The organism is Sphingobacteriaceae bacterium GW460-11-11-14-LB5 (assembly GCA_002151545.1).
Lineage (GTDB): Bacteria > Bacteroidota > Bacteroidia > Sphingobacteriales > Sphingobacteriaceae > Pedobacter.
Genome location: CP021237.1, coordinates 4,671,393 through 4,729,063 on the forward strand (window position 1 = coordinate 4,671,393; position 57,671 = coordinate 4,729,063).

Below are 57,671 nucleotides of genomic sequence, written 5' to 3' on the forward strand. Positions count from 1 at the left end.
CAAAGTATCAGTATATTTTTTAGCCGATTCTTTGATGTATTTAACAGCATCGTAATTGTTCCAGTTACTAACCATGCTACTGCTTGGGTAATAGTCGAGCAGAAATTTGTCGAGCGCTTTCCCTGTTAAGGTGGTATTTTTCGAGACTAAACTTTTATTAAAAAATTTATCCACCTCGATTAAACTTAGCTCCTTTTGATAATAACGGTTAAAATTACGCGCTCTTGCCGGTGTTTTTCCGAAAAGCTCATAAAAAAATGTTAACGGACTCCCACCAAAAGGGTTTAACAAGATTAATGGTGGTTTACCTGCATAAAATGAACCATTTCTTTTCAGGTCTCTTTTTATGCTTTCCATTTCCTGCTTTTTGGTCTGGCCTTTAACCGTAACCTCTTCTAACATTGTGCTTCCTCTAACCAGATAAATAACCAGGTCATCATCTGATTTAACTACTATTTTTTGCTCATTCAGGTTTCTTTTTTGAATGAACAGCGTATCGCCAATTCTTACACTTAACTGGAACATCCCAATATCATTACTGCTTGCGCCCATTTTACTGCGCATATTGGTAATACCAGCCAAAGCAATCCGCACATTCGAACCTTTTTCAATTATTACCCCTTTCAGCACAAAATCCTGCGCTTTGATTTTTAAGCCCTGCATGAAGATGATCAGTAGAAGAATAATTTTCAAATGCTTCATTGCGTTAAAATGGCCAGTTAAATGATCGGGTAGCGCAGATTGGTTTCTATTTTAACAGCAGATTGGTTTTGTTGTTTGTTTTCTGCCTAATTGTTACATCCTGGCCAGAAAACGAATTTATCTTCCTTAATGAAGGAAAATGCTTTCCTATCTACCAATATTTTTGTAAAATTAACACTTGTTAACCTTGCAAACTGTTAAATAAACGTTAATAATGATGAGAAAACTATTTGGCGGATTTTATTTACTCTATTCGGCAATTGTATTTTTCGTACTCATGCTTATTGTTTGCCCTTTTATCCTAATTAGTACAGGTATTTTTAAGGAGAAAACAGGAAGAAAAATTTCCTTCTATTTTTTAAAATGCTGGGCATGGACTTTTAGTCTTTTAACCTTTCTATGGTTTTCTGCTGGAGGTAAAAAAATTAACACTTCGCGGGCTTATATCTATGTAGGTAACCACAGTTCCTTTTTAGATGCCGTAGCCATTGTGATCTGCATTCCACAGGCCTTTAGTCCGCTGGGGAAGATTGAAATGCTTAAAATACCCGTATTTGGATGGATTTACAAACGTTTAGTGGTGGTGATTGACCGAAGCAGCAGAGAAAGCCGGGACCATTCTGTAGCCGAGCTAAGGAAAGATCTGGCTGATGGTCAATCCATATTGATTTTTCCGGAAGGAACGATGAATAAATCTGATCAACCTTTAAATGCTTTTTATGATGGCGCATTTCGTTTAGCGATAGAAACCCAAACCCCTGTTTTACCCTTCGCCATATTGAACAGCAGGGCGCATTTACCCAGAACAGATCCATTATTATTAAATCCTGGATTAATTAAAACAGTATTTGGGGAAGCCGTTGAAGTGAAAGGCCTGGTTGCCGAAGATATTGAAGAACTGAAGCAAAAAACATTTAATGCTATTTTGAACATGCTGGAAAAGTAGGATTATATTTCATTTATCAGGAATAAAAGCCCAGTCCCATCAGATTTAAATACGCTGATTTGTACTTTGCAGGTAACAGACCAGAGCCAAAACCAATTCTGCTTTGTACCTAAACCCGATTGGAATGAAAAGCCCGCATCCCGATTTTCATCGGGAGAGGACTTGTAATGAAAGCGGGGCTGCAATCCCCGAAGAAATGCTGAACGCTGGTTTTCCAAATTCGAACAATCATTTTTTTAAACGACCAACTTCCATAATCCTAACACCCAATCCATTATTATTTCTCCTTTCGGCTGAAAACCCTATCTTTGCGCATGATAAAATCCATGACAGGATACGGCTTAGCAACAGCCGATTATGCAAATGCAAAGTATAGTGTCGAAATCAAATCGCTCAACAGTAAATTCCTGGAGCTGAATTTAAAATATCCTAAAGCTTTTTCTGATAAAGAGTTGATTCTGCGCAACATTTGCAGCAAAGACATCGAGCGCGGAAAGGTGAGTTTAAGCATCAATGTAGAACGTACCAATGGTGAGGTTACAGGTGCGACCATCAATACTGCATTATTAAGCCATTATTATAAACAACTTATTGCCGTTAATGACGAATTAAGTGCCGGAAGCAGCAATTTATTGCAAACTGCCTTAACTTTTCCTGATGTCATCAGTTACAAGGAAGAAAGTGTGAGTGAAGATGAGTGGAACCATTTATTCCAGATTTTCACTTCAGCTTTGGCCAATTTCAATAAATTCAGAGAAGATGAAGGTGCTGTGTTAAAGGCTGATTTAGAGCTGAGAATTAAAAATATCCTTTCTTATTTCAAATCTGTTGAAGAATTAGAGCCTAAAAGAATTACCGCTATCCGTGATAAATTTACTCAGTTTTTGGACGATGCGGTAGGTAAAGTAAATATCGATCAGAACCGTTTTGAACAGGAACTGATTTATTACATTGATAAAATAGACATTACTGAAGAAAAAACACGTTTAAAAAGCCATTGCGATTATTTCTTGCAAACTTTAGCAAGCAAAGAAGCAAACGGCAAAAAAATGGGTTTCATTTCTCAGGAAATCGGAAGAGAGATTAATACCATGGGTGCTAAAGCAAACGATGCCCAAATGCAACAATTTGTTGTAGGTATGAAAGAAGAATTAGAAAAGATAAAAGAACAGTTATTGAATGTGTTGTAGTGTTAGGCGGAGAGCGATAAGCGCTTAACGCCAGACGCCAATCGCAAAAATTTTAAAAATGCAAGGCAAATTAATCATATTTTCAGCACCATCAGGGGCAGGTAAAACCACTATAGTACATCATTTATTAACGAAATTTCCTGAGCTGAGCTTTTCTATTTCTGCGACAACCCGCGAATTGAGAGGCGCTGAAACACATGAAAACGATTACTATTTTATTAGTAAAGAAGAATTTTTGCACAAAGTAGCCCGCCAGGAATTTGTGGAGTTTGAAGAAGTTTATAACGGAACTTTTTATGGCACTTTACGTTCAGAAATAGAACGCATCTGGAATGATGGCAAACACGTTATTTTCGATATTGATGTAGAAGGCGGTATCCGTTTGAAAAGAAAATATGAGGAAGATGCGCTGGCTATTTTCGTTCAGCCACCATCCTTAGATGTTTTAAAAGAACGTTTAAGCGGCCGTGGTACAGATAGTCCTGAGAAATTACAGGAACGTTTTATTAAAGCTGAAAAAGAACTGCTTTATGCAGATAAGTTTGATGTGATTTTAAAAAATTACGATCTGGCTACAGCTTGTGCAGAAGCAGAGCAGTTGGTGGGGGATTTTTTGAAGAGTTAGCAGTTTATAGTTTCCAATTTTCAGTTTTGGATGTATAAGGAGTTAATCGAATAAATATAAATCAATTTATGGGCGATTTTTCTGATTTATTAGTTTATAAAAAGTCATTTGAATTGGCCATGGATATTTTTGAAATCAGTAAGACCTTTCCGAAGGCTGAAACCTATTCGCTAACTGATCAGATAAGAAGATCATCCCGATCTACAAATATTTGTTTAGTAGAAGCCTACCGAAAACGTAGATATAAAGCGCACTTCATCAGTAAACTTTCGGATAGTGACATGGAAAATAGTGAAACCAAGGGCTGGCTAAAGTTCGCATTCGAATGTAAATATATTGCTGAAGAACAATACGAAAAATTAACATTACAAAGCGACGAAGTTGGGAAACTGCTAAATCACATGATCAATAATCCTGAGAAGTATGGTGTTGCTTAACTGTTCATCAATTAATGTAGCGAACTGAAAAATGTCAACTGCCAACTGTAAACTGAAAACCGGTCTTTTCTTTGGTTCATACAACCCCATCCATACCGGGCATTTAATTATTGCCAATTACATGGCTAACCATACTGAGCTTGATGAAGTATGGTTGGTGGTTTCACCACATAATCCCTTAAAAGACAAAAGTGGTTTAACCAACATGTACGACCGTTTGGAAATGGCCAAACTGGCTACAGAAAATGCAGAACATATCCGTGTGAGCGATATCGAGTTTTCCCTACCTCAACCATCATACACCATCGATACCCTTACCTACTTACATGAAAAATATCCTGAAAAGGAATTTGTATTGATTATGGGCGCTGATAACCTGGTATCATTTAAAAAATGGAAAAACTACGAGGTGCTTTTAAAAAACTACCAGATTTACGTTTACCCCCGACCAGAGGCAAATGTAAGCGAATGGGAAAATCATCCTTCCATCACTTTTACCAAAACCCCTTTAATGGAAATTTCTTCAACCTTTATCCGTAAAGCCATTAAAGAGAAAAAGAATGTTCAGTTTTTCCTGCCTGATAAAGTGATCGATTTTATCGAAGGCAAAGGAATGTACAAATAACACACATTAACAACCTAAATTACTGCCGGTAAAAGCAACAGACTTACAACCTATTAGATTAAATCAATTAATGGATTGGTTTTTGTTTAATTCGCTTTTTGATTATTAATTTAGCGGCAGCTGATACAACAAAACACGTGAGAAAAAACTTATTTATACTTATTGCCCTTTGTGGCACTGCATTTTCGGCAAGCGCACAACAGAAAACCTATTTAGAATTATTGGCCAATCAACCGAAATGGGTCGATTCGGTTTTTAACAAACTTAACCGTAGAGAACGTATTGCGCAGATGTTCTTTGTTCGGGCACATACCAATCTGGGTAAAAAATATACCGACTCAGTTGGTCAGGTCATTAAAAAAGAACAATTGGGTGGAGTAATCTTTTTTCAGGGAGGCCCCGGCCGGCAGGTTTTAGCCACTAATGCCTATCAAAAATTAAGCAGGGTACCCTTAATCGTAGCCAATGATGGTGAATGGGGTTTGGGCATGCGCCTGGACAGCACAATTTCCTTTCCTTATCAAATGACCCTTGGCGCAATCCAAAATAAAGAGCTGTTGTATAAAATGGGCTTGGAAGTAGCCAAAGATTACAAACGCATGGGTATGCAGATGAACTTAGCACCCGATGCCGACATCAATAATAACCCTAAAAATCCGGTTATTAATTACCGCTCTTTTGGCGAAAATAAATACAATGTGGCGACCAAGGTTGCCGCTTATATGAAAGGCATGCAAGATGGCGGTTTATTAACCACCTTGAAGCACTTTCCTGGTCATGGCGATACTGATGTAGACTCGCATTACGATTTACCCCAGCTTACTTTCTCTGCTACACGTTTGGATACTTTAGAAATGTATCCTTTCAAAGAGCTGATTAAACAAGGGGCTTCTGGCGTGATGATTGCACACATGAACATCCCATCTTTAGATAATACGCCAAATTTACCCTCTACCCTTTCCAAGCCGATTGTTACAGGCATTTTAAAACAGAAATTAGGCTTTAAAGGCTTGATCATCTCGGATGCGATGGACATGAAAGGTGTGGTAAAATACTTTAAAGATGGCGAAGCGGATCTGATGGGTATTATTGCAGGCAACGATATCATAGAACTTTCGGAAAATAGCGATAGGGCGATTAAACTGGTGCGTAAAGCGGTGAGACAGGATCGTGTAAGCATGGCCGAGATCGACCAAAGCGTGCGTAAAATATTAACTGCAAAATATTGGGCAGGTTTGGCTAAACGCGATACCATTGTAACCCAGGGTGTTGTTGCTGCCGTAAACCGCAACGCAAGTAATGCTTTGGTGCAGGAGTTGGCCAATGCGTCAGTAACCCTGCTAAAAGGTAAAGATTATATCAAACGTCTTATTCCAATCAGAAGAACAGCCATTATCAGTATCGGCGTACCCTCGGTAACTACTTTCCAGAAAGAGATTTCGAAAGGTTATTATAACTCTGTTTATTATGTGCTGGATAAAGATGCCAATGCAACACAAATTTCGAACATTGCCCGCGAAATCGCTGCATTTGACCAGGTGATTGTGGGCATTCACGATAGCCGCGCAAGACCAGCAAACAATATCCCGCTCAATGCAGGCGTAAAAAACTTTATTAAAGAGTTATCAGCAAAAAATGCTGTTTTTGCGTTGTTTGCTAATCCATATAATCTGGCCGGCTTAGCTGGTTTAGAAAACAGTAAAGGTTTGGTTGTTGCTTATCAAAAAGAAGATTACATGCAGATTTCGGCTGCTGCAGTGATTAACAACAGATTGACACCTACTGGCAAGTTACCCGTAAGCGTGGCTCCGTTTTATAAATTCGGCGACGGGCTTTAGTTATTGACCACATAGGCACGAAGAATACAAAGAATCAGATGTCGGATGATTAAATCTTCCGGCATTTTTTTATTTCTATAATTTTTTCTCTGAAATAATCAATCTATTACTTTAGTCTTTCAGCTTTTACCTTTTTTCAAAACAATTCTTTGCTCAAAACGATTATCTAATTATAAAATCTTAATGTTATGATAGACCCGGAAGATGACAATTATTCAAACGATCCTAATGATGCTTTACGCAGAGAGGATGATGTAGAAAATATCAATGAAATTAATGGTGATGATACCAGCATTGAACACGACAAAGATCTGCTGGAGCAAGCCGATGAAGCATCTAGGGCTTCTTACGAGTTAAACCTTGATGATGAAGTGGAAGAAGATGATCTAGATGATTAAAAAGAAAGCCGTCCCGATGTAAAATCAGGACGGCTTTTTATTTTTTAAGTTGCCCGGTTTTCTCCCTAAACCTTACAACTTTATACCTTAAACCTTTACTTGGCCTTCGACTTGTAAGTTTCGGGATTAACTGCAGTGGTTGTCCATCCTTTTAAAAAAGAGGTAATTTTCTTTACATCATGTCCAACTTTCTTTTTACCGTTAGCGCCAACTTCTTCGGTTTCTAAATAAGAAGAATTTTCAATGTGTAACACTTTGCCTTTACCATCAAGGATTAAAAATACCGGAAAGCCAAAACGTTGAGGATATCCTAAACTGGCTAAAACACTTTCGTTTTTATTTTCAGGACTGTAATTAACCAGAACAGTTTCAAAATTGTCGTTAATGTATTTTTTTAGCGTTGCTGTGCTGTCAACCAGATTGTGGAATGCAATACACCAGCTACACCAGTTCCCACCAACCTGAAGCAAAACATGTTTATTTTCTTTAGCTGCCTTTCCAACCGCAGCAGCAATTTCGGCTTTGGCATCGGCTTGTGGGTTATAGATATGAACGCCTTCTTTTTTCGCCTGACTAAAAGCTGCAGTCGAAAGAAATACAGCCGTTAATAAAATGACTAATCTTTTCATGATTTTTCTGAATAATAATTAAGTAAAAGTAATAAAGTATAATCTTACAATAAATTATTCGCGAATTCTTTACAGAGACATGGAAAATGTGAGATTCATAGTCCGTAGTCCGTAGAATGGAAAGTGATTTGGAACGAAGATTTAGTTCAATAAGTATTTTTTACATTTTCCATCTTCCATGCCCCATCTTCCATTTTTGCATATCTTTGCCCTGCAATGGATTTTTTAGACATACATACCCATAAAACTGCTACCCAAGCAGGGGTAACCAGCATTCAAAGCCTGTCGTTAACTGACGATATCTTTTTAGCGATGCCTAAAACAAAACCGATTTCGGTAGGCTTACATCCATGGTTTGCCAAAATTGATCACCTGCAGCTTCAAATGAAATATTTAACGGTTGTGGCCAATCAACCGAATGTTAAACAGATCGGCGAATGTGGTTTAGATCGCTTAAGAGGTGAAAACCTGGGAAATCAGACAATAATCCTAGAAAAGCAGATAGAATTGGCTGAAAAGATTAACAAACCGTTGATTCTGCATTGCGTGAAATGCTTTTCTGAACTGATTGCGATTAAAGACCGGTTGAAAGTTAAAGTACCAATGATCATCCATGGTTTTAATAAAAATGAAAAACTTGGCCAGCAATTATTGGATAAAGGATTTTTACTTTCATTTGGTTTGGCTGCGTTGAAAGAAAGCTCGGGTGCGGCAAAACTCATTCAAAGTACCGATAATTTTTTCCTGGAAACAGACGATGCGGATATATCGATTGCAGAAATTTACCAGGCCGCAGCCATTTTAAAAAAATGTAGTGTTGATGAACTTAAAGCTCGTATTTTTACCTACTGGAAAAAATTCAATTTAATATAAACTTGTCATTCTGAGCCTGTCGAAGAATACAGTCAATTACAAAAATTATGTCTGATGTTACCTGGCTTTCGCGCTCTGCCCTCCTTGTAGGAAATGATGGAATAGAAAAACTACAATCGAAACACGTTCTGGTAATTGGTTTAGGTGGAGTAGGTTCTTTTGCAGCCGAATTTATCTGCCGCTCAGGCGTTGGCGAAATGACTATTGTAGACGGTGATGTAGTTGACCCGACCAACCGGAACAGGCAACTACCAGCTTTGGCAACCAATCATGGTGTAAGCAAAGCTGCAATTATGCAAGAGCGTTTACTGGCCATTAACCCCGAATTAAAACTCCATGTGGTAAACACTTTTCTTACGCCGGAAAAATGCAGGGAAATTTTAGAGTCTGATTTCGATTACATCATGGATTGCATCGACAGTGTAATGCCCAAAATCACTTTGTTAGGAACGGCACTGGAAAAGAATATTCCTATTGTAAGCTCAATGGGTGCTGGTGGTAAAATGGACCCCACCAGATTAAGAATTACCCTGCTTCCTGATACCTATCAATGTGTTTTTGCCAGTTATGTACGCAAAAGGCTGAATAAACTTGCCAATGCAGCAAAAATAAAAGCTGTTTTCTCCACAGAGGAAATGGATAAAAACTCGATGATCATGACTGATGGGAGTAATTTCAAGCGTTCGGCTTATGGCACCGTTTCTTATCTGCCCGCAGCATTTGGCGGGGCCTGTGCTTCGGTTGTAATCCGCGATCTGCTTGGCCTTCCAATCGAAATGGCCGAACGCCCTGCAAGAATTAGCCATAAAACGCTCAATAAACGGAAAAGCAAAAAAGTCTGATCCTCATGAATTGTTGATATCATGATTTCGCGAAAATTTTAAATTGTTGTAAGTTAGGGTAAGATTAAACCACCCCGCCCTGCGGGCACCCCTCCAAAGGAGGGGAATAACCCAACTTAAAAATGCAACAGAAAACTAACCCCCATGCCAGCTTAGGCGCCCAGAATTCCCCTCTCCCAGAGGGGTGTCCGAAGGACGGGGTGTTAAAAAACATTTTGCAAAAAGATATCATAATTAACGGAACAACTTTAAAGCTAACACCAATTACAAATTTGCCTTATCAACCCCGGTTAAAAGAAAGGGCAAAAGCACTTCGCCAAGCTGGAAATTTGCCAGAAGTATTATTTTGGATGCAAATAACCAAAAAACGCTTTCATAAAATTGATTTTGACAGACAGCGCATAATAGGTAATTATATAGTTGATTTTTATATCAAAAAGCTTGGCTTAGTCATTGAAATTGATGGATGTAGCCATGATGATAAACAGGCTTATGATAAACTAAGAGAAGACTATTTAATTTCTTTGGGTTTAAAAGTATACCGCATCTCAGTTGATGATGTAATGAAACAAATGGATTTTGTAATCATGGGTTTAGAAAAATATATTATTGCAGAGTATGGGATTATTCCTCCTTGATACCCCCCTGAAAGTTCCGATAAAAACAACTCAATATTATAAATTAAAACCACCCTGCCCTACTGGTACCTCTCGATTTACATCGGAGGAATAAAGAAAACATTATGCCCCAACCCCTCAAAATTCTTCAGGCCTCTGCAGGTTCCGGTAAAACGTTCAGTCTTACGGCACATTACCTCACGCTGCTTTTTAGTGGAGACAATAAGTACCGCGAAATTTTAGCGGTAACCTTTACAAACAAGGCCACCGAAGAAATGAAAACGAGGATTCTCGAGGTACTGCTCGGACTGGCGAAAGGCAATCCATCTAAAAAAATCGACGATTATCGGAAACTGATTTTACAGGCTTACCCTACAGTAAGTCAACAGGAATTACAGTTTAAAGCCGATAAGATTTACCGCAAAATTTTGCACGATTACAGCCGCTTTTCGGTAAGTACAATTGATGGTTTTGTGCAAAAAGTAATTCGTGGTTTTGCTTTCGAGCTGGGACTCAATGCCGATTATAATTTAGAAATGAATTATGATAAGGTGAAAGATGACCTCGTGAATAAACTCGACGAAGCTTTAGACCACAACAAACAACTTTTACAATGGATCATCGATCTGGCTATCGAGCGCATCAGCGACAACAAAAGCTGGAACTATAAATTCGAACTTTATAACCTGATCGGAGAAATATTTTCTGAGCGCTTCCAGATTTTCGAAGATGCGGTAAGTACACTCGGATTGGAAAACATCGATGAATTATTCAAAAAATATATCAGTGTTACTAAAGCCGAAATCAAAAATTTTGAAGAGGAACTGATTGCACTAGCTACCGAAGCCAACGAAGCCCTGAATGTAATCGGCGTAGAAACCGAACACCTCAAAGGGAAATCGCGTAGTCCGCTGGCTAAGATTATTTTTGTTGCCAGAGGCGATTTTTCTAAAATAGAACCGCTGTTTAATTTAATTGATGAACCTGAGGAGTGGTTTCAAAAAAACACAAATTTCCCTGAAGCTTACGACACCGTAAATCCGATTCTCCAGAAATTAAAAGCACATTATTTAGCCCATTTACCCAATTACAGCCTGGCCATCGCTTTTAATAAAAACCTTTACTATTTAAGGTTGATGCAGGAAATTGCCGTGTTATTGAAAGAATATCGGGCTGAAAATGACAACCTCCTCATCAGCGATGCACAGAAACTGATTTCAGGGATTACCGAAGATGCAGGCGACAACCCTTCCTTCATCTGGGAAAAAGTGGGCAATCGTTACCGCAACTTTTTGTTCGACGAATTTCAGGACACCTCTACCAGCCAATGGGGAAGTTTTAAATCACTATTAACCAATGCGATGGCTACGCCGAGTCAGGATTTAATCGATCACCTGATTGTTGGCGATACCAAACAATCTATTTACCGCTGGCGTAATGGCGATTGGAACATCCTGCATAAACATGCCAAATTAGACGTCGGCGCAGAAAATGTATTGGAAGAAAGTCTAGAAGAGAACTACAGAAGTGCCGAGAATATTATCACTTTCAACAATTTCCTTTATAAAGCTATTCCACTAACCCTGCAGAATGAGCTGAATGAAAATCTGGCTACGAAACCTGATAGCATCTCTAAATGGTGGCATGAGCAACATTATCAGCAGATTATAACCGATATTTATGGCGGTTCGACCCAAAATTTTGCCACCAATACTTTAAAGGGCGGCACCATCAAAATTAAGAAGTTTGGGAAAGATCATGCACCTAACGAAGCGCGTTTTACTGAAACCGTTTTCAGGGATATTGCCCTCGACGATATTGTTGAAGAAATAAACCACCTCAAAAACGAACAGCAGTATGCCCTAAAAGACATTGCCATTCTGGTTCGTTCGAATAGTGAAGCCTTACTAACCGTTAAAAAATTAATGGGGCATAACTTACCGGTTTTATCGGGCGATGCTTTGTTGATTTCGAACAACTCGGCCATACAGCTCATCATTAATACCTTAAAAGTGCTGATTGGTTTAGAAACACAAACGGCATTATATAAAGCCAATTGTATTGCACTGTACCATTCGCTGCACGATAAAGAGATCAATGCCAATCATTATCTGAATCTTAACAATAAGCCTTTAAATACCCTAACAGCAGTTTTACCCGTAGCCTTGTGCGAGAACTGGCAAAGCTGGTTACAGCTCCCGCTGCCCGAGCTCGTAGAAATTTTAATTGAAAGTTATGGTTTAAAAAATCTGACCGCCAATTTACCCTATCTGCTGGCTTTTAGAGATTTAACCGCGTCAGCAGGCAAGCTTGGCGAAAAAGGCATTATTTCCTTTTTAACCTGGTGGGAAGAAGACGGCATCAAAAAATCACTACCCTCGCCCGAAGGTGCTGATGCGATACAGATCATCACCATACATAAATCTAAAGGACTGGCCTTTAGGGCGGTTTTTGTGCCATTTTGCAATTGGGAGATTAAAGGAAAACCGAATGGCACTTTTTGGGTATCTTCAGAAGAAACCGTCTATAAAGAACTCAAGGGCATTCCATTGAAATACAACGAGGCATTGGCCGATTCGGCAATTGCAAAAGCATATTACGAGGAATTACTTTATAACAATATGGATGCCCTGAATATGCTTTATGTGGCTACCACACGCTCAAAGGATTATTTGTACATCGCCACGATGGCCAAAAAGGAATTGAAATTATCCAACATGGGCGATGTGATCAACTTTACTTTTGATGAGCAGTTTGATGAAAATGGGGTATATGAAATTGTAGATGATGTAATTGTTGAAAGTAAAGTTGAGGAATTCAATTTTATCAACTTAAAAAGTTACCCTACTACAACCCGCTTATCAGAGCTTTATATTCCCTCAGAAGACAAACACTTAAAACATTTGGTCAATATTGAAAAATCAGGCAGAAAAGGCTCGCTATTGCACGATATTTTGGCCAGTGCCAGTACCGAAAAGGAGGTAAATGATTATAGCACCAATCTGGTTCTACAGGGCATTATCAAAGAAGAAGAAAAGCAGAAATTAATCGATTCGGCATTGGAAGTATTAAACAATCCCGAACTTCAAATCATTTTAGGTAAAGCAAGTGAAAGCATCGTAGAAAAAAATATTATTGATGCCCACGGAAAACTCCACCGTCCAGACAGGGTGCTGATTAATGCTGATGAAGTAATTATTCTGGACTATAAATTTACTTTGGAAGAAAGCGACAAACATATCGAACAGGTGAACAATTACAGGGTATTACTTTCCGAAATGGGTTATCAAAATATCAAAACCTATCTTTTCTACGCAGTTAAGGGTAAATTGAAATTAGTATAATATGCAGATGAAACCATTTTTACAGGAAGTTGCCGAAGATTTAGTGACCAGATTTGGAAACCAGCTGGAAAACTGTGCTATTGTTTTTAACAATAAACGGCCATCGGCTTATTTGCAGAAACACTTTGCTGATATCATCGGCAAACCCTTTTTCAGTCCATCATTTTTTACCATTCAGGAATTTTTTGCCAACTCTACCAGTTATAAAATAGCCGATTTTTACCTCCAGTTTTTCACTTTACACGGGATTTACAACCAACTGCTTGCCGAAGAACAATTAGAAAGCATCTCGAGCCATAAGTTTTTTCCACTGGCCAAAATTATCTTAAGTGATTTTAATCAGATTGATGCCGATCTGGTTGATGCAGGAAAATTATACCGTGATCTGGAAGATATATCAGTCATTAATAAAGATTTCGATTATTTAAGCCCAGAGCAATATGAGTTCCTTTCACAATTTTGGACCTCCTATTCCGAAGGAAAACATAAAAAACAGCAGGAATTATTCATCAAGATGTGGCGCAGGATGCCCAAACTTTATCATAAATTCCATGCAACGCTTAAAGAACAGGGATATTTAACCAATGGCTCTGTTTACCGCCACCTGGCCGACGACATTACCAATCACCAGGAATTTATTTCGAATTTTGATCAGGGTAAGATCATTTTTGTTGGTTTTAATGCCTTAAGCAGTGCCGAGGCTAAAATATTCACCCAGCTTCAAGATGCCGATAAAGCTTTGTTTTATTTTGATGCGGATACTTATTATTTAGACGATGTATCGCAGGAAGCAGGTTTGTTCTTACGGAAAAACATCAACCAGCTTGGCCTAAAAAATGTATTTGCAGAGCAGGAAAGTTTAATGAAAACAGCTGCGCACCAGGTGAATGTTTTCAAAGTGCAGGGGCAATCGGCACAGGCCAAAATCTTAAACAATATTTTAGAAGAAGATTATACAAATGCCGAAACAGTTGGAAAAACGGTGGTGGTTTTGGCAGATGAAAGTTTGTTGATTCCAACTTTACAGACTATTCCAACAACATTTAACGGAACAGAAATCGACCTGAATGTTACTATGGGTTTTGCCCTGTCAACCTCCAGTATTTTTGGCTTGGTTGATTTATGGTTGGGCAGTCAGTTGGAAATTTTACAACGCGATAAGGTAACCTACAAAAATGTCGAGGCGTTTTTAACCCACCCCTTAACCGGTCTGACGCAGAAAATGCGCGATAAAATTTTAACCGCATTACTCGAAGAAAATGAAGTGGAGATCGACCATAAACGCCTACTGCGTCAAAGTGGATTATTTGAAGCTTTCTATAAAAAAATCGACGATCCGCAACATGTGGTAACCAATTTATTGGATGTTCTGGATTATGTGTTAACGAGATTATCGAATGCGAAAACACTAAAAAAAATCGATGCCGAACTTTTCGTAAAAACCATTCAGGAATTAAACAGATTGCACGATACTTTTAGTAACCATATTGGCAAAGAAGAAATTCCTTTTGTGATTTATTTGGTTCAAAAATCATTGCAAGCCATTGCCGTTCCGCTTTCAGGTGATCCTTTAAACGGCATCCAGGTAATGGGACTGCTCGAAACCCGAAACTTAAACTTTGATAAGGTGGTGATTTTAGGCTTCAATGAAGGCATTATCCCTAAATCATCCATCGGTAACAGTTTTATTCCCGATTCTATCCGCCGTGTTTATGGCCTTCCGGTCCTTGAAAACCTCGATGCCATTTCATCCTATATGGTTTACCGCCTGATGCAAAGGGCAAAGAATATCAACTTTGTTTATAACAGTTTGACCGACGAATCTACTTCAGGCGAGGCCAGCAGGATTTTAAAGCAGCTGGAATACGAAAGCGGTTTCGATTTCACCTACAATGAGCTTAATCTCGAGGTAAAAACAGAAGCCTTTAAAGAAGTGCGTATCGAAAAAACAAATAACGCTTTTATTCAGGAAACCCTTCAAAAATACCTTGATAAAAAGAAAGTGCTTTCACCTTCTGCGCTTACACAATACATCTCCAATCCGATAGATTTTTTCTTCAATTACATTGCCGGGATTAAAGAACCTAAGGAAGTAAGTGCTGTAGTTGAAGCCAATGAAATTGGCTCGATTCTGCACAAAGTGATGGAGTATTTTTATCAGGATCTGAAGTCTGCTGAAATTACTGCAGACCGCATTAAAGAAAAACGGGAAAAAGTCCCATCGTTGATACAGAAAGCTTTTAATGCCGTAATGTTCAACAATCCCGATAAGGTGATGGAGTATAAAGGCATGCAAAAGGTGATTTTATCCATTGTTGATGCTTATGTGAATATCATTTTAAACCAGGATGCGGCACAAACGCCATTTACCATCATTAGCCTGGAGCAAAAAGTAGAGGCCGAAATCAGCTTTCCGTTAAATGGAAAAGAAGCCAGTGTTAAAATTTTTGGTTATATCGATCGTGTTGATGTAAAAGATGGGGTGACCAAAATAATCGACTATAAAACCGGAAGCGATAAGCTGACTTTTAAAGATATCCCGGAATTATTCAATTCTGATGGAAAACACATCAACAAAGCTTTAATCCAGACTTTATTATACACCTATGCATATGAACAATTCTCGGGCAGAACTTTTGTAGAGCCCAATTTATATGTAGTGAAAACCATGAGCGTAGATGGCGTTTGGTTTAAGTCTGGCAGGCAAAATCTATCAGGAGCTTATCTGGAAGAAATAAAGCCGGAATTTCTTGCTGAGTTAAGAAAAAAGTTAACCGAACTTTTTGAAGCACCTTATTTTGTAGCCAGCGCTGTTGAGGATAATTACAAATATTCTATTTATAAAACTTTGTTTGGAAAATAATATTCATTGCAGTTGGCTGAAGCCAATTGCAATGAATAGCGTAAATTTTAGTTATCGGCAAATTTGTATTTCCTCGCAGTCTGTTTTAACAGACTGCAAAAATTCCTTATATTTAGATTAATCAAATCATCAATTATGTCGTATGTAAGAATTTGGGTTCACCTTGTGTTCTCAACTAAAAACCGACATCCCTATTTAACAAAAAACATCCGCTATAAAGTTCAAAAACACATTATGGATAATTGTAGAGAAAAATCTATTTTCCTACAGGCAATTAATGGATACACCGAACACATGCACTGCCTGATATCTCTGGGAAGAGAGCAAACAATTGCAAAAATAGCGCAGCTCATAAAAGGAGAATCCTCATTTTGGATCAACAAAAATATGCTAACAGACATACCTTTTATGTGGCAGGATGATTATTTTGCTGTATCCGTTAGCGAATCTGGTTTGCAAGCAGTGACCAATTATATTAAAAATCAAGAAATTCATCATGCCAAAAAATCTTTTGAATCTGAAGTCAAAGAATTTGCAGAGAAGTATGGATTTACCTTAGAAAAAGAAGATCTTTAAAAATGCTTACCTTAAATTTCACAAAATTCCCGGTTCTCGAAACCGAGCGTTTAATTCTACGCGAACACGATCTTGCTGATGCCGAAACCCTTTTTGCCATGCGTACCAACGAAAATGTAATGAAATACATTGATAGGGAAAGGCCCAAAGATATTTTTGAGATCAAAGATTTTATTTCCCGTTTCAGAAATGGCTACGAAAATGGCGATAACCTGGCCTGGGTAATTGCCTTAAAAGAAAATCCTAAACAAATGATAGGGTCCGTAGGTTATTGGCGCACCGATTTTGCAAACCATAGGGCCGAAATTGGTTACATGCTTCATCCCGATTACTGGCGAAAAGGAATTATTTCAGAAGCACTGAAAAAATCAATTGCATTTGGATTTGAAGATGTTAACCTACACACCATCAGTGCTAATATTAACGTAGGAAATGATGCTTCCAGGCAAATGCTGATCAAACATGGTTTTGTAAAAGAAGCACATTTTAAGCAAGATTATTATTTCAGGGGCCAGTTTCTCGATAGTGAGATTTATGGATTATTAAACCCAAATCATTAAATCCAGCTAAACATTTTTTATATTTGAGTATGTACCGTTTAGATAGAACAGCATTTAATGCACAAACTGCAAAAGAAGCCAGTAAAGCCGATCGGATTTATTATAAAAACCTATCGTGGCAAGAGCGTTTAAGAATTGCAAACTATTTAAATAGTGTAGCTTTTAACTATCCAGAAAATGACCCTCCCAAAATGGATAAATCTGTATTTTCTGTTCGAAGTAGAAGATAATGGGAAATATTTTCAATGATGATTTCCGGGAATTTATTCAGGCGCTAAATAATCATGATGTAAAATATATTCTAGTTGGTGGATATTCGGTAATTCTTCATGGATATTCCAGAACGACTGGAGATATGGATATTTGGGTGGAGAGAACTGCGGAAAATTATAGAAAGATATTCAATGCTTTTTTTCAATTCGGCATGCCAGTTTTCGATATGACAAAAGAAAATTTCCTTCATCATCCAGATTGGGAAGTCTTTAGTTTTGGAAGACCGCCAATATCAATCGATTTAATGATCCTGGTAAAAGGACTAAGTTTTGAAGAATGTTATCCGAATTCAGTTTTCTTTGAAGAAGATGGATTAAAAATAAGAACTATAAATTATCATGATCTCTTACTAGCTAAAAAGTCTTCTGCTAGAGCAAAAGACATTAATGATTTAGAAAACCTATAAGAATGAATAAAGCTACAGCACTCTTTCTCGTCGCACTAAACTGGAAGTTAAAAATAGGTGTTGATAGCCTATCAGATTTCTATTTTAGACAACTACGGTAATCATATCCATTTTGGAGAAGATATTTCGGAAAAAGCTTAAGCTTTAATACAATAAGCTTATCAAAAACACAATTACCCAATATTATTTCCCACTTCGACAGATAAACAAAAAATACAGCTTAAAAAACATCAAATAATTAGTCAGATTACCTATAATTATTACAAAACATAGGCATTATAGCCTTTGGTTTCAAAGCGATTAATAATTATATTTGCCACCGTTATTAAAATTTACAATGAGAGAAATCCAATTTAGAGAAGCACTACGCGAAGCCATGAGCGAAGAAATGCGTAAAGATGACCGCGTTTTTTTATTAGGTGAAGAAGTAGCAGAATATAACGGTGCGTACAAAGTAAGTCAGGGCATGCTTGACGAGTTTGGTGCGAAACGCATTATCGATACCCCGATTGCCGAATTAGGTTTCGCAGGTATTGCAACTGGTGCAGCAACAGCAGGCCTTATTCCAATTGTGGAATTCATGACCTTTAACTTCTCATTAGTAGCTATCGATCAGATTATCAACGGTGCTGCTAAAATTTTATCAATGAGCGGTGGTCAGTTCTCCTGCCCAATGGTTTTCCGTGGCCCAACAGGTAACGCAGGTCAGTTAGGTGCACAACACTCTCAAAACTTCGAAAACTGGTTTGCAAATACACCAGGATTAAAAGTGGTAGTACCAGCTACTCCTTACGATGCAAAAGGATTATTAAAACAATCAATTATAGATCAGGATCCGGTTATTTTCATGGAGTCTGAGGTAATGTACGGCGATAAAGGCGATGTTCCTGCTGAAGAGTACTATATCGAATTAGGAAAAGCAAACGTAACCAAACAAGGTACCGATGTAACTATTGTTACTTTCGGTAAAATGTTAACACGCGTTGTAAACCCGGCTGTAGAAGAATTAACGAAAGAAGGAATTAATGTTGAAGTGATCGATTTACGTACTGTACGTCCTATCGATTACGATACCATTATCGCTTCTGTTAAGAAAACCAACCGTTTGGTTGTGGTAGAAGAGGCCTGGCCTTTGGCATCTCTTTCTGGAGAAATTGCCTTCATGGTTCAAAAACATGCATTCGATTATTTAGATGCACCAGTTTTACGTATCACTTGTGCCGATGTACCACTTCCATACTCTCCAACTTTAATCGCAGCAAGCTTACCAAATGCTGAGCGCGTAGTTAAAGCGGTAAAAGAGGTAATGTACGTTAAAAAGTAATTACAAATTATTAGTCTAAGCTTAGGCAAAGACCAAAAGATATAAATCCCCCAAAGGAATTTGGGGGATTTTTTTATTCCTCCATTTCCGTGCCCTCCGTGTTTCCGTGGCAAATATTTGAAAATCAATGTCAGCAATTCTTCGGTTTCAGCAGCCCCGCTATCCATTGCAATCTTTTTGGCCGATTACCAGCTCCATTTATTGTTATTGCCGGCAGGAATGACGAAGCAATCTTCTGCAGCAATCAACATCAAAAAGTATTTTCATTCCTGTCGGGTTTAGTTAACCCAAGCCTATACAAGAAACCTAATTCAGTTTCCTGCTCAAACCAAAAACCTTCAGATAATTTTTATATTCGTGGCATAAAGAATCTATATTCATGCCTGATAATTACATAGCCGACCAAATATTCGAAAAAGCCGATTTTACCTTACGGGCACTCCCAAAAGCAGAATACGAAAACTGTAAATTCACTAACTGTGATTTTTCCAGCGCTGATTTAAGTGGTGTAAAATTTTTAGACTGCGAATTTATCTCTTGTAATTTAAGTCTGGCAAGCCTTACCAAAACCTCATTTATTGATGTAAACTTCCAGGATTGCAAAATGCTGGGCTTAAGGTTCGAAAACTGTAACGATTTTGGACTGGCATTTTCTTTTGGCAATTGTAAACTGGATCATTCTTCCTTCTACAAACTAAAACTAAAGAAAATGGATTTCAAAAATTCACAATTACATGAAGTCGACTTTTCAGAAAGCGATTTAGCTAATTCAACTTTCGACAACTGTGATTTATTAAACGCAACTTTCGACAGGACTATCCTCGAAAAGGCCGATTTTAGAACAGCTTATCATTACTCCATCGATCCGGACAATAACAGGATCAAAAAGGCAAGATTTTCAAAATCCGGGCTTGCCGGGCTATTGCACAAATACGATATCCAGATCAGTGAATAGGTTTTTAAGAAATTTTGTAAATTCAGCTTACAAAATTACAGACCATGGAACAGCCCAAACCAGAAAACATTGACCAGTATATTGCCAATTTCCCGGTAGAAACACAAAAGTTGCTACAGCAAATCCGCGAAACGATCCACCAGGCCGTACCAGAAGCCAAAGAAGTAATCAGTTATGGGATGCCCGCCTTCAAACGGAACACCGTATTGGTTTATTTTGCAGGTTATGCTAAACACATCGGCTTTTATCCAACCGGCTCAGGAATAGAGGCATTTAAAGAAGAGTTTGCACAGTATAAATGGAGCAAGGGAGCTGTACAGTTTCCTTTAGATAAACCTTTGCCGCTAGATCTGATTACCAGAATCACCAGGTTTAAAGCAGAAAGAGATTTGGAGAAAGTCAAAAAGAAGAAATCATAACGCTTCTGGTATTTTCATCCGGGTAGATGATGTGTGGATTATGGAAAGCAGCTCAAAAAAGCATCAGTCTAGTAAACCATTCTAAAAAACGTTAGCCTGATGAAAAAAATACTTTTACTCCTACTTCTCTTTATCTCTGCCAAATCATTTTGCCAAAAAGCAACAGTTGTAGAAATTGAAACACTTTCGAAACCAGTCAAGCTGATTCCTGTTGTTCCTAATCAGGAAATACTTAAAACGCTTAAGGCAGATCTTGAAAAAAATGTAGAAAATTTGCCCGATAGTTTAGTTTATTATGGAGAACATCCTTTTTTAACGGGCATTTTAAATTCTTATATCGATCATAGGCCATTTGTTATTTCCCCTGATATTTTTTGGTTGCTGATTAGTCAGGGTTTTGCCCGGCATATCACTCAAAATGCGGAAGAGCTCAGGCCACAGATGGTGGGCTTTGAAGGCAAGAAAACTTTAACCGTTGTTTCAGACAAAATTGTGCTTGGTAATCCCAAATCAGATTGGGCTTCAATTTTCCCACAGTTTAACGAGCAGATTAACGATTATACCGGTAAAAAATTGGTAGGTGTTTTAACCTCCGATTTTAGCACGACCACGCCCACCTCGAAAGTGGTGAGCCAGGTTACGATTATGGAAACCGTAAAATCTTATTTCGAATTTAAAGTGATTATCACTGGCTGTGGGATCCCGAAAATTACCATTGAAGGCACCACTCAGGATTGGAAGAAATTACTGGAGAAAACAAAATACCTGTCTCAGTATAAATTAGAATGGTGGACAAACGAACTTATCCCGATTATCGAAGAAATTATAGCGGCAAAAAAAGGAAAAGTAAATAAAGATTTCTGGATGAACATGGTAAAATACCATACCGAAAAGAAATATGGAACGGTAAATACAATCGACGGCTGGATTGTAAAGTTCTTTCCTTATACCAAAGAAGGAAACAAAACAGGTTTAAAACCAATTACCAGCGTAAACAATCTGGCTTCTGAAATTGTAAAAGTCCCTTTTATTCTGGAAGACGCAGTACGCCACACAAAGCACAATATGGAAATCTGGGCTGGATTTATCGGTTTATCCCAAAACAACAAAGATTTCACTATGAAACCGGAGATGAGCTGGGCAATAGTTAATAAAGACAGTGCACCATCCGAAACTTCTGTTTTCGGCAATAAAACCAGTGCCGACGATCTTTCAATGAGCAACATTAGCGAAATTCCAAAAGAACTCTATACATTAAAAAGCATAGGCACATTGAGGATCAAGTTCACAAAAGATATAGCAATTCCTGATGAACTAGGTAAAATTCAAATTAGAAGATTAGAACTCACCGGAAAGATTACAGCGGCTGAAAAGCAGAGACTTATAAAACTTTTCCCTAACAACTGGCTGATCATAAATGGAAAAATGATCGAACGCTGATGAATATAATTATTGCTTTTTTTCAAAAACTTACTCACAAATTTTCGTGGAAAACTTCGTGCTAAAAATCATTAAATCCCGCAAATCCTGATTAGCTTTGCTTCCTTTAATTTTTACCTTTAGGATATGTTAACCCACCATAAAATAATTGCAGCCGAATTAAAAGTTGCAGAAAAACAAGTAACCGCAACCATAAATCTGTTAGATGAAGGTGCTACAGTTCCCTTTATTTCACGTTATCGTAAAGAAGCAACCGGTAGCTTAGATGAGGTTGAGGTAGCAGCAATCCGCGATCGGGTTTTGCAGTTGCGCGATTTAGACAAGCGCCGGGAAGCGATTTTGAAATCGATGACCGAGCTTGGCAAGTTAACACCTGAACTAGAAAAAAAGATCAACGAAGCAGAAACCATTTCGCTTTTAGAAGATATTTACCTGCCGTTTAAGCCTAAGCGTAAAACACGTGCTTCGGTAGCAAAAGAAAAAGGGTTAGAACCTTTGGCCTTGCAGATATTTGAGCAGCATGCTTTTGATTTGGAGGCGTCAGCAGATAAATTTATCGATGCAGAGAAAGGTGTAAATTCACTTGACGAAGCTTTAGCAGGTGCAAGGGATATCATTGCTGAAATGATTTCTGAAAATGTAGAGGCACGGACCAAAATGCGCACCTATTTTCAGGAAAAAGCCTCTTTTAAATCAGAAGTGATTAAAGGAAAAGAAGAAGAAGGCATTAAATATAAAGATTACTTCGAATGGAACGAGCCGGTTAAAACAGCTGCATCGCACCGTGTTCTGGCCATGCGCCGCGGAGAAAAGGAGCTGATTTTAAGATTAGATGCACTTCCACCGGCAGAAGATGCCATTGCTATTTTAGAAAACCAGTTTATTTTAGGCAATAATGCAGCTTCAAAGCAGGTCCAGCAGGCTTTAGAAGATGGCTACAAACGTTTGTTGGAACCAGCAATGGAAACCGAACTTCGTGTTTTCACCAAACAAAAAGCGGATGAAGAAGCCATCCGCGTATTTGCCGAAAATGCACGTCAATTGTTATTGGCAGCTCCAATGGGACAAAAAAATGTATTGGCGATCGATCCCGGTTTCCGTACAGGCTGCAAAGTGGTTTGTTTAGATAAACAAGGTCAGTTGTTAGAAAATACGGCAATTTACCCGCATACCGGACAAGGAAATGTGAAAAATGCCGAATTTACTATCCAACAGCTTTGCGAGAAACATAATGTTGAAGCTATAGCCATTGGTAACGGTACTGCAGGAAGAGAAACCGAAGCTTTTGTTCGTGCGTTGAATTTACCGCACATCACCATTGTAATGGTTAACGAAAGTGGCGCTTCTATTTATTCAGCGTCAGAAGTAGCCAGAGAAGAATTCCCTACGCAGGATATTACCGTACGTGGAGCCGTTTCAATTGGTCGCCGTTTAATGGACCCATTGGCTGAACTGGTAAAAATTGATCCGAAATCTATCGGTGTTGGTCAATATCAGCACGATGTTGATCAGAATAAATTACAGGCAAGTTTGGATGATACCGTTATCAGTGCGGTAAACGCTGTTGGTGTAGAATTAAATACTGCCTCAAAGCAGATTTTAGCCTATGTTTCGGGTTTAGGACCAACATTAGCACAGAATATTGTTGATTATAGAAATACACACGGTGCTTTTAAAAACCGTGAAAGTCTGAAAAAAGTACCTCGTTTGGGCGATAAAGCTTACGAGCAGGCAGCAGGTTTCTTACGCATCCGCAATGCAGAAAATGTTTTGGATACCAGCGGTGTTCACCCTGAGCGTTATGCCGTAGTAGATAAAATGGCAAAAGATCTCGGTACTACGGTTTCAGCTTTAATGAAAGATACGCAATTGCAAAAGCAGATCAAACCACAACAATATGTAACAGATGAAATCGGCTTACCAACACTAACGGATATTTTAAAAGAACTGGCAAAACCTGGCCGCGATCCACGTGAACAGTTTGAAGCTTTTAGCTTTACCGATGGCGTAAACGAGATTTCAGATTTAAGAGTGGGCATGAAACTCCCTGGAATTGTAACCAACATTACCAACTTCGGTGCCTTTGTTGATATCGGCGTACACCAGGATGGTCTGGTTCACACCAGTCAGCTGGCCAACCGTTTTGTGGCTAACCCAAATGATGTGGTAAAAGTTCATCAAAAGGTAGAAGTTACCGTTATGGAAGTTGATGCTGCGCGTAAAAGAATTTCGCTTTCAATGAAAACTGAAGTTAGTCCGAAGTCTGAAGTCCGCAGTCGGGAGTCTAAAGAACACAAGCCTAAGCAAGAATACAAACCCAATAACAGCAAGCCTATTTTTAAACCACGTAATGAACCAAAAGATGCTGATGGCGATTTGCAAGAGAAATTGGCAAAACTGAAAGGCATGTTTAAATAATTACGGGCAATTCTCATACTGAGCCTGTCGAAGTATTTAGGGAGTCTTCGACAGGCTCAGACTGACATGTAATTACTGTTTCTCAAACTCCAATCTCTTCTTCGGTAAACTTTCAGGATAATTTGTTTGAATAAACGAAATCATAGCTTCCCTTACATGGCAACGTAAATCGAAAGCCCTTGAAGAATTAGAAGCGCTCATCAGAAATCGGACTTCGATGGCGCCATCTTTTGTACTATCGGTAACCTGTACTACATTTACACGTTTGTCCCAAAGTGGATTAGCATTCAATAACCTGGTTAATTCTTGTCGCAATGGCTCAATCGGGATGGTATAATCAAGATATAAAAAAACCGTTCCAAGCAGATCAGCAGAAACACGGGTCCAGTTTTGAAATGGTTTTTCAATAAAATAGGTAATCGGCAAGATCAACCGTCGTTGATCCCAGATATTAACCACCACATAGGTTAAAGTAATTTCTTCGACTTTTCCCCATTCGCCTTCTACAATTACAACATCATCAATTCTGATCGGCTGGGTAAAGGCAATCTGAAAGCCTGCCAATAAATTTCCAAGGGATTTCTGCGCTGCAAAACCGATGATAATCCCACCTATACCAACTCCCGTAAGTAAGCCAGCCCCGATTTTACGCATGCTTTCAAAACTCAATAAAATAATAGCAGCAGTAATTAAAATAATAAGCGAAACAATAAATTTTCGAACAAACTGCAACTGCGTTCTGATTTTACGTTCCTTTAGGTTATTTTCTTTGTTTAGGTCATATTTCAGGTAGAAATAATCTTCCAAAACGTTAATTGCCCTCACCAAAATAAGTGCAAAAGTAACCGTAAGTGCAATTTCCAATATCTTGGTTATTGGAAGACGATATGTTGGCGCCATCTCCATCAGCGTTAACGAGAAGTTAAGGAACAATAAGGGAATAAAAATAGCTACAGGTCTCCTCAAATGCTTCACTGTCGATTTTATAATGATAAAATCCCACCATCGCGAAAGCAGGATGAAAGTTTTGTGAATGATAAACTTGATTAAAATGCCAAGAGATACCGCTATTAATCCAATGATGAGATTCTTAAAAAACAAAGGAATTGGATAACCGAAAATCTGGTCGATATACTGCATAAACGAAATCTGTGGTTAATAAATACGGCGATCACCTAATGGATATTCTTATAACAGCCATATTTTTTGATTGTTTGCCAACAGGAAACCACTAGCCCCAAATAATTATTTACATTAGCATTTTGTAAATCTTCAAAAAGGAAAGGATGGATTTTTTCGATGCTCACACTATATTTTTTACTGTTCTTGGCTATAAAATGAGCTATCTGGAATTCTTCGCAGTAATTACGGGGATTATTTCAGTTTCTCTTTCGGCAAAAGCAAGCATCTGGAGCTGGCCTGCAGGTATTGTTAATGTATTCCTATCAGCCTTTTTATACTATCAAAGCCAGCTTTACCCCGATATGTTTCTGATGGTTTTCTTTTTTGTAACCAACATAATGGGCTGGTGGCGATGGGCGAATCCAAAACCTGAAGAAGAGGATAAAAACAAAGAACTTAAAATTAGTTTTATGCCGATAAAACAGTTTCTAATATTCTTGGTTATTGGCATTGTTGGTACATTACTGATGGGTACACTAGCCAGTCAGCTCCACAATTGGCTCCCAATGTTATTTAACTTGCCAAGTGCTTATCCTTTTGTCGATTCGTTTATTTTTGTAATGAGCGTGATCACCACTTTTCTAATGATCCAAAAAAGGATAGAATGCTGGATTATCTGGCTGATCATCGATGTAGTGGCTACTTACCTATACTTTTTAAAAGGCATCAAATTTATGGGAATAGAATATTTAATTTTTACCGTTATTGCTGCATTTGCGTTGTGGCATTGGATAAAAGAGTATAAAAGCTATTCTAAACCAGCATGAAAAGAGGTTTAGTGATTGGCAAATTTATGCCTATCCATAACGGGCATATTGCGTTGATTAATTTCGCTGCCTCAGAATGTGATGAGTTGATTGTTTCGATGAGTTATACACCTGCTGACAAGATTGATCCGGCTATGCGTTTCAAATGGATCAAGGAAATATTTAAGGATCAGCCGAACATCAAGCCCGCCATCATTGCGGATGATTTTGATGATGAAACCCTAGCCTTACAAGATCGGACAAATATCTGGGCGATTAGAATGAAAGAAGTATATCCAAAGATCGACATGCTTTTTAGCTCTGAATTTTATGGAGAACCTTTTGCTTTTAATTTAGATGCTGAACATATTTTGTTTGACGAACCAAGAAAATTTATCCCCGTTTCCGCAACTTTAATCAGAACTAAACCATTCCAATACTGGGAATTTATCCCAAAAGAAGTACGCCCGTTTTTTGTAAAGAAGATTTGTTTCTATGGGCCAGAAAGTACGGGTAAATCAACCATGGCCGAAAAAATGGCTTTGCACTATCAAACCACCTTTGTTCCTGAAGTTGCACGCGAATTAATCACATCGAACGATATTACCCTTGATGACATTATCAAAATTGGGACAGCACAAACCGAAAGGGTAAAAGAAAAAGCCAGCATGGCCAATAAGGTTGTCTTTTGTGATACCGACCTGATTACCACAAAAATTTATTCGCAATATTACCTGAACGAAGTTCCACAGATTCTGAATGATCTGGAAAACGAAATCCGCTACGATTTATATTTCCTATTGGATATTGATGTAAAATGGGTAGCCGATCACCTACGCGATTTTGGAGACCAGCGCTTAGAAATGTTTAACCTATTTAAAGGCGAGCTAGAAAAACGTGGGATAAACTATATTCAGATCAGTGGAAATTATGCAGAACGTGAAGAGAGGATTAAAAAAATTATAGATTCACTATTGGCGTAAATAAATCAATTTTTGTATCTTCAAGTCAAATCCAAAAATGATATGACAGCGAAACAAATGCTTCCTATCATCCCTGACAATATTGTAGTTAATAAAATTTACGAACTAAGAGGCCTTAAAGTAATGCTTGATAGCGATCTGGCCGAACTTTATGGTGTAGAAACTAAACGCCTTAATGAGCAAGTTGGTAGAAATTCAGATAGATTTCCAGAAGATTTCATGTTTCAACTAACTGATGAAGAATGGTTAAACTTGAAGTCGCAAATTGCGACCTCAAAAAATGGAAGAGGTGGAAGAACCTATTTACCTAATGTTTTTACCGAACATGGTGTGCTTATGCTATCGAGTGTTTTAAACAGTAAGCAGGCCATTCAGGTAAATATCCAAATTGTAAGGATTTTCTCCCGTATCCGTCAATTTATTCTTGATAATGGCGAACTCAAATTGGAAATCGCCGAAATCAAACGAAAAGTGGATAACCATGATAAAAACATCGAACTGGTTTTTAGTTATCTTGATCAACTAATCGATAAGAAAATTGGACCGAGAAAAAGGATTGGTTATATGCCTGATGATTTGTGACAAGATTGCGATTCAATATTTAAGCCTAACTACAAATAGTTCCACTAGCCGAAGTTATAAACAGGATTGCAGCGATATCCTTTTAATTTGTAGTTTCCGTTCACAATGTCATGCTAAGGCGCTAAAAATCTGCAACCGGTGAAACAGATGCATTTAAAAGATTTAGCGTAGAGTCCGGCTGAACCCAACCAAAAAATTTCCGGCTTTGCTTTTCACAACCTAAAAAATATACAGCCTATCAGATGCTGAAATAAATTCAGCATGACGATTGTCAGGTAAAAACGTAAAAATTTTTCAATCAACTATTTGATAATAAAAGTATTCTATCTATCTTTGCAGTCCCAAATTTAATGGGAATAATAAATTGTTTAATAAATTAAATACAAGCAAGTGAATACGTTAAGTTACAAAACTGTCTCGGCCAATGCGAAAACTGTTAACAAACAGTGGATTGTTGTTGATGCGCAAGGCGAGATTTTGGGGCGCTTGTCATCGAAGATCGCTATGATCATCCGTGGTAAAAACAAGCCTGAGTACACCCCACACGTAGATTGCGGCGATAACGTAATTGTTATCAATGCAGACAAGGTTAAATTGACAGGAAACAAATTCAGCGAAAAGCAATATGTTTCTTATACTGGTTATCCAGGTGGTCAACGTTTTATTTCTCCTAAGGAGTTAATGGCGAAACACCCTCAACGTGTAATCGAGAAAGCGGTACGTGGTATGTTACCGAAAACTAAATTGGGTAAAAAATTATACACCAATCTTTTTGTGTATGCTGGTGAAACTCACCCTCATGCAGCTCAATCTCCAAAAACCATTAAACTTTAAGAAATGTCAGTTACTAACACTTCAGGAAGAAGAAAAACAGCTGTTGCACGTATCTACTTAAAAGATGGTGCTGGCGCAATTACCGTTAACGGTAAAGATCACAAAGTATATTTCCCAACTTTACCATTGCAATATATCGTAAACCAAAGTTTAGAAGTTTCTGAACTTGTAGGTCGTTATGATATCACTGTAAATGTACAAGGTGGTGGAGTAAAAGGACAAGCAGAAGCTGTTCGTTTAGCTATTGCTAAAGCGATTGTTGAACTAGATGCGGAGAAAAAACCTGCATTACGTGCTAAAGGCCTAATGACGCGTGATATGCGTATGGTTGAGCGTAAAAAACCAGGACGTGCTAAAGCTCGTAAGAAATTCCAATTCAGTAAACGTTAATCACAGGAGGCAAAGACAATGGCAAGAACAACTTATCAAGACTTATTGGATGCAGGTGTACACTTTGGTCACCTTACCCGTAAATGGAATCCAAAAATGGCTCCTTACATTTTCATGGAGCGTAATGGAATTCACATTATAGATTTAAATAAAACTTTAACTAAAACTGAAGAAGCTGCGGCTGCGATTAAACAAATCGTAAAATCAGGACGTAAAGTATTATTTGTTTCAACAAAAAAACAAGCAAAAGGAATCGTAGCTGAACAAGCTAAAAAAGTAAACATGCCTTTCGTAACCGAGCGTTGGTTAGGTGGTATGTTAACCAACTTTGCTACTGTTCGTAAGTCAATCAAAAAGATGTCTAACATCGATAAAATGACTAAAGACGGTACTTATTCGATCTTATCTAAAAAAGAGCGTTTAATGATTCAACGTGAGCGTATTAAATTAGAATCACTTTTAGGTGGTATTGCTGATTTAAACCGTTTACCTGCAGCTTTATTCTTAATTGATGTTAAGAAAGAACACATTGCAGTTACTGAAGCGTTAAAATTAAACATCCCTACTTTTGCGATGGTTGATACTAACTCTGATCCTTCTAACATCGATTTCCCTATCCCGGCGAATGATGATGCTACAAAATCAATCTCTTTAATTACTGATGTAATTATCAAAGCTATTGAAGAAGGTTTAGATGAGCGTAAACGCGAAAAAGATGATGAGGCTGAAAAAGAAGCAGTAGCGGCTAAAGCTGCAGCTGATGCTCCAGAAGCAAAAGAGCCAAGACGTAAAAAAGCTGCTGAGGCAGAAGTTGAAGCGTCAGCATCAGAAGAAACTAAAACAGAAGAATAGTAATATTTTTTAATTGCAGGTTACTGGTTTCAGGTTTTAAGTTGGCTTAACATGAGTTTAACTTGGCGCTTGTAACTTGTAACCTGTAATTGTTATAACAAGATTGTAAAATTTAAAAAAGGAAATAAAATGTCTACAGTACAAATTACTGCCGCTGATGTAAATAAACTACGCCAACAAACTGGTGCTGGTATGATGGATTGCAAAAAAGCATTATTAGAAGCTAATGGCGATTTCGAAGCTGCTGTTGATTTATTGCGCAAAAAAGGTCAAAAAGTATCTGCCGCTCGTTCTGGTAATGCTACTTCTGAAGGCCTGGTATCAATCAATGTTTCAGCGGATGGCACAAATGGTAAATTAGTTGCTTTAGCTTGTGAAACTGAGCCAGTTTCTAAAGTGGAAGATTTCCGTAACCTAGCTCAAGCTGTTTTAGCTGCTGCAGTTGCCAACAATCCTGCTAATACTGAAGAATTATCAGCAATTACTTTGGAAGATGGACGTACAGTTGCTGAAACCATAACTGAACTAACCGGTAAAATCGGAGAGAAAATCGTTATTCAGGAGTACGCAAATATATCTGGTGAGAAAATCGTTTCTTATATCCACTCTAATGGTAAAATGGGTGTTTTAGTAGTATTTGAAGGTGCTAATGGCGCAGATATTACTGAAGCTGGTAAAGATGTTGCTATGCAAATTGCTGCAATGAACCCAGTTGCTGTTGATAAAGACGGTGTTGATCCTGCTACTATCGAACGTGAAATCGAGATTGCTAAAGACGTTATCCGTCAAGAAGGCAAACCTGAAGAAATGGTGGAGAAAATTGCTGCTGGTAAATTGAATAAATTCTACAAAGACAGTACTTTATTAAACCAGGAGTTTGTTAAAGATAGCTCTATCGATGTACGTAAATTTTTAGATAACACTTCTAAAGGTTTAACTGTATCTGCTTTCAAACGTGTACAATTAGGTGCATAAGCACTAAAAAACATATTAAAAAGCTCCCGATGTTGAATCGGGAGCTTTTTTTATGCCTATATATTTTAGGAAAGGGCGTCATCTCGACTGAAGCGCAGCGGAACAGAGAGATCTATCTATACAGATTTCTCAACTACGTTGCACTTCACTCGAAATGACGGTACGAGTGGAGTTTCGATACCAATTGATTGCCGCATGCAACCCTCCTACTTCCTCAACGCAGTATAGCTGCCAACTTCCTTACCAGAATCATCAATCATACTCGCCACGAGTTTATTTCGATCGGCTTTTATTTTGGTGATTGTTCTTGTTCCTGTTCTTGGTCCGCCACCAATAATCAAAGGATAATGGTTTAGCGCTTTATCAGGTTGATGCACCATATATTTATGGGTGTGACCACTTAAAACTAAATCTACCTTACCCTGATTCAACAAAGGCTCAAATAACTCAGTACAATGTTTTGGACCATGGGCATCGCCAGAAAAGCGTGGCGGAATATGCATTAACACCACTCTGAATGGTGCTTTTTTAAATTCCTTCGAATTTATTTCTGTTTTAAGCCATTCGGCCTGCTGCACCCTGTAATCGTCAAAATCGACAATACCTGCGTATACCGGATGTGCATCTTCTTTATCTTCACCAGTGTCTAAAATAACAAAGCGAACAGGCCCCAGGCTAAAAGCCGCATGGCCAACATGCATATAATATTGTGGAAATTCGCGTGCAAATTTACCACGTGTTTCATGATTACCCCTTACGTAAATAAAAGGCGTATGCTTTGCAAAATTATCTACACAGGGCTGGAGCATATGCTCGATGATCTGTTTTTCGTCGGTTTGATAATCGAATATGTCTCCATTAAAGAAAATAAAATCCTGCTTCTTATCCGGAACAAGTCCTAACAACTGAGGGATTGATTCTGGCCGATCGTGCGTATCATTCATCATTAAAAACGAAACCTCTTCCTTAGCCAGATCGGCATTCACAAATTCTTCAACAGCACTGCTTACCGTTGCACCATAAGTTAATTTGTAAGGCTGGAAATCTTTAATTTCTTTGGAAACTATTTTATAATAATATTTCGTTCCTGGCTTTAAGTTTTTGAGTGTTACTGCATTCAGCTTGCTATTGGCTTGCATTAAACCCAGATCAGCTTTTCCGTAAGCCTTTTGGCTCAACTGATCGGCCTGTTCTCCAAATTCTACCCAACCTGCAGCATTTTTATTGGTCAACCAAAGAATGGTCATCGAGTTATTAAAGTTGGTTTGTAAATAAGGGCCGACTGCTATTTTAAATTCATCTTCTCTAAGGGGTACGCTTGCAATGGCAGCAGATGGCGCTACTAAGGTAGCAGCACTTAAAGTTAGTCCGGCCTTTAAAAAACTTCTTCTATTTGGCTGATTTTCATTCATTTGGTCAGGTTTTATCTTATTGATCAAATATATAGTTACAATATTTAACTTTGACCGTGTAAGATTAAATTTACTCAAACGTTTGATATGCCAAAAGTAATTACCAATACATCCTACTTTCAGGATAACGAGATAAAAAGTAACCAGGATATCTTAATTGAAGGCAGTACCATTTCTATTATTAATAGTTCCGAAAATAAAGAAACGAGCCAATCATTAACGATTCCGGGATTTATTGATCTACAGATTTATGGCGCTGCAGGCCGGTTATTCTCTGCCGATCCAACGGTCGAATCATTAACCATCATGGAAGATGATCTGCTGAAAAAAGGAACCACGGGCTTTTTAGCTTGTATGGCAACAAATTCTTCCGAAGTTTTTAATGCATGTATCAAAGCAGCTAAAGAACATCGGTCAGCTGCAAAAAATTGCCTGGGATTGCACTTAGAAGGCCCGTTTTTGAATCCAAAACGTTTAGGCGCCCATGTGCCTGCGTTTGTACGGAAAGCCTCGCTGGATGAAATTAAGGAATTAATCGATTTTGGTGATGGAGTAATTAAAATGATGACGATAGCGCCAGAAATCCAGGATGATGAGGTAATACAATATTTACTTGACCATGGTGTTGTGGTTTCATTAGGGCATAGTAATGCAACCTTTGATGAGGCAACAGCAGCTTATAACAAAGGTATCCAAACCACCACCCACCTCTTTAATGCCATGAGTCCTATCCACCATCGCGAGCCCGGAATACCAACAGCTGTTTTTAATCACAATAAGGCAATGGCCAGCATTATTGCCGATGGGCAGCATGTAGATTTCGAAGTACTTAAATTTGCACAGAAACTTTTAAAAGAACGTTTATTCCTGATTACAGATGCGGTTACCGCCTGTTCTACCGGCCCATATCAGCATGTTGAAAAGGAGAATAAATATGTGATGCCCGATGGTACACTTTCTGGCTCATCAATAACGATGTTACAGGCCGTTAAAAACTGTGTAACACACTGTGCGATCAGTTTAAGTGATGGCGTTAAAATGGGAACGCTTTACCCTGCTCAATTGATTGGAATAGAAAACCTTACTGCAACTATAGCAACCGGGCACCAGGCAAATTTATTGGTATTGGATGACGAACTGAGTTTAAAAGAGGTAATCTTCAGAGGCGAAACGATATAAGCCACCGGCTTGCCGCAACTCAATAAAAATGATAGCACAAAAAGGGCAATATTTTAAGACATTGCCCTTTTTTCTTTAAATGAGTGTTTCTATTTAAATATTTACATCAATTATTAAAAACCATAGCTAGGTATTAAAAAATTGTTAATATTTTTGGGGTCATGAAATACAAACGCATCCTACTTAAGCTTAGTGGAGAATCGCTAATGGGCGACAAACAGTACGGTATTGATAATGAACGCGTTAAACAATACGCTGAAGATATTAAAGCAGTACACGATAAAGGCTTAGAAATCGCAATCGTAATTGGAGGAGGAAATATTTTTAGGGGCTTAAGCGCCGAAAAAAGTGGGATGGACAGAGCACAGGCCGATTACATGGGCATGTTGGCTACGGTAATCAACTCTATGGCCTTACAAGATGCTTTAGAAAAAGTTGGTATTAAAACACGTTTACTTACTGCAATTAAAATGGAGCAGATTTGCGAACCATTTATCCGCAGAAGAGCTGTTCGACATTTAGAAAAAGGCCGTGTGGTTATTTTTGGTGCCGGAACCGGAAACCCATACTTCACAACCGATTCGGCTGCTGCTTTACGTGCCATTGAAATCAAAGCAGACGTTGTTTTAAAAGGAACACGTGTTGATGGAATTTATACCGCAGATCCAGAAAAAGATCCATTAGCCACTAAATACGAAGAAATTTCTTTCAGAGAAGTTTACGATAAAGGCCTTAATGTAATGGATATGACTGCCTTTACCCTTTGCGAAGAAAACCAAGTGCCGATTATTGTGTTTGATATGAACAAACATGGCAATTTCATGAAAATCGCTAATGGCGAACCTATTGGAACCCTGGTTAAATAAGGAATAAAAATTATTATTTTTGTAGAAATACACACAATTATGAACGACCTCATACAATTACAATTAATGGATGCTCAATCTGCAATGGAAAGAGCCATCGATCATTGTGAATCTGAATTAACTAAAATCAGAGCTGGTAAAGCATCAGCTGGAATGTTGGATGGTATTTTCGTGGATTATTATGGCGCCGCTACAGCATTATCACAAGTAGCCAGTATTAATACGCCTGATGCCAGAACAATCGTCATCCAACCTTGGGAAAAATCACTTCTAACTGCAATTGAAAAAGCTATTCAGGTAGCGAATATTGGTATCAATCCTCAAAATGATGGTATCGTGATCCGCCTGGTGGTACCACCTTTAACAGAAGAGCGCAGAAAAGACCTGGTGAAAAAAGTTAAGGAAGAAGCCGAAAGAGGCCGCATTACCGTTCGTAACATCCGTAAAGATGCCAACACTAAAATTCAAAAATTAAAGGGTGAAGGTGTTTCTGATGACGAGATTAAAACAGGTGAAGGCGAAGTGCAAAAATTAACCGATGCTTATATCATCAAGGTTGATAAACACGCTGAAGCTAAAGAAAAAGATGTAATGACAGTTTAATCTGTATAAAATACAAGCTAAGAGGGAATGGACTTAAATCTATTCCCTTTTTTATTGCTCTTATTTTTTCGCGCTTGATCCTCTGACGTTTAAGATAGTAGGCAACGATACCTGCATGTTTTCGATAGGCTTTCCTGCTCTTTTAAGTTTGTTCAATAGAATCTTCATCACATTTTCTGCAATGGCCTCAAGAGGCTGTGCAATGGCAGTAACCGGAGGTTCACAAAACTCCAGGATTTCGAAATCATCAAAAGAAACCACAGCTATGTCTTTGTGGATCTGAATACCTAATTTTCTAAAAGTTCTTAAACCATCTAAACAAATATAGTTCGCCGCAAAAACTACCGCATCAAGCTGCTGCTCTTCTTTAAAAAACCTGATCATCTCTTCAATTGAGTCGGCAGAGTTTACATAGTTTATCTTCTTTACGATTGCAGGCAAGTTATATTTTTCGACAGCGCTTTCGTAACCTGCCAGACGATCTACCATCTGTTGCTGAACGGTATCGATGGTTACAAAACCTATTTTTTTATAATTATTTTTAATGAGGTGCTCAGTTGCTTCGTAGGTACTGTTCTGGTTATCGATAATCACATAATCCGTTTTAACATCCTGTACATAACGATCAAATAGTACCACAGGTGCCTCTGTTTGAATTAATTTTTTAACTTCCTCTTCCAGTCCCTCAGGCAAGGCCATAATGTAACCATCAACGTGCCTGTCTTTAAAAATCTGCAGCAATTCTATTGCCTTATCGGTATCGTTTCTGGTACTGCTAAAAAGGATTTTATAACCAAGACTCGACGCAATTTCATCAATACGGCGTGCTATACCAGAGAAAAATGGTTCAGAAATATCATCAACCAGGAAACCTATAATTTTTGTTTTACCCGTTCTTAAACTTGTAGCAAGGGTATTGGGCTGATAGTTTAATTCGGCCACCAGGTCTAAAACCTTTTTGGTAAGCGATTCGCTAATGTTTTTTTCTCTTGCTTTCCCATTAATCACAAACGATACGGTTGTAATGGAAATATTTAATTGTTTAGCGATATCTTTAATTGAAACACGTTTCTTCATCACGGGCATTGAACGAATAATTTGATCAGGTAATATAACAATATATCTATAAATATATGATGGATATGAAAAAAACTAGTCTGAAAAAGAAAAAGAGCAACCTATCCAGGATTGCTCGATTAACTAACTTATTATTCATAAAAAATGCTGTTGGGGAAGGAGTCGAACCTTCAAGGGGTAGTTAGCTACAGTTCAAAAAATTAATTTGTGGTCAACCCAATAAACTGCGTTTGTCCCATTATTCCCCACCACCGAGACAAGGAGGCGTGTCTGCCAATTTCACCACCCAACATTTCAAAAGTTAACAGTCTTCAATTTCCAATTTTCAGCTTTTAAACCGCCAACTGTAAATTGCCAACTGAACTGGCTGTAGGGGAAGGAATCGAACCTTCAAGGAGTGGTTAGTACCGAAACCGGTATATTCCCATTATTCTCCGCCACCGAGACAAGGAGGTGTGTCTGCCTGTTTCACCACCCTACATTATGTTATGCAATTTTGAAAGAACGTTTCCTTTTTGTTAATTGCTTGATACAAATGTAAAGGAACATCCAATACCTTGCAAATATTTTAAACATTTAATTTTATTTTTATAATATTGATAAATATTTGTAAATTCGCTTATCATAATTCAAAAATATGCTTAAAAAAGACAATTCCAATTTAGAAATTGACAACCTCGACATCGATATATTAAAGCAATTGATGCAGGATGCCACTAAACCCTACACAGAAATCGCTAAAGATCTGATTGTTTCGGGCGGAACGATACACGTTAGGATGAAGAAACTGCAGGAAATGGGCATTATAAAAGGCTCTCATCTCATCATCGATCCGCAGAAAGCCGGATATGATATTTGTGCCTTTTTGGGTATTTACCTGGAGAAAGGGATTCAGTACAAAGATGCCGTTGCGCAGCTGAGCAAAATTAAGGAAGTAGTAGAATTGCATTATACTACCGGCGCCTACAGTATGTTTGCCAAAATTATTTGCAGGGACACCAATCACTTACGCCACGTTTTAAACGAAGAAATACAGGCCGTGAACGGTATCCAACGAACAGAGACTTTAATCTCGTTAGAAGAGAGTATTAAGCGTCAGATTGAGCTGGGGTAAAGCAGGAAAGACCAAAGCGGAAAGGTTAAAGCAAAAAGATGTCTTGAAGAACAATGGGCTTAAATGACCTTTTATACCTTATATGGTAAAAAGCTTTTTAGTTAATTTTTAGAAATTAATTAGAAAACGATCGTTTGGTATTGCTTCGGGATAAGCAGTCCCGTTATCCGCTAATTCCGATGAAGAATCGGAACCGCTACTACCGGGTTTAGATACAAGGGCCGGTGCAGGTAAGTATCCAGCCAGAAATAGGACCACCTCACGAGCCAACTAGACCCGATTGGAGTGGGCATACCGATATTTTCAATCGGGATAAAACGGAAAGCGGGAATAAACCTGGATAATTGTACAGGCATTGCTCTCCTAACCTTCGACTACACTATCAATGAAAGACTCCAATAAAGCGGTCGTCTTTCTCGCGCATGCGGAAATCTTGAAGCGTATTGCATTACGATTCCCAATCGAGTTGGGAATGACGATATATCTATAGTATCATCTACTTAAAATATATCTGTTAATTGTATTGATTTTTATACAATAAATTAACCCTCAGCGCGACAAAACGCTATAATACGTTGTTGTAAAAACTATTATTTTAGCTTAATCGGAATATTAAGTCTGGAGCCAGATTTCCCGGCTGCGTTGCACTCCGCTCGAAATGATGGATCTATTTTATTTCAGCAGCTGATAAGCAATAAGAGCAGCAACGTAAGCCATAGCCGTCATATAGGCCAATTGGATGACAGGCCATTTCCAGCCTTTAGTTTCGCGGTAAACAATCGCAACCGTGCTCATACACTGCATGGCAAAAGCATAAAAAAGCATTAATGAAATACCAGTAGCAAAAGTATAAACGGGTAAACCGGTACGACTATTAACCGAGGCCGACATGCGCTCTCTAATGGTGCTTGTATCCTCGTCACCGCCATCAACACTGTAAATGGTAGCCATGGTACCTACAAAGGCTTCGCGGGCGGCAAAAGAGGTAATTAAACCTATACCGATCTTCCAATCGTAACCGAGTGGACGAATGGCAGGCTCGATCCAATGACCAAGAATGCCTACATAAGAGTTTTCCAACTTCTCGGTAGCCACCAGGGTTTTGATGTGATCGGTATTTTTTGTGGTATCAGCCAAGGCAGATTCGTATTTTTTATCAATGCTTTCAAAACGGTTTCCTGGTCCGAAAGAGGCCATTACCCAAAGGATGATGGAAATGGCGATGATGACTTTACCAGCTTCGAAAACAAAGGTTTTCGATTTTTCATACATCGTGTAGAACACATTTTTCCATCTTGGCATGCGATACACCGGCAATTCCATAATGAAATAAGAGCGTTCTTTGGTTTTGATGATGAATTTCATTACCCATGCCACCAATACCGCAGCAATAATACCAACAAGGTACATCACCATCAGCGCCAGTCCCTGCAGGTTAAAAACACCTAAAACGGTCTGAGAAGGAATAATCAATGAAATAATTAAAATATAAACCGGAAGTCTTGCCGAACAACTAACCAGTGGGGTAACCATGATGGTAATCATTCTGTCTTTCCAGTTTTCGATATTTCTTGCAGCCATAATAGATGGAACGGCACAGGCCAAACCACCGATCATCGGTACCACCGATTTTCCGTTAAGGCCAACCTTACTCATAATTTTATCCATCATAAAGGTAACGCGGGCCATGTAACCCGTATCTTCCAAAATGGATATGAAGGCAAAAAGGATTGCAATTTGTGGAATAAATACAAATATACCGCCGAGTCCTGCCACAACACCATCCAATAACAGATCGGTAAGCATACCTGCAGGCAAATATTCGTGACCAATACTGGTAATAAAACCAAAACCTGTCTCAATCCAGTCCATCGGATAGGACGACCAGGCAAATATGGCATTGAAAATCACAAACAGGATAAGCAGGAAAATGGCAAAGCCCCATACTTTATGGGTTAGGATGGCATCTAATTTATCACTGAAAGAAAACTTCTTTTCAGTACCCTTATCCACAACCACATCAGATAAAATAGTGCCTAAATGTTTGTATCGGGCAATTGTTTCGGCAGCCTGAACTTTAGAAGATTCGAAATGGTGCGACTGCTCTATATTTTCAATTTCTTCCTGTTCCTTTTCGGTGAAGAAAGTTAAATGTTCATGCTGGTGCAAAACCTGCAGCGCATAATAATCATTGTCGGAATTAAGTTTAGATTTTATGGCGTTAATCGCTTCCGGAGCCAAAAAATTCACATCTACATCCTGAAACTGTGTGGCAATTTTATTGGTATTGGCAATCGCTTCTTTTAATTTATCAATTCCAATGTTGTTCCTGGCCGAAATGGAAACCACCTGGATACCCAGCTTCTCTGCAAGTTTATCCAGATCAATCTCTATTCCCTGCTTAACCGAAAGATCGATCATATTCAGGGCCAAAATCATTGGGATACCTAAATCTGCCACTTGCGAATACAAAAGCATATTACGCTTTAAATTCGAAGCATCGGCAATGAGCACAATAACATCAGGATGACTATTGTTTTTTTTATCGGCAAGTACCTGAAAAACGATGCTTTCATCGGCGCTTTTCGGATATAAGCTATACGTTCCTGGTAAATCGATTATTTCGGCCTCTTTACCACCTGCAAGTTTTGTAAAACCTGTTTTCTTATCAACAGTGATGCCTGGAAAATTTCCGATTTTTTGATTTAATCCTGTTAAACGATTAAATAAAGTAGATTTACCTGTATTGGGATTACCAACTAACGCAACTTTAATATCCAAACCCAGCTTTTTTATTGAATAATGATAACATCGGCTTCGCTTTTACGCAAACAAAGCTGATAACCAGCAACACGAATAGCCATTGGGTCGCCCAGTGGAGCAAAACGCTCTACTTCTACCACTTCGCCCGGCAAACACCCCATCTCCATTAACTTTACAGACATATCTAAATCTGTAAAAGCTACAATTGTTCCTTTTTCTCCGACTTTTAGGTGCGACAGCTTCATGTGCTAAATTTGGCGCAAGTTAACCTTTCTTTAGATTTATTCCAAATAAGAAAGTGGCATGAAGCATATAAATTACATAGGTTTACCCTAAAATGATCTAGTTCCGCTGTCTGCCGCCACCAAAGCCACCACCTCCGTTACCGCCACGACCCCTGCCACCTTCTTCGCCACCTCTGATGCGGTTTTTACCGCCCATACGGTTTAATGAATAGGTAAATGAAAACATGAAATAACGTTGCAATACATTGTAACTCACATCCTGAATGGTGTTATTATTGGCGGTGCGGCTTACCCCTTGATTTTCGTTCAGTAAATCGTTAACCGCAGCTTTAAAGGTTCCCCTGTTTTTGAAAAACTGTTTGCTGATATAAGAGTTAACCAGGGTAAAATGCGTATCGAAACCCTCTCCCCTTCCGGTATTCTGATTATAATCGGCATCTATAGCCCAGCGGATATTTCCCGGAAACAAATAGCTTACACTTACATTTGGGCTGAAAGTGTAGTAGCGTGTATTGGAATTAGGCTGAACGGAGTAAGTTGCACGGTTAATCGAACCATTAACACCTGCCGTTAAATCGAGTTTATCTAAATTAGAAACCAAACGGTAACCGTTGGTAACAGACCAGCTGTTGGTAATATTTTTTAAGGAGTTGGTAAAGTTTACATCCCGATCGTAACTACCACTAACATTGATGTGGAAGTTCAGTTTATTTTCTGCCATAATCGGCAAACTTAATGAAGAGGAAATAGACCCGGAGTAAACACCATTTACGTTAACCGGTGTAATGGCCAGTTTTCCCTGATCCTCGCCACTTTGAATTAAACTACTGCTGTTTGCAATCCGGTTTGAGGTTTGGGTAAGGTTTAAATTCACGAACAACGACCTGTTTTTTCCTACGGTAAATGTATTATAGGCTACGCGAAGGGTATTATTGAATTCGGGTTTCAGATCGGGGTTACCAACCGGGATACTTTGCGTATTGGTATTGTTTCTAATTGGCTGTAATTGTTGAATGGTTGGCTGGTTGGTACTGCCTCTATAGTTAAATACCAGGCGTTTGCTGTTGCTGAAATTATACCTGAACATGGCCGAAGGGGTATAATTAAAAACATTTTGCTTCAATACATATCCTTTGCTGATGTTATTATTTGTCCGGTCTGTATTTTGAACTGCCATACCTACATTCCAGTTGTATTTTTTATCCATTTTATTAAAGCTAAAACCTGCGGAGTTAGTTAAAATGGTATTCTCGTAAGCATTACTAAAGGTTTCATCCAGCAAATCGTATTGTAAAGTAAGTGGATTAAAATTATAGGTGAAACGATCGGATGTATTGTGGTTATAACCATTCTGATAATTAAATTCCAAGCTTAAGGTTTTATCCAAAGGTTCGGTATATACCAATCTTGTATTCTGATTGATGGACTCACTCTCCTGATCGTTAAACTGATCGGTTATTTTTTGAGTGGTGGTTCCGTTTTCTTTTCTCGTTTCGGGATTGGTATTGTAATTATCGGCGTCGTTATTATTAATGTTGGTATTGAAGTTTAAGGATAGGGTTCTTCCTCTGCGTATAAATTTTTTACGCAATAAAATGTTATTGCTAATGGATGGTGCGGTACTATGATTTCGTAGGGACTGTGTTCCACTAATCATATACCGGTTATAATCACGTGTATAAGTGCTGCTGTTTAAGCTCTCGTTATCGGTATAACTTAAATTTGGCTGTATGCGTAGTGAGGTTAAGGAATCAAGCTTGGTATCGACCATAAAGTTTAAGCGGTGGTTTAACCGACCCGAACTATTGGTTTGATTGTTATTAAAAATAGTGGTTTCATCACCCAATAAATTTTGGGTTACACTATTTCTGAGGATCAGGTTGTCAGATTTATTAACGAAATAACTCATTTCTATTTGAGTCTGATCGGCATATTCGTCCGAGAAATTAAATCCGCCAGCTTTGGTATCGGTAATTCCTCCGCGACCGCCATTCCCCCCTCCGTTTCCGCCGCCTAAACCGCCGCCAAAGTTTTGTTTGTTCACATTGTTAAACTGGGCAATAACACTTAGGCGCTTATCCTGGTTGAAATGATTGATATTCGCGTTAACATCGTAACGGTCGTTAGAACCATAACCTCCTGTAGTGTTGCCGAAGTAACCATTTTTCTTATCCTTTCTGGTGGTGATGTTAATAATCTTGGTTCTTGATCCATCATCAATTCCGGTAAACTGTGCCTGGTCTGATAGTTCATCAATGATCTGGATTTTATCGATCATATCTGCAGGAAGATTTTTAGTAGCCAGTAAAGGATCATTCCCGAAGAATGTTTTGCCATCTACCTTAACTTTGGTAATGGTTTCACCCTGGGCTTTTACCGTGCCTGCTTTATCAACCTCCACGCCCGGAAGTTTTTTCAACAGGTCTTCTACCACCGCATTTTCGATTACTTTGAAAGAACTTGCATTAAATTCAATAGTATCCTTCTTTACTACAATCGGCGGAACTTCAGCTTTGATATCAACCGTTAGAAGATCAATTGCTCCGCCTTCTAAAATAATGTCAGCCAAGGCAACATTAATTTTATCTGCGGTAATGGTAAAATCTTTTGTAGTATTCTTTAAACCTAAAAACGCAGCATATAACCTATAGCTACCAGGTTTCAAGCCCGAGAGCACGAATTTCCCGTCTTCGGTTGTACTTACTGCACCAACCATACTCGAATCAGTCAGGTTCTTAACCGCAATGGATGCGTAATCAATTGGTTTTTTATCTTTTGACTGAATAACACGTCCGCTAACTGAACCCGTTTTCTGGGCGTAAGCAAAAAAAGATGATAAAATAAAAAGGAGCGTAAAAATCTGTTTCATTCGGTTAGTTTGGTTTATAGCTTAGAGACTACAGGCTTTTACAAAGGTTTATTTTGATTAGGTAACATTTGAAATACATAAATGTCAACCATACATTTAATCTCCAGACAGCTGGCTTTAAAACAGAAAAGTCCCGGTTAAAACCGAGACCTTTCTAAAGTAAAATCGTCATTTCGACAGGCGTGTAATCCCGAACTTTCGCGGGAGAAATCTTGAAGTATCATTTTAGATTTCTCCACTACGGTCGAAATGACGATATTAAAGAATGACAGATTACATTCTCATACGGCGGCCGCCATCACCTCCCTGGGCAGGCATCTGCATATCTCCGCTCATATTTCTTCCGCCAATGCGGGTTAAAGAATAAGTGAATGAGAACATGTAATAACGTTTTAACACGTTATAGTTTAAATCTGTAATCGTATTATTTGTTGCAGTTCTGCTAATGCCTTGATTTTGATTAAAAGCATCGTTAACCGCAATTTTAAATGTACCTCTGTTTTTAAAGAACTGACGACTGATATAAGAATTTACCAAAGTATACTCGGTATTATATCCTTCACCTCTACCTGTATTTTTGATATAATCTAAATCTACTGCCAAGCGGATATTTCCAGGAAACAAATAACTAATGTCGAAACTAGGGTTTAAAGTATAATAATTTGTGGTTGAATTTGGCTGAGCAGAATAAGTTGCCCTATTGTAGGTTCCTGAAATACCACCAGTAAGATCAAACTTATCAAAATTGGTTACGAAATTATACCTGTTGGTAACCGACCAGGAATTAGTGATGTTTTTAAGCAGTCCGGCACTGTTATTCCCTGTTGTAAAATTCACATTCCTGTTGTAATTGGCATTTAACGATGCATTCAGGTTTAATTTACGCTCTGGCAAAATTGGCAAGCCCATGTTGATACTTGCATTACCCGAATAAACCCCGTCAACATTCACATAAGTCGTTCTGATTTTCCCGTAGTCTACATCATTTTGATCGGTTACAAGTTGACTGCTATTACCGATAGCATTAAAAGTTTGACTAAGATTTAAAAAAGCAAAAAACATCCTGCTTTTGGCGAAATCGAAATTGTTATAGTTAATGCTTAAATTGTTATTAAACTGTGGCTTTAATTCAGGATTACCCACAAAAACACTTTGTGTGTTGGTATTATCAAGTATTGGCTGTATCTGGTTGATTGTTGGCTGTTGGGTTGTCCCTCTATAACGGATATTCAATCTTCTGGAGTTACTGAAATTATACCTGAAATTGGCCGATGGCGTTAAATTGATAAAATTCTGTGTCCTTACCAAACCCGTTGTTAAGTTGGTGTTTTCACGGTTAGTCTGTTGTGCGGCTAAACCAATGTTCCAGTTGTATTTCTTTTCATTGGTTGTAAAACTTACCCCGGCAGCATTTGTTAAAGTTTGGTTCTCATAAATATTGGTATAATCCAAATTAACCAGATCATATTGCCCACTGGCTGAATTGAAATCCAATACCTGGCGGCCCTGATTGTCGTGGCTATATCCATTCTGGTAGTTAAATTCTAAACTTGTTGTTTTAGATAACGGCTCGGTATATACCAATCTGGAGGTATTGTTAATAGAGTTGGTGTTCACCTTGTTCAACTGATCGATCAGACTGGCCGTTGGGGTACTGTTAATGGTATTCGTTTCAGATATATAATTATAGTTATCAGCATCATTATTATTGATACTCGTATTCACATTAAGTGATAACGTTCTACCGCGTCTTTTGAATTTTTTACGAACCAAAAGGTTGTTACTAATATTAGGAGTAGTACTGTTGCTGATATAGCGCTGATTTCCGACAGTTGTAGACTGGATCAGATTTCGGGTATAATCACTCAGGTTTGTCGCATCACTTTCAGTGTACGATACATTTGGCTGGATTTTAATCGTTGTAGAAGAATCCAGTTTGGTATCGATCATGAAATTAAAACGATGGTTAATCCGGTCCGTATTATTATCCGCATTGTTTAAAACGGTGGTAATTTTATCGCCCAATAAGTTTTGGGTAAAACTGGTTTGCTGATTCGCTACAGCCGATTTATTAAAAAAGTAACTTCCCTGAATTTGGGTACCATCTTTATAGGTATCGGCAAAGTTTAAACCCGCTGCATTAGTGGTGGTAATACCGCCGCTACCCGCGCCACTTCCTCCGCCACCAAAATTACCCCGGCCACCGCCACCAAAACCATTTCCTGCACCATTACCTTGTCCGAAGTTTTGTTTATTGACGTTGTTAAACTGACCAATAAAACTGAATTGCTGGTCATTATCGAACTTGTTCACATTTAAGCTGGCATCATAACGATCTTGTGTACCGTATCCAACTGTACTATTTCCAAAATAACCCTTTTTCATTCCGGCTTTAGTTGTGATGTTTAAGATTTTATTTCTTGTACCATCATCAACACCAGAAAATTGAGATTGCTCAGACATCTCATCAATTACCTGAATCTTATCTACCATATCGGCAGGTAGGTTTTTGGTAGCCAATAAAGGATCTGTTCCGAAAAACTCCTTACCATCTACTTTAACTTTTGTAACGGTTTCACCCTGCGCTTTAATACTTCCGTCTTTTGCTACTTCAACTCCAGGAAGTTTTTTCAACATGTCTTCTACAACCGCGTTTTCTCTAACCTTGATTGATTTTCCATCAAATTCTATGGTATCTGTTTTTACCACTACCGGAATGCTTGCCGTAACGTTAACATCTTTTAAATCAACGCCATCGTCAACCATGGCAATTTCGCCGGCATTTACGGCTACTTTAGCCACTTCAACATCCTTAGTTACTGTTTTCAAACCTAAAAAGGCCGAGTAGATTCTATATTTACCTGGGGCAATACCCTTAAAACTAAAAGTTCCATCAGGATTACTTTGTCCTGAGGCAACAGTGCTCGAATCTTTCAAGCTTTTAATTGCTATTGTAGCAAAGTCAACAGGCTTTTTATCTTTCGCGTTAATTACTTTACCGCTTATTGAGCCAGTATTTTGAGCCTGGGCAATATATCCACAAAATAGGAGCACCATGAATATTGCCCGCTGAACGTTTCTTTTCATCAAAAAAAATTAGATATTATAATACAAAACTAAGCTATCAGACTACGCAAATGCCGAAAGGTTTGTTAAGGTGTGTTAAAAGCTTGGTAACATTTTAAATACAGCTTTTCAGGAAGGAGATCTGATCTAAAGGGAAGGTCGGTCAGAAAGGGGATTATTTTTGTGGTGAAGGATAACTTTTGTAATATACTTTTGGGCAGTTGCAGTTTTTTTTAAAAATACTGCATCCGCTTAAACTTATGGCCACAATTACACAGATGATGCTAACTTTTGTTTTCATTAAAATTTAATTTATGAAGCAATACATAACTAAAAACGGCCATTGATGCACCTAACATATCGCAGCCAAAATCCCACCATTCTGCTGAGCGGTAGGTAAAAACTTTCCATTGTAACAATTCAATTCCGCCACCAATGATCGCATTGATGAGCAATATTTTAAAAATGGTTAAGGTTCTGAAAGCGAAATTATGCTGATATCTGATTTTACCGTAGAAGAGCAGCACCGATAAAACAAAGAAAAAACCCATATGGGTCATTTTATCAAAGCCTTCGAAAAAAAAGCCTTGCCCCTCAGAATCGGGCATTTTAATATTACAAAGCACCAAAACGACAATAGTCCAGAATATGGCCCATTTTTGTTGTTTCAGTGCTTTGTACAACATATAATAATTAGGCGCCAACCAATTCCTGGTAAGCTTCTGCTGATAATAAATCTTCTACTTCGGCTAAATCAGCTAAAGATACTTTTACCATCCAACCTTTTCCGTAAGGATCAGAATTTACCAATTCAGGATTATCGTTTAATTCAGCATTAACTTCTAATACTGTACCTGTAACTGGCATATATAAATCAGACACCGTTTTAACCGCTTCTACCGTACCAAAAACTTCTTCTTTTGCTACTTCACTACCTACCGTATTGATATCAACATAAACAATATCACCTAATTCGCGCTGAGCGAAATCAGTAACACCGATAATAGCTTCGTTACCTTCAACTTTAACCCACTCGTGGTCTTTAGTGTATTTTAATTCTGATGGAAAATTCATGGTTTGTAAGTTATATTAATTTTCTTGTTTTATTAAGCTTGTATGCATTAAACGTTTCCTGACGTTTACCCGCCAAAAATACAATTTAGTTTAACATATCGCAATGCCTGGTCAATTAACTTATCGTAAAAAGGTTTAATGTTGCATTTCGTAATGAACTTCCGAATTGGCAATTGTTCAGATTAAACAGATTCAGTAAAAATCTTTATCTTCACCTAACAAATTAACCCTCAACATGAAACCTGCACAAATTTACACTTTAAAAGTATGCCTTGCCACACTACTTGTTTCCGTTCCGGCAACCATGGCCATCGGATTCACCTATATTGGATTGATCATGCTCATCAAACCGCTTAATTATAGTTTTAATTTCAACCTTACCTTTACTCATCTATTTATTTTTGTCGCTATAATTGCGGCAGTGATGACGATAAATCATTACCTGATCGAAAAATCAGGATATAAAAGATTTATAAATGACCGGCCGATAGCACATTCGATTGTTATCTTTCTGTTCTATTTGCTGATCAGCGGGGCCATGCATTTTAAAAGTTTTGATTATTTGCTGTTCAGTTACGCCCCCATGTTCTTAACTGCATATGTATTTAGCAGAATATTCTCCGCACAAAAAAACAAGCCGTTAACTGCTTAAGCAATTTATTAATTCAGCGTAAACCTTAAACTAAACCCGAAATTACTGAACGAAGTATTAAAAGTTTGCGAAGTATAAGGCTTTGTAATATTCGAATCGTAAAACAATTTGATGTTAAACTTCTGATTCAACACATAATCTACACTTGGCCTTAAGGTAATGTTCTTTGCTCCTGAAGAAACTTCGGCTTCGGTCACATCTGCGCGGTAAATAACGGTTTTATTATCGCGGATAGCTACATCCAGTTTGAAATCCATGTTGTTATCCATTTTCAGGCTTTTAAACCATCCAAACGGGAAGCGGAATTTATTGGTACGGTAGCCCAATCCCAACACCATATTGTTTTCTGATAACTGCGCCAGCTGACTGTTAGATAAACTCAATCCCAATAAACGTGAACGGTTTAATTCGAAAGAAGCCGTCAGGTTATTTTTAAACCTGGTATCCACACCAACCAAAGGAGAAAAATATTCTGAAATGGTTACCTGAGCAAACTGGTATTCAGGTAAAAAGTTATTATTTACATCTCTGCTGCTAACCGCACCATTGGTTTCCTGATAGCGCAATAAGGAGTTGAAGCCATTAATATTGTAGGAAGAGCGATATCCATGTCTGATATCGACAGATGAAAACTTATCAGCGATAAAAGGAATACGGGTTAAGCCGCTATAAGTTAAACTCCAGTTTGGCAGTGGGATTTTAGGAAAGGCATTCATTTTTGTCTTGCCGGCATCTTTACCCGAATAGGCAGCCATAAAAGCAGAAATAATTACATCCTGGCTTTCTTTGCTGTAACCATCGGCAAAACCACCGTTTACGCCGCCAGAATTTGGATTTTGAGCACCCAATCTTCTGGATATAATCATCCTATTGGCCATAAACTGATTAAACAAGCCCGAGACTACCGTCGAGTTATTTTCTTTAAATGCTGTACCTAAAGCAATGTATGATACGCTATAATCGCCGGTAGTAATGGCACTTAAATTTTCGAACGATGATACACTGGCTACATACCTGAAATTGGTCGAAAAGTTTCTTGTCTGCGCTTTATTGGCCTTTAGTGTAATCCGTAAATCTTTAAACGGCTCTACCTGTCCGGTAAGTTGAAAATCTTCTCTGAGCGTGTTTACATACAGCTGATTCTGCAAGGTATCGGTGGTTAGCCATCCATTGTTTAAGGCCATATCGCGAATATCGCGCTGACTTCCGAAAGCAAAACCTAAACCCGGTGCTCCTGTTGCATTATCGATACCAAAATACTTTGTGGTTGGCAGATAACCTGGCAAGAAAATACCTTTGGTTTGCACAAAGCTGGCATTAACATTTTTTACACTCGTTAACAGGTTAATAAAAAATTTCTTAGCGCCACTCCCCTCCTGATCGTTGCCTGCACTTCTGATAAAACCAAACTTATTGTATAAAGTAGTTAGGTTTAAAGTTGGATTGATCTGTACCGTTCTGCTGTTCTGTACGGTATTACCCAAATTAATATTCGGATCGCGCAAGGTAGAAAGCGGCTCGGTTTGCCAGTTAAAGTTGGTACCATAACGGGTTTTTACGGTAATCCAGTTTAGCCCTGGTATTTTATCAATTGGCAGGTTATAAGTAACGTTTAAATTGTGGTTATAATCGGTGGTGCGTCCTAAACGTTTTAAATTCTGCCAGACGGTATCGCGTTTTAAACCGTCTAATCTTCCATCCGGTTCATCGATGATCGAATAATTTGTGGCATTAAAATCTAACTGTAACGAACGGGTAAGGTTCCATGCGATACCATAAATCCGGCTCATGGTAAAGTTTTTGTTAAAGGTGGTACCATAACCGCTCTGGTAAACCCCAATGGTATTATTCGGATCGTTATTCCGTAAGGTATTTTCTGAATACAAACGGTCTACATCAATCCTGAAGTTAATGGCACTCGGGAAAATACTGAAGTTAAAATCCTTCAATAAAGCCAGCATATTCGACTTTATAATTTTTTCGAACGGCGCTATCGTTTTGGCTTCTTTAGAATAACTGTATTGTAACGATGCCCTGTAGGTATTCTGAATGCTACTCTGGTTAATAAAATCGCGATGATTGTATTGGGTATAAGCATAACTTGCTGCAAAATTCTCAATATCCCAAAGGCGGACAGGTTTGCTGTTATTGGTCCGTTCTTTTCTAACGTTGGTAAAGTTGATACCTCTTCTAACGGTATAATCCTGTGCAAAGTTTAAAATCGAATCTTTTTGTTCTTTTGTCGATTGCGCTAAAGCATTTTTAAGCTCGATATCTGGCGTTCTAGGATTATACTGTGGAGTAGAAACCTGTTTAGAATAACTCACAAACATTGGGATTTTCACACCCGACTTTTGCGGCAGGAACTTACCTAATTCCATGGCAGAAGAAACATCAAGCAATACATTATCGGCCCGGTTACGCTCGCTCACTTTCGAATCGATAGAACCAAAACCAATGGTCGATTTACTTCCGGAAATATTTACATCTGCAAAATCGGCCAGTTTTAAATTCAATCTTCCTGTAGCTGCCCAGCCGCCTTTTTCATCAAATTCGGTTAACCTCAACTCGTTAAACCAAACCAGTGCATTTTTATCCAGTCCGTCATCATTCTGCTCATCGTTAGCAGCACGGAGCGGGTTTTTAATCCCCACCATATACACCCTAACCTTGCTCATATCAGGCTGCCCTTTAACGACAATAGTCCGCGCTCCATCAGTATAGGTAAATGGAACATTTGTTGGCCAGGGCTGTCCGTTAGCTTGTTTAGCTACATTACGGGCCAGCTTAGCATTCTGGAAAAGCGTTAAATCAATATCCATTCTGTTGGCTTCCGGCCAAATGGCATCAGGATCGCTTGTACCCGGATTGGTCACCTTTAACGGGATTACATATTCGTAATAATTATCCTGGTTATCAGTTCCGATTCTTAAGAATGCAGAAACATCATTATCATTTAAAATTTGATTGTTAACGGCCTCGGCGTGGATAAACATTTCTAAATGTTTATAAGATCTGAAATCGCTGTAGGCTGTTTTAAATGCCGCCCTGCCATAACCATCTCTTAACGATTTTACAATAACCGATAACGATTGCTCATTTAAACGCGTATCGCCACGATAATTGCTATAGTCACGCTCGCGAAGAATACCCGGAGGGGTAACGTACGGAATCGGTGAACGTTTTCCATTTTCTTCGATGTTTACTGTCGAGACTTCAATGGTAGAATTATCAGGGGTAAGTGCTGGCAATGATGGATCGACGATTACCTGTGCAGCTTCATTCGCAGCATTGTATTCTCTCCACTCTCCACGGATCAGCTGCAACTTTGCAAAACGCATCACGGCAGTATCAGCGAAATTGGTCATAAACATCCTGAAGAAACGGATGGATTTAAAATCCTGGATACCGCCTACTCTGTCCTGATACTGACCAATTGGGATTCTGAACTGATACCATGAAACGGCCTGTGTATTTCCATTGGCCAGTTTTACCTGTGATGTTACTTTATCGGTAATAAAATTCTGACCCACATTTAAATCACCCGGACGCATCGAAACTTTATACTGAAAATACTCATCACTTTGCGTCATGTTATTATCGCGGTTGATGTCTTCCCCGTCGGGTAAAGAAGTAGAGGCAGAGTTTTCAAGTCCTAATTCTTCCTGCGACTGCTGCGAAGTTTTAGAGTTTCCTTCCGTTCCGTTATATTTTTCGTAACGTTTAAGAATACCTGCATTAATCTGATCTAAGGCCGGACCTCTGAAATAGGCATAATTATCTGATGAAGGATCGGCATCGAGTGCGGCAGAAGCGGTGGCATTTAACTGCGATTTAATTTGTGTAATTGCCGCAGCAAATTTTACCTTTTCGTCTGCATCCGCTAGTCCATCCAAACCGACGTCCTGTGCACGACGCGAATTGGCATTGTTATCAAAAGCCTGTACTACAGGTTGCAATTTGGGAACACGTCCCCATGCAGTTTCCTCGTATTTACTTGGATCGTTTGTTGCTGGCAAACCATTTTCTAACGATTTTCTACCATCTTTCAGAATATCTTCCGAAATATTACCCAGATTGAAATACATATCACCACCTGCGGAATTCGGTTTATAAATAAAGGGGTCCATTACCCAAAACTCAATAAAGCCCACATTTAAGGCTTCAAAATCGTTGGTTTCGATTTTTCGCTGGAAACCTCCCCAGTTATTTTTAGGTTGCAATAATGTTCCGTCTGGCCTGAAATCAGTCGGGCGGAAGTTATACGGTCCCCTAACGGTTGGATAATAAGCCACATCGAAAGTGGTAATATTTAAGGCTTGTCCGGTTGCTGTTTCTTTAAACGGGAAAACTTCCTGTTCAATCACCTCTCTTACGTAGTGATTAGAAAGTTCAGCCCGGTTGTTCCTGATATTGGCTGGAGTAGTAGATGCTGCTGAGTTATAAAAAGTAGGATCGATGTTATAAAATGCGATCCTTGCCCGGTTGTAGCCATAGGTTAAATCGTTAGATTTATCATGCTCGGCGAAAAGCTGGGGAGTGCCCGATAACTGCCATGCAATGGCACTTTTTAAATCGATTACTGATCTGGATGCCTCGAAATCATCTAAATAACTTACCCCATTTTTACTGCCTGCAAAATTTAATGCTCTCGGATGTCCGGGAATCAATTGTGCAAACTCTCCATAAAACGTCACACTCGAAGGTGCCTTCGTAGAAAGGAAAGGGAGTTTATCAACCAATTTGGTTAAAAACCTTGATGGCGAACTGTAGTTAATATCTGCTCCCCAAATGGTATTCGAAATGGGTTCCTCGCCGATGTTTACCTTTTGTGTTAAAGGTTTCTCGGTTAAGTTCATGATGGTACCACCCAGGTTTAGCTTGTTGTTAACCCGGTAATCTAAACGGGTTCCAAAAAGCGAGCGCTGCTGCAGACCAAAAAGTTCATTGTTTTCTGTAGTTATCCGAATCGGCTGGCCAGATACCAACAGTGCCTGGTTGATAATGCTCACCCGGCCACCTTGATAATCAACCGTAAAATCTATGCCTTCAGTTAATGGCATGGTTCCTGCAAAAACCTTTACTGATCCTTCGGGAACATTTATGGCGTTCAAACTAAATTCAGAAGAAATATCTGATTGGTAATTTACCTTAATGATATATCGGTTCTGGTTTTGAAATAACTGTTTGGCGATAGTTTGGGTCGAATCGTAAAGCGCTGTAAAAGTATATTTATTAATCAATGCCTGTTCACTAGGCAAAAATCTGGCAGCTAAATCTTTACCAAAAGGTTCAATTACCGGAAAGATAATCCTGCCGTTTGCCGGGTCGATGGTGATATAACCCGAATTGGTATTGGTTACCAACGAGGTTTGCCCGTTGCTGCCTACCCCAAACATGCTGGCCTGATTGGCATTGCTCGCGGTAGAGTACGAACCAAAGGCATTATTTGCGGCCACAAAATCGAAAATCCCATCGGGTTTACGTTCATTTTGCTGGTTTAAGCGATCGAATTCGGTTAAGGCAATCCACTGTTTATTCGCCGTATTTTGTCCTTCGGTCATTACCGGATTATCCACACCGGTTTCATTATCAATGCGGTAAATATCGAGTTTGAAATTTTGACTGCTGATCTGATATCCCCCAATTGAGTAGATATTTTTCATCATCAAATCCCAGGTAGGAAGTTTGATTTTGGTCGTTTCATTCTTTAGCAATTTAGCATAAAGCACTTTCGGATTGGCCGCATCAAAAGAAACATCGGTAGAAAATTCACCCACCTGGTATTCTACCCCATTATAAGTATAGCGGTAAGCAACAGCTAAAACCTCATCGGAATTTAAAGGGTTGTTTAGTGATAAATAACCCAGTTGCGGCTGAAAAGTAAACTCCCGTTCGTTTAATTTTCGGGCGTAAATGAGTTTGGCAAAGTTATCGGTATTGCTGCTATTGGCAGGCGTTGTCTGGAAGAAAGAGAGTACGGCATTAGAATTGGTTTGCCTTATCGCGCCACCCTGATAAGCATTTAATTGCGCAATTAAATTATTCGATTGTTGCGAAAAACCCGTTGCGGTCGTTCCCGCTGGCAAACCTGAAGTACCACCCGTAAGCAAAGAAGTATTAAAAGGCGCATTTTCGCCCAAATCCATCAAACCCAATACATCTCGCGAATCAGTAGTATTACCGGCCTTATTGGTAATCCAAACCTCAATTTTAGTAATCTGTATTGGCGAAGTGATAATGGGTGCGTTAGCCAGATTTTTGTTGTAGTTGTTCCTGAAATATTGTGACAGGAAATAGTGTTTATTCGCCTCGTAGCTATCGATATTTACGGTAGTCGTATTTTGCTGCGCCCCGTTGGTAATCTTAATTTCCCTAGATTCGGATTTTTGCTGGGTGTAAACACTTGTTACGTTTAAGCGCCCGAATTTCAGTTGTGTTTTAATCCCGAAAAGGGCCTGTGTTCCGGTAATTAAAGAGGTATTTAAAGGCAAGCTTACGTTACCCGCTTCAATTTTTTGGATAATATCATCTGGTCCGCCGGTATAATCGAGTTTGATCTGGTTTTCGAAATCAAATTGGGCCTCGGTATTGTAATTGCTTTTGATTTTTAATTTGGTTCCGATGTTACCCACCAGATCCATTTGTATCCTCTGGTTAAAATCGAAATTGGTCTGTACCCTTTGTCGTTCGTTAAAAAGCGGGTTTTCATTTTTATTTACCCGGCCTAAAAAGGTGAGCTCGGCTTCTCCGCGAGGCTGTATATCGATGGTTGTTCCACCGAATAATTTTTCGAAAGCTTTGCTGTTTACCTGAATCTGGGGAATGATACCTGTACTTCTGTAATCACTTACCTCTGCATTTGAAATACTCCGCCAGTTACTGCGTTTTATCTCACTGTTAACCAATCGCTGGTATTCGTCGATCGTTAAATATTGTGTATTTAAAACAAATTTTTCACCAATTAATTCCTTTACCACATAACGTTTATTCTTGGCATCGTATTCTACCACACGCTTTAAATTACTGGGCGCAGGAGAAAATGGATTAACGGCCGGGCTAAGGCCTAAACGTTCCTTTTCGCGTAAACCAAAATTATTTTTTGGAGTAATGGTATCCGTTTTGCTTGGAACAACTTGGGAGAAAGCGTTTTGAGAAGCAATTAAAAAAAGAGGGATGAGAAACAGAAATGTAGATATTCTCTTCAAAGGCAGTAGATCTATAAAGTTTTTAAAGCTTGTTTAATTAGTTGCTCTACCGAAAGTGTTCCCTCTGTCACTTTTAAAATCTGGTCTATAGTTTTTTCGGCGGTTTGTTTGGCGAATCCGAGCATTACCAATGCTGATAACGCTTCATCTTTAACAGTATTGTGTTGAGGCATAGAAATTAATGAGTCTGCCCCTTCTTTTTTTAGTTTATCCTGGAGTTCTAAAACCAGGCGTTGTGCCGTTTTAGCTCCTAAGCCCTTAATCCGTTGAATTAGGGGTAAATCTGCTTTAACAATCGCGGTCTGGATTTCTATAGGTGTAATCGATGATAAAATCATTCTACCTGTATTTGGTCCAATTCCCGATACCGATATTAAGTGTAAAAATAAACGGCGTTCGCCTTCATCAGCGAAGCCGTATAATGTATGTGCATCTTCTTTTACATGCAGCCAGGTGTATAGTTTACACCTTTCTGCATCGCCCAAAGCGCTGTATGTATTTAAAGAAATGTTTATATGATAGCCTATACCTCCGGCTTCAACCACAACATATGCCGGGTTTTTGAATGTCAATTTACCATCAATATAGGCGTACATGTAATTCTACTTTTTAGTTGTTTTTCCAAATATACCTTTTCGTTTCGATGTTGCAATTTCTTCTTTTGCTTGCACATCTACAACAGCAATGGTAACCATATTGACGATTTCACGTACAGAACTACCTAATTGAACAATATGAACAGGTTTATTCAGTCCAAGCAGGATCGGACCAACCGCTTCGGCGCCGCCTAACTCTTGTAACAATTTGTATGCAATGTTTCCTGATTCGAGATTTGGGAACACTAAAGTGTTAGCTGGAGCATCTGCCAGGGTACTAAATGGGAAATTATCTTTTAAAAGTTCGTTGTTGATGGCAAAGTTTCCCTGCATCTCTCCATCTACAATTACCTCAGGATGATTTTTATGCAAAAGTTTAACCGTTTCCCTTACTTTATTTGGTGTTACCCCATCATTTGAACCAAAGTTTGAATAAGATAATAAAGCAATGCGTGGTTTGATGTTAAACTGCTTAACAGATTTATCAAGCAATAAAGTAATATCTACCAGCTCTTCTGCTGTTGGATCTACGTTTACTGTGGTATCTCCGAAGAAAACAGGACCTTTTTTGGTCATCATCATGTACATACCCGCAACACGTTTCACACTTGGATCAACACCAATTACGTGTAAAGCAGGCTTAATGGTCGATCCATAATTTTTGGTCAGACCCGAAATCATGGCATCGGCTTCGCCAAACTCAACCATCGATGCACCATAATAGTTACGGTCTCTCAATAATTTAGTGGCATCAGTTAGAGAAACCCCTTTACGCTGACGTTTTTGATAAAGCGCCTCGGCATATTGTTTGGTTTTATCAGGATTCTGCATCTGATCAATGATCTCTACACCTTCTAACTCCAAACCGTGCTCATCAATAATCGCCTGTATTTTATCTTTATTTCCTAAAAGGATTGGAATGGCGATATTCTCGTCGTTAACAATCTGCGCTGCCTTTAAAATTTTGTAATTATCAGCTTCAGCAAATACAACTCTTTTTGGATCTGTTTTAGCTTTGGTGGTAATGGCACGCATAATGGCGTCATCCAAACCTAAACGTTTTCTTAGTTCTTCGCTATAGGCATCCCAATCGGTAATAATTTTACGGGCCACGCCGCTTTCAATGGCTGCTTTGGCTACCGCGATAGAAACCTCTGTAATTAACCTAAAATCGACAGGTTTTGGAATAATATATTCTTTACCGAATTTAAGGTTACGGGCATTGTAAGCTAAGTTTACAGCCTCTGGAACCGATTTTTTAGCTAATTCCGCGATGGCTTTAACGGCAGCGATTTTCATCGGCTCGTTAATACCTGTTGCTCGAACATCAAGCGCACCACGGAAAATATAAGGGAAACCTAAAACGTTATTTACCTGGTTCGGATAATCAGAACGGCCTGTAGCCATAATAATATCTTTACGGGTTTTAATCGCCAGTTCGTAGGCAATCTCGGGATTAGGATTGGCCATTGCAAAAACGATTGGGTTTTTGGCCATCGAAGTTAACATTTCTGCGGTAACACAATCGGCTGATGAAAGACCGATAAACACATCAGAATCTTTCATGGCTTCGGCCAAAGTGCTGATTTTTCTATCTGTAGCAAATTCAGCTTTAATCTCATCAAGTACTTCACGGTCTTTACGGATCACACCAGAACGGTCACACATGATGATGTTCTCTTTTTTAGCGCCCAAAGAAACATAAAGTTTGGTACAAGAAATTGCAGCGGCACCAGCACCATTAACTACAATTTTAATCTTATCCATTTTTTTCTTGAAGATTTCGCAGGCGTTCAACAATGCTGCAGCTGAAATAATCGCTGTACCATGCTGATCATCATGCATGACCGGAATGTTCATTTCTTCCTTTAAGCGACGCTCAATTTCGAAACATTCTGGTGCTTTAATATCTTCTAAGTTAACACCACCAAATGTTGGCTCTAAAGCCTTCACGATTTTCACAAAATCGTCAACATTTTTGGTATCTAACTCTAAATCGAATACATCAATATCAGCAAAGATCTTGAAAAGCAAACCTTTTCCTTCCATTACTGGTTTTCCGGCTTCCGGACCGATATCGCCTAAACCTAAAACGGCTGTACC

47 protein-coding genes (2 of these 47 cut by a window edge) are annotated in these 57,671 nt (G+C 38.6%); 33 read left to right on the plus strand and 14 right to left on the minus strand.

Features of this window, described 5'->3' with window-relative positions; all coding sequences use genetic code 11:
• On the minus strand, positions 1–663 hold the 5' portion of the coding sequence (locus tag CA265_18770) for a hypothetical protein (protein ID ARS41588.1). The gene continues 15 nt to the left of window position 1, outside the view; the window shows 663 of its 678 coding nt (coding positions 1–663); its start codon is at positions 661–663; the stop codon falls past the left edge of the window.
• A 253-nt stretch (positions 664–916) separates the two neighbouring features.
• On the opposite strand from CA265_18770, the gene CA265_18775 reads away from it, so the two are divergent.
• From CA265_18775 to CA265_18805, 7 genes are all read left to right on the plus strand, one after another.
• Positions 917–1,648 (plus strand): hypothetical protein, encoded by a 732-nt coding sequence (locus CA265_18775; GenBank protein ARS41589.1) that lies wholly within the window; start codon positions 917–919, stop codon positions 1,646–1,648.
• A 326-nt stretch (positions 1,649–1,974) separates the two neighbouring features.
• On the plus strand, positions 1,975–2,838 hold the full coding sequence (locus tag CA265_18780) for a YicC family protein (protein ARS41590.1): 864 nt from the start codon (positions 1,975–1,977) through the stop codon (positions 2,836–2,838).
• Positions 2,839–2,896: 58 nt separating this feature from the next.
• Positions 2,897–3,463, plus strand: a complete 567-nt coding sequence (locus tag CA265_18785; GenBank protein ARS41591.1) for a guanylate kinase — start codon at positions 2,897–2,899, stop codon at positions 3,461–3,463.
• Positions 3,464–3,531: 68 nt separating this feature from the next.
• On the plus strand, positions 3,532–3,900 hold the full coding sequence (locus CA265_18790) for a four helix bundle protein (protein ID ARS41592.1): 369 nt from the start codon (positions 3,532–3,534) through the stop codon (positions 3,898–3,900).
• Positions 3,901–3,931: 31 nt separating this feature from the next.
• On the plus strand, positions 3,932–4,525 hold the full coding sequence (locus CA265_18795) for a nicotinic acid mononucleotide adenylyltransferase (GenBank protein ID ARS41593.1): 594 nt from the start codon (positions 3,932–3,934) through the stop codon (positions 4,523–4,525).
• A 137-nt stretch (positions 4,526–4,662) separates the two neighbouring features.
• Positions 4,663–6,363 (plus strand): glycoside hydrolase family 3, encoded by a 1,701-nt coding sequence (locus CA265_18800; protein ARS43055.1) that lies wholly within the window; start codon positions 4,663–4,665, stop codon positions 6,361–6,363.
• 188 nt (positions 6,364–6,551) lie between these two features.
• Positions 6,552–6,761, plus strand: a complete 210-nt coding sequence (locus CA265_18805; protein ARS41594.1) for a hypothetical protein — start codon at positions 6,552–6,554, stop codon at positions 6,759–6,761.
• A gap of 95 nt (positions 6,762–6,856) precedes the next feature.
• Here CA265_18805 and CA265_18810 read toward each other — a convergent pair whose 3' ends face one another.
• Complete coding sequence (locus CA265_18810; GenBank protein ID ARS41595.1) at positions 6,857–7,390, minus strand: thioredoxin family protein; 534 nt, start codon at positions 7,388–7,390, stop codon at positions 6,857–6,859.
• Positions 7,391–7,606: 216 nt separating this feature from the next.
• On the opposite strand from CA265_18810, the gene CA265_18815 reads away from it, so the two are divergent.
• The 14 genes from CA265_18815 to CA265_18880 all read left to right on the plus strand — a co-directional run bounded on the left by CA265_18815 (position 7,607) and on the right by CA265_18880 (position 24,300).
• Positions 7,607–8,263, plus strand: a complete 657-nt coding sequence (locus CA265_18815; GenBank protein ARS41596.1) for a hydrolase TatD — start codon at positions 7,607–7,609, stop codon at positions 8,261–8,263.
• 47 nt (positions 8,264–8,310) lie between these two features.
• Entirely contained in the window at positions 8,311–9,105 is a 795-nt protein-coding gene (locus CA265_18820; GenBank protein ID ARS41597.1) for a tRNA threonylcarbamoyladenosine dehydratase, read from the plus strand.
• A gap of 122 nt (positions 9,106–9,227) precedes the next feature.
• A complete protein-coding gene (locus CA265_18825; protein ARS41598.1) occupies positions 9,228–9,743 on the plus strand; it encodes a hypothetical protein in 516 nt (171 codons plus the stop codon).
• A 104-nt stretch (positions 9,744–9,847) separates the two neighbouring features.
• Positions 9,848–13,066, plus strand: a complete 3,219-nt coding sequence (locus CA265_18830) for a DNA helicase UvrD (protein ID ARS41599.1) — start codon at positions 9,848–9,850, stop codon at positions 13,064–13,066.
• 7 nt (positions 13,067–13,073) lie between these two features.
• Complete coding sequence (locus tag CA265_18835) at positions 13,074–15,929, plus strand: ATP-dependent nuclease subunit B (GenBank protein ARS43056.1); 2,856 nt, start codon at positions 13,074–13,076, stop codon at positions 15,927–15,929.
• Between the two features lie 135 nt (positions 15,930–16,064).
• Positions 16,065–16,505, plus strand: a complete 441-nt coding sequence (locus CA265_18840) for a transposase (GenBank protein ID ARS41600.1) — start codon at positions 16,065–16,067, stop codon at positions 16,503–16,505.
• 2 nt (positions 16,506–16,507) lie between these two features.
• Positions 16,508–17,065 (plus strand): GNAT family N-acetyltransferase, encoded by a 558-nt coding sequence (locus CA265_18845; protein ARS41601.1) that lies wholly within the window; start codon positions 16,508–16,510, stop codon positions 17,063–17,065.
• Positions 17,066–17,094: 29 nt separating this feature from the next.
• The gene (locus CA265_18850; GenBank protein ID ARS41602.1) at positions 17,095–17,295 is read left to right on the plus strand and encodes a hypothetical protein; all 201 of its coding nucleotides are present in this window, start codon (positions 17,095–17,097) and stop codon (positions 17,293–17,295) included.
• Positions 17,295–17,744, plus strand: coding sequence for a hypothetical protein (locus tag CA265_18855; protein ARS41603.1), 450 nt, complete (start codon positions 17,295–17,297; stop codon positions 17,742–17,744). Before CA265_18850 ends, CA265_18855 begins: the two co-directional genes overlap by 1 nt.
• Before the next feature lie 337 nt (positions 17,745–18,081).
• A complete protein-coding gene (locus tag CA265_18860; GenBank protein ARS41604.1) occupies positions 18,082–19,068 on the plus strand; it encodes an alpha-ketoacid dehydrogenase subunit beta in 987 nt (328 codons plus the stop codon).
• Positions 19,069–19,447: 379 nt separating this feature from the next.
• The gene (locus CA265_18865) at positions 19,448–20,023 is read left to right on the plus strand and encodes a hypothetical protein (protein ARS41605.1); all 576 of its coding nucleotides are present in this window, start codon (positions 19,448–19,450) and stop codon (positions 20,021–20,023) included.
• 44 nt (positions 20,024–20,067) lie between these two features.
• On the plus strand, positions 20,068–20,442 hold the full coding sequence (locus CA265_18870; GenBank protein ARS41606.1) for a hypothetical protein: 375 nt from the start codon (positions 20,068–20,070) through the stop codon (positions 20,440–20,442).
• Between the two features lie 99 nt (positions 20,443–20,541).
• Positions 20,542–21,882 (plus strand): hypothetical protein, encoded by a 1,341-nt coding sequence (locus CA265_18875; protein ARS41607.1) that lies wholly within the window; start codon positions 20,542–20,544, stop codon positions 21,880–21,882.
• 126 nt (positions 21,883–22,008) lie between these two features.
• Positions 22,009–24,300 (plus strand): RNA-binding transcriptional accessory protein, encoded by a 2,292-nt coding sequence (locus CA265_18880; GenBank protein ARS41608.1) that lies wholly within the window; start codon positions 22,009–22,011, stop codon positions 24,298–24,300.
• A gap of 72 nt (positions 24,301–24,372) precedes the next feature.
• On the opposite strand, the gene CA265_18885 is transcribed toward CA265_18880, so the two are convergent.
• Positions 24,373–25,440 carry a mechanosensitive ion channel protein MscS gene (locus CA265_18885; GenBank protein ARS41609.1) on the minus strand — a complete coding sequence of 356 codons (1,068 nt, stop codon included), beginning with the start codon at positions 25,438–25,440 and terminating at the stop codon, positions 24,373–24,375.
• 146 nt (positions 25,441–25,586) lie between these two features.
• Between CA265_18885 and CA265_18890 the strand changes: the two genes are divergently transcribed.
• The 7 genes from CA265_18890 (at position 25,587) to CA265_18920 (ending at position 30,844) form a co-directional block, all read left to right on the plus strand.
• Positions 25,587–26,249: a nicotinamide mononucleotide transporter gene (locus CA265_18890; protein ID ARS41610.1), complete on the plus strand. Its 663-nt coding sequence runs from the start codon at positions 25,587–25,589 to the stop codon at positions 26,247–26,249.
• Positions 26,246–27,211: an ATPase gene (locus CA265_18895; GenBank protein ID ARS41611.1), complete on the plus strand. Its 966-nt coding sequence runs from the start codon at positions 26,246–26,248 to the stop codon at positions 27,209–27,211. The genes CA265_18890 and CA265_18895 overlap by 4 nt, the downstream gene beginning before the upstream one ends.
• Before the next feature lie 42 nt (positions 27,212–27,253).
• A complete protein-coding gene (locus tag CA265_18900; GenBank protein ARS41612.1) occupies positions 27,254–27,793 on the plus strand; it encodes a DNA-binding protein in 540 nt (179 codons plus the stop codon).
• A 390-nt stretch (positions 27,794–28,183) separates the two neighbouring features.
• Positions 28,184–28,627 carry a 50S ribosomal protein L13 gene (locus CA265_18905; GenBank protein ID ARS41613.1) on the plus strand — a complete coding sequence of 148 codons (444 nt, stop codon included), beginning with the start codon at positions 28,184–28,186 and terminating at the stop codon, positions 28,625–28,627.
• A 3-nt stretch (positions 28,628–28,630) separates the two neighbouring features.
• The gene (locus tag CA265_18910) at positions 28,631–29,017 is read left to right on the plus strand and encodes a 30S ribosomal protein S9 (protein ID ARS41614.1); all 387 of its coding nucleotides are present in this window, start codon (positions 28,631–28,633) and stop codon (positions 29,015–29,017) included.
• Positions 29,018–29,035: 18 nt separating this feature from the next.
• Complete coding sequence (locus tag CA265_18915; protein ID ARS41615.1) at positions 29,036–29,869, plus strand: 30S ribosomal protein S2; 834 nt, start codon at positions 29,036–29,038, stop codon at positions 29,867–29,869.
• A 129-nt stretch (positions 29,870–29,998) separates the two neighbouring features.
• Positions 29,999–30,844, plus strand: a complete 846-nt coding sequence (locus CA265_18920) for a translation elongation factor Ts (GenBank protein ID ARS41616.1) — start codon at positions 29,999–30,001, stop codon at positions 30,842–30,844.
• Between the two features lie 206 nt (positions 30,845–31,050).
• On the opposite strand, the gene CA265_18925 is transcribed toward CA265_18920, so the two are convergent.
• Positions 31,051–32,256 carry a metallophosphoesterase gene (locus CA265_18925; GenBank protein ARS41617.1) on the minus strand — a complete coding sequence of 402 codons (1,206 nt, stop codon included), beginning with the start codon at positions 32,254–32,256 and terminating at the stop codon, positions 31,051–31,053.
• 87 nt (positions 32,257–32,343) lie between these two features.
• Here CA265_18925 and CA265_18930 point away from each other — a divergent pair, with 87 nt between their 5' ends.
• The 3 genes from CA265_18930 (at position 32,344) to CA265_18940 (ending at position 34,904) form a co-directional block, all read left to right on the plus strand.
• Positions 32,344–33,435, plus strand: a complete 1,092-nt coding sequence (locus tag CA265_18930; GenBank protein ARS41618.1) for an N-acetylglucosamine-6-phosphate deacetylase — start codon at positions 32,344–32,346, stop codon at positions 33,433–33,435.
• A gap of 161 nt (positions 33,436–33,596) precedes the next feature.
• The gene (locus tag CA265_18935; protein ARS41619.1) at positions 33,597–34,301 is read left to right on the plus strand and encodes a UMP kinase; all 705 of its coding nucleotides are present in this window, start codon (positions 33,597–33,599) and stop codon (positions 34,299–34,301) included.
• A 39-nt stretch (positions 34,302–34,340) separates the two neighbouring features.
• Positions 34,341–34,904, plus strand: a complete 564-nt coding sequence (locus tag CA265_18940) for a ribosome recycling factor (GenBank protein ARS41620.1) — start codon at positions 34,341–34,343, stop codon at positions 34,902–34,904.
• Between the two features lie 60 nt (positions 34,905–34,964).
• Here CA265_18940 and CA265_18945 read toward each other — a convergent pair whose 3' ends face one another.
• A complete protein-coding gene (locus CA265_18945) occupies positions 34,965–35,981 on the minus strand; it encodes a LacI family transcriptional regulator (protein ARS41621.1) in 1,017 nt (338 codons plus the stop codon).
• A 637-nt stretch (positions 35,982–36,618) separates the two neighbouring features.
• Between CA265_18945 and CA265_18950 the strand changes: the two genes are divergently transcribed.
• The gene (locus tag CA265_18950) at positions 36,619–37,095 is read left to right on the plus strand and encodes a transcriptional regulator AsnC (protein ID ARS41622.1); all 477 of its coding nucleotides are present in this window, start codon (positions 36,619–36,621) and stop codon (positions 37,093–37,095) included.
• A 672-nt stretch (positions 37,096–37,767) separates the two neighbouring features.
• Here CA265_18950 and CA265_18955 read toward each other — a convergent pair.
• From CA265_18955 to CA265_18980, 6 genes are all read right to left on the minus strand, one after another.
• A complete protein-coding gene (locus tag CA265_18955; protein ARS41623.1) occupies positions 37,768–39,876 on the minus strand; it encodes a ferrous iron transport protein B in 2,109 nt (702 codons plus the stop codon).
• A gap of 11 nt (positions 39,877–39,887) precedes the next feature.
• The gene (locus CA265_18960) at positions 39,888–40,103 is read right to left on the minus strand and encodes a ferrous iron transport protein A (GenBank protein ID ARS41624.1); all 216 of its coding nucleotides are present in this window, start codon (positions 40,101–40,103) and stop codon (positions 39,888–39,890) included.
• Positions 40,104–40,200: 97 nt separating this feature from the next.
• Positions 40,201–42,972 carry a hypothetical protein gene (locus tag CA265_18965; protein ARS41625.1) on the minus strand — a complete coding sequence of 924 codons (2,772 nt, stop codon included), beginning with the start codon at positions 42,970–42,972 and terminating at the stop codon, positions 40,201–40,203.
• A gap of 273 nt (positions 42,973–43,245) precedes the next feature.
• Positions 43,246–46,059, minus strand: coding sequence for a hypothetical protein (locus tag CA265_18970; GenBank protein ID ARS41626.1), 2,814 nt, complete (start codon positions 46,057–46,059; stop codon positions 43,246–43,248).
• A 263-nt stretch (positions 46,060–46,322) separates the two neighbouring features.
• The gene (locus CA265_18975; protein ARS43057.1) at positions 46,323–46,721 is read right to left on the minus strand and encodes a glycine cleavage system protein H; all 399 of its coding nucleotides are present in this window, start codon (positions 46,719–46,721) and stop codon (positions 46,323–46,325) included.
• Between the two features lie 10 nt (positions 46,722–46,731).
• Complete coding sequence (locus CA265_18980; protein ID ARS41627.1) at positions 46,732–47,112, minus strand: glycine cleavage system protein H; 381 nt, start codon at positions 47,110–47,112, stop codon at positions 46,732–46,734.
• A 235-nt stretch (positions 47,113–47,347) separates the two neighbouring features.
• Between CA265_18980 and CA265_18985 the strand changes: the two genes are divergently transcribed.
• Positions 47,348–47,764, plus strand: coding sequence for a hypothetical protein (locus tag CA265_18985; protein ID ARS41628.1), 417 nt, complete (start codon positions 47,348–47,350; stop codon positions 47,762–47,764).
• A gap of 8 nt (positions 47,765–47,772) precedes the next feature.
• On the opposite strand, the gene CA265_18990 is transcribed toward CA265_18985, so the two are convergent.
• The 3 genes in view from CA265_18990 to CA265_19000 are tightly spaced (at most 11 nt apart) and all read right to left on the minus strand, a layout consistent with a single transcriptional unit that may run on beyond the window.
• Positions 47,773–54,972, minus strand: a complete 7,200-nt coding sequence (locus CA265_18990; protein ID ARS41629.1) for a cell surface protein SprA — start codon at positions 54,970–54,972, stop codon at positions 47,773–47,775.
• A gap of 11 nt (positions 54,973–54,983) precedes the next feature.
• Positions 54,984–55,568: a Holliday junction branch migration protein RuvA gene (locus CA265_18995; protein ID ARS41630.1), complete on the minus strand. Its 585-nt coding sequence runs from the start codon at positions 55,566–55,568 to the stop codon at positions 54,984–54,986.
• A 6-nt stretch (positions 55,569–55,574) separates the two neighbouring features.
• Positions 55,575–57,671: the 3' portion of an NADP-dependent malic enzyme gene (locus tag CA265_19000; protein ARS41631.1), read on the minus strand. It continues 219 nt past the right edge of the window; the window shows 2,097 of its 2,316 coding nt (coding positions 220–2,316); its start codon lies off the right edge, out of view — the gene reads right to left on this strand; it ends in the stop codon at positions 55,575–55,577.

Coding starts and splice junctions, on each gene's coding strand:
- CA265_18950 (ARS41622.1), top strand. CDS start 36,619: ATGCTTAAAAAAGACAATTCCAATTTAGAAATTGACAACCTCGACATC.
- CA265_18785 (ARS41591.1), top strand. CDS start 2,897: ATGCAAGGCAAATTAATCATATTTTCAGCACCATCAGGGGCAGGTAAA.
- CA265_18875 (ARS41607.1), top strand. CDS start 20,542: ATGAAAAAAATACTTTTACTCCTACTTCTCTTTATCTCTGCCAAATCA.
- CA265_18895 (ARS41611.1), top strand. CDS start 26,246: ATGAAAAGAGGTTTAGTGATTGGCAAATTTATGCCTATCCATAACGGG.
- CA265_18835 (ARS43056.1), top strand. CDS start 13,074: ATGAAACCATTTTTACAGGAAGTTGCCGAAGATTTAGTGACCAGATTT.
- CA265_18960 (ARS41624.1), bottom strand. CDS start 40,103: ATGAAGCTGTCGCACCTAAAAGTCGGAGAAAAAGGAACAATTGTAGCT.
- CA265_18780 (ARS41590.1), top strand. CDS start 1,975: ATGACAGGATACGGCTTAGCAACAGCCGATTATGCAAATGCAAAGTAT.
- CA265_18810 (ARS41595.1), bottom strand. CDS start 7,390: ATGAAAAGATTAGTCATTTTATTAACGGCTGTATTTCTTTCGACTGCA.
- CA265_18805 (ARS41594.1), top strand. CDS start 6,552: ATGATAGACCCGGAAGATGACAATTATTCAAACGATCCTAATGATGCT.
- CA265_18915 (ARS41615.1), top strand. CDS start 29,036: ATGGCAAGAACAACTTATCAAGACTTATTGGATGCAGGTGTACACTTT.
- CA265_18920 (ARS41616.1), top strand. CDS start 29,999: ATGTCTACAGTACAAATTACTGCCGCTGATGTAAATAAACTACGCCAA.
- CA265_18865 (ARS41605.1), top strand. CDS start 19,448: ATGCCTGATAATTACATAGCCGACCAAATATTCGAAAAAGCCGATTTT.
- CA265_18995 (ARS41630.1), bottom strand. CDS start 55,568: ATGTACGCCTATATTGATGGTAAATTGACATTCAAAAACCCGGCATAT.
- CA265_18980 (ARS41627.1), bottom strand. CDS start 47,112: ATGAATTTTCCATCAGAATTAAAATACACTAAAGACCACGAGTGGGTT.
- CA265_18925 (ARS41617.1), bottom strand. CDS start 32,256: ATGAATGAAAATCAGCCAAATAGAAGAAGTTTTTTAAAGGCCGGACTA.
- CA265_18885 (ARS41609.1), bottom strand. CDS start 25,440: ATGCAGTATATCGACCAGATTTTCGGTTATCCAATTCCTTTGTTTTTT.
- CA265_18845 (ARS41601.1), top strand. CDS start 16,508: ATGCTTACCTTAAATTTCACAAAATTCCCGGTTCTCGAAACCGAGCGT.
- CA265_18890 (ARS41610.1), top strand. CDS start 25,587: ATGGATTTTTTCGATGCTCACACTATATTTTTTACTGTTCTTGGCTAT.
- CA265_18790 (ARS41592.1), top strand. CDS start 3,532: ATGGGCGATTTTTCTGATTTATTAGTTTATAAAAAGTCATTTGAATTG.
- CA265_18940 (ARS41620.1), top strand. CDS start 34,341: ATGAACGACCTCATACAATTACAATTAATGGATGCTCAATCTGCAATG.
- CA265_18795 (ARS41593.1), top strand. CDS start 3,932: ATGTCAACTGCCAACTGTAAACTGAAAACCGGTCTTTTCTTTGGTTCA.
- CA265_18775 (ARS41589.1), top strand. CDS start 917: ATGATGAGAAAACTATTTGGCGGATTTTATTTACTCTATTCGGCAATT.
- CA265_18850 (ARS41602.1), top strand. CDS start 17,095: ATGTACCGTTTAGATAGAACAGCATTTAATGCACAAACTGCAAAAGAA.
- CA265_18880 (ARS41608.1), top strand. CDS start 22,009: ATGTTAACCCACCATAAAATAATTGCAGCCGAATTAAAAGTTGCAGAA.
- CA265_18900 (ARS41612.1), top strand. CDS start 27,254: ATGACAGCGAAACAAATGCTTCCTATCATCCCTGACAATATTGTAGTT.
- CA265_18935 (ARS41619.1), top strand. CDS start 33,597: ATGAAATACAAACGCATCCTACTTAAGCTTAGTGGAGAATCGCTAATG.
- CA265_18855 (ARS41603.1), top strand. CDS start 17,295: ATGGGAAATATTTTCAATGATGATTTCCGGGAATTTATTCAGGCGCTA.
- CA265_18815 (ARS41596.1), top strand. CDS start 7,607: ATGGATTTTTTAGACATACATACCCATAAAACTGCTACCCAAGCAGGG.
- CA265_18970 (ARS41626.1), bottom strand. CDS start 46,059: ATGAAAAGAAACGTTCAGCGGGCAATATTCATGGTGCTCCTATTTTGT.
- CA265_18965 (ARS41625.1), bottom strand. CDS start 42,972: ATGAAACAGATTTTTACGCTCCTTTTTATTTTATCATCTTTTTTTGCT.
- CA265_18840 (ARS41600.1), top strand. CDS start 16,065: ATGTCGTATGTAAGAATTTGGGTTCACCTTGTGTTCTCAACTAAAAAC.
- CA265_18830 (ARS41599.1), top strand. CDS start 9,848: ATGCCCCAACCCCTCAAAATTCTTCAGGCCTCTGCAGGTTCCGGTAAA.
- CA265_18870 (ARS41606.1), top strand. CDS start 20,068: ATGGAACAGCCCAAACCAGAAAACATTGACCAGTATATTGCCAATTTC.
- CA265_18945 (ARS41621.1), bottom strand. CDS start 35,981: ATGAAGAAACGTGTTTCAATTAAAGATATCGCTAAACAATTAAATATT.
- CA265_18825 (ARS41598.1), top strand. CDS start 9,228: ATGCAACAGAAAACTAACCCCCATGCCAGCTTAGGCGCCCAGAATTCC.
- CA265_18910 (ARS41614.1), top strand. CDS start 28,631: ATGTCAGTTACTAACACTTCAGGAAGAAGAAAAACAGCTGTTGCACGT.
- CA265_18930 (ARS41618.1), top strand. CDS start 32,344: ATGCCAAAAGTAATTACCAATACATCCTACTTTCAGGATAACGAGATA.
- CA265_18820 (ARS41597.1), top strand. CDS start 8,311: ATGTCTGATGTTACCTGGCTTTCGCGCTCTGCCCTCCTTGTAGGAAAT.
- CA265_18985 (ARS41628.1), top strand. CDS start 47,348: ATGAAACCTGCACAAATTTACACTTTAAAAGTATGCCTTGCCACACTA.
- CA265_18860 (ARS41604.1), top strand. CDS start 18,082: ATGAGAGAAATCCAATTTAGAGAAGCACTACGCGAAGCCATGAGCGAA.